This window comes from Hymenobacter sp. 15J16-1T3B, from assembly GCF_020711235.1.
GTDB lineage: Bacteria > Bacteroidota > Bacteroidia > Cytophagales > Hymenobacteraceae > Solirubrum.
Genome location: NZ_JAJFAV010000007.1, coordinates 1 through 57,671, shown reverse-complemented (window position 1 = coordinate 57,671; position 57,671 = coordinate 1). Strand labels below are relative to the sequence as shown.

Annotated in this window: 48 protein-coding genes, 1 tRNA gene and 1 pseudogene (1 of these 50 running past the window's edge); 31 read left to right on the top strand and 19 right to left on the bottom strand. The window is 64.7% G+C overall.

The features are described 5' to 3' along the window. Together LJ737_RS13245 and LJ737_RS13240 are read left to right on the top strand one after the other, a co-directional pair. Positions 1-3,335: the final stretch of an Ig-like domain-containing protein gene (locus tag LJ737_RS13245; protein WP_227766435.1), read on the top strand. Its footprint begins 3,709 nt before the window's first position; the window shows 3,335 of its 7,044 coding nt (coding positions 3,710-7,044); the start codon falls outside the window, past its left edge; its stop codon occupies positions 3,333-3,335. A 398-nt stretch (positions 3,336-3,733) separates the two neighbouring features. Next, on the top strand, positions 3,734-4,582 hold the full coding sequence (locus LJ737_RS13240; RefSeq protein WP_227766433.1) for an oxidoreductase: 849 nt from the start codon (positions 3,734-3,736) through the stop codon (positions 4,580-4,582). Between the two features lie 79 nt (positions 4,583-4,661). On the opposite strand, the gene LJ737_RS13235 is transcribed toward LJ737_RS13240, so the two are convergent. The 7 genes from LJ737_RS13235 to LJ737_RS13205 all read right to left on the bottom strand — a co-directional run bounded on the left by LJ737_RS13235 (position 4,662) and on the right by LJ737_RS13205 (position 10,204). Then, positions 4,662-5,990: a carboxylesterase family protein gene (locus LJ737_RS13235; protein WP_227766431.1), complete on the bottom strand. Its 1,329-nt coding sequence runs from the start codon at positions 5,988-5,990 to the stop codon at positions 4,662-4,664. A 168-nt stretch (positions 5,991-6,158) separates the two neighbouring features. Then, positions 6,159-7,043: an SDR family oxidoreductase gene (locus LJ737_RS13230; RefSeq protein ID WP_227766429.1), complete on the bottom strand. Its 885-nt coding sequence runs from the start codon at positions 7,041-7,043 to the stop codon at positions 6,159-6,161. Positions 7,044-7,140: 97 nt separating this feature from the next. After that, positions 7,141-8,058 carry a helix-turn-helix domain-containing protein gene (locus LJ737_RS13225; RefSeq protein ID WP_227766427.1) on the bottom strand — a complete coding sequence of 306 codons (918 nt, stop codon included), beginning with the start codon at positions 8,056-8,058 and terminating at the stop codon, positions 7,141-7,143. Between the two features lie 182 nt (positions 8,059-8,240). Then, a tRNA-Leu gene (locus LJ737_RS13220) sits at positions 8,241-8,322 on the bottom strand. A gap of 24 nt (positions 8,323-8,346) precedes the next feature. Continuing rightward, entirely contained in the window at positions 8,347-8,883 is a 537-nt protein-coding gene (locus LJ737_RS13215) for an iron-sulfur cluster co-chaperone HscB C-terminal domain-containing protein (protein WP_227766425.1), read from the bottom strand. A 97-nt stretch (positions 8,884-8,980) separates the two neighbouring features. After that, positions 8,981-9,325: a putative quinol monooxygenase gene (locus LJ737_RS13210; RefSeq protein ID WP_227766423.1), complete on the bottom strand. Its 345-nt coding sequence runs from the start codon at positions 9,323-9,325 to the stop codon at positions 8,981-8,983. A gap of 105 nt (positions 9,326-9,430) precedes the next feature. Next, the gene (locus LJ737_RS13205) at positions 9,431-10,204 is read right to left on the bottom strand and encodes an SAM hydrolase/SAM-dependent halogenase family protein (protein ID WP_227766421.1); all 774 of its coding nucleotides are present in this window, start codon (positions 10,202-10,204) and stop codon (positions 9,431-9,433) included. A 145-nt stretch (positions 10,205-10,349) separates the two neighbouring features. On the opposite strand from LJ737_RS13205, the gene LJ737_RS13200 reads away from it, so the two are divergent. The 14 genes from LJ737_RS13200 (at position 10,350) to LJ737_RS13135 (ending at position 26,612) form a co-directional block, all read left to right on the top strand. Continuing rightward, the gene (locus tag LJ737_RS13200) at positions 10,350-11,429 is read left to right on the top strand and encodes a PhoH family protein (RefSeq protein ID WP_227766419.1); all 1,080 of its coding nucleotides are present in this window, start codon (positions 10,350-10,352) and stop codon (positions 11,427-11,429) included. A gap of 71 nt (positions 11,430-11,500) precedes the next feature. Beyond that, the gene (locus LJ737_RS13195; protein WP_227766417.1) at positions 11,501-11,944 is read left to right on the top strand and encodes a GNAT family N-acetyltransferase; all 444 of its coding nucleotides are present in this window, start codon (positions 11,501-11,503) and stop codon (positions 11,942-11,944) included. Between the two features lie 113 nt (positions 11,945-12,057). Beyond that, positions 12,058-14,313, top strand: coding sequence for a ComEC/Rec2 family competence protein (locus tag LJ737_RS13190; RefSeq protein WP_227766415.1), 2,256 nt, complete (start codon positions 12,058-12,060; stop codon positions 14,311-14,313). A 241-nt stretch (positions 14,314-14,554) separates the two neighbouring features. Continuing rightward, on the top strand, positions 14,555-15,364 hold the full coding sequence (locus LJ737_RS13185) for an enoyl-CoA hydratase/isomerase family protein (protein WP_227766413.1): 810 nt from the start codon (positions 14,555-14,557) through the stop codon (positions 15,362-15,364). A gap of 458 nt (positions 15,365-15,822) precedes the next feature. Further along, positions 15,823-16,320, top strand: coding sequence for a sterol desaturase family protein (locus tag LJ737_RS13180; RefSeq protein WP_227766411.1), 498 nt, complete (start codon positions 15,823-15,825; stop codon positions 16,318-16,320). 37 nt (positions 16,321-16,357) lie between these two features. Then, a complete protein-coding gene (locus tag LJ737_RS13175; protein ID WP_227766408.1) occupies positions 16,358-17,266 on the top strand; it encodes a MerR family transcriptional regulator in 909 nt (302 codons plus the stop codon). 237 nt (positions 17,267-17,503) lie between these two features. Beyond that, on the top strand, positions 17,504-18,019 hold the full coding sequence (locus LJ737_RS13170) for an RNA polymerase sigma factor (protein ID WP_111478994.1): 516 nt from the start codon (positions 17,504-17,506) through the stop codon (positions 18,017-18,019). 298 nt (positions 18,020-18,317) lie between these two features. Then, positions 18,318-19,874, top strand: a complete 1,557-nt coding sequence (gene crtID, locus LJ737_RS13165; RefSeq protein WP_227766407.1) for a bifunctional phytoene desaturase/3,4-desaturase — start codon at positions 18,318-18,320, stop codon at positions 19,872-19,874. Positions 19,875-19,976: 102 nt separating this feature from the next. Further along, on the top strand, positions 19,977-20,858 hold the full coding sequence (locus LJ737_RS13160; RefSeq protein ID WP_227766405.1) for a phytoene/squalene synthase family protein: 882 nt from the start codon (positions 19,977-19,979) through the stop codon (positions 20,856-20,858). Between the two features lie 59 nt (positions 20,859-20,917). Next, positions 20,918-21,415 carry a hypothetical protein gene (locus LJ737_RS13155; RefSeq protein ID WP_227766404.1) on the top strand — a complete coding sequence of 166 codons (498 nt, stop codon included), beginning with the start codon at positions 20,918-20,920 and terminating at the stop codon, positions 21,413-21,415. 32 nt (positions 21,416-21,447) lie between these two features. Next, the gene (locus LJ737_RS13150; protein ID WP_227766402.1) at positions 21,448-22,683 is read left to right on the top strand and encodes a carboxypeptidase-like regulatory domain-containing protein; all 1,236 of its coding nucleotides are present in this window, start codon (positions 21,448-21,450) and stop codon (positions 22,681-22,683) included. A gap of 61 nt (positions 22,684-22,744) precedes the next feature. Beyond that, positions 22,745-23,593 carry a 4-hydroxy-3-methylbut-2-enyl diphosphate reductase gene (locus LJ737_RS13145; RefSeq protein ID WP_227766399.1) on the top strand — a complete coding sequence of 283 codons (849 nt, stop codon included), beginning with the start codon at positions 22,745-22,747 and terminating at the stop codon, positions 23,591-23,593. Between the two features lie 23 nt (positions 23,594-23,616). Beyond that, positions 23,617-24,399, top strand: a complete 783-nt coding sequence (locus LJ737_RS13140) for a fatty acid desaturase (protein WP_227766397.1) — start codon at positions 23,617-23,619, stop codon at positions 24,397-24,399. Between the two features lie 116 nt (positions 24,400-24,515). Further along, a complete protein-coding gene (locus LJ737_RS13135) occupies positions 24,516-26,612 on the top strand; it encodes a tetratricopeptide repeat-containing sensor histidine kinase (protein ID WP_227766394.1) in 2,097 nt (698 codons plus the stop codon). Here the strand turns inward: LJ737_RS13135 and LJ737_RS13130 are convergent. Next, complete coding sequence (locus tag LJ737_RS13130; protein WP_227766392.1) at positions 26,593-27,330, bottom strand: LytR/AlgR family response regulator transcription factor; 738 nt, start codon at positions 27,328-27,330, stop codon at positions 26,593-26,595. The genes LJ737_RS13135 and LJ737_RS13130 overlap by 20 nt on opposite strands. Before the next feature lie 282 nt (positions 27,331-27,612). On the opposite strand from LJ737_RS13130, the gene LJ737_RS13125 reads away from it, so the two are divergent. Next, positions 27,613-28,161, top strand: a complete 549-nt coding sequence (locus LJ737_RS13125; protein WP_227766390.1) for a hypothetical protein — start codon at positions 27,613-27,615, stop codon at positions 28,159-28,161. 88 nt (positions 28,162-28,249) lie between these two features. Here the strand turns inward: LJ737_RS13125 and LJ737_RS13120 are convergent, their stop codons facing one another. The 3 genes from LJ737_RS13120 to LJ737_RS13110 form a co-directional block, all read right to left on the bottom strand. Continuing rightward, the gene (locus LJ737_RS13120) at positions 28,250-28,627 is read right to left on the bottom strand and encodes a heavy-metal-associated domain-containing protein (protein WP_227766389.1); all 378 of its coding nucleotides are present in this window, start codon (positions 28,625-28,627) and stop codon (positions 28,250-28,252) included. A gap of 66 nt (positions 28,628-28,693) precedes the next feature. Next, entirely contained in the window at positions 28,694-31,036 is a 2,343-nt protein-coding gene (locus LJ737_RS13115; RefSeq protein WP_227766387.1) for a TonB-dependent receptor, read from the bottom strand. Between the two features lie 107 nt (positions 31,037-31,143). Next, complete coding sequence (locus tag LJ737_RS13110; protein ID WP_227766385.1) at positions 31,144-31,602, bottom strand: HYC_CC_PP family protein; 459 nt, start codon at positions 31,600-31,602, stop codon at positions 31,144-31,146. Between the two features lie 365 nt (positions 31,603-31,967). Between LJ737_RS13110 and mraZ the strand changes: the two genes are divergently transcribed. The 13 genes from mraZ (at position 31,968) to ftsZ (ending at position 48,692) form a co-directional block, all read left to right on the top strand. Next, complete coding sequence (mraZ, locus tag LJ737_RS13105; RefSeq protein WP_111479007.1) at positions 31,968-32,441, top strand: division/cell wall cluster transcriptional repressor MraZ; 474 nt, start codon at positions 31,968-31,970, stop codon at positions 32,439-32,441. Continuing rightward, a complete protein-coding gene (rsmH, locus tag LJ737_RS13100; protein ID WP_227766383.1) occupies positions 32,438-33,400 on the top strand; it encodes a 16S rRNA (cytosine(1402)-N(4))-methyltransferase RsmH in 963 nt (320 codons plus the stop codon). The genes mraZ and rsmH overlap by 4 nt, the downstream gene beginning before the upstream one ends. 7 nt (positions 33,401-33,407) lie before the next feature. Beyond that, complete coding sequence (locus tag LJ737_RS27130; protein ID WP_317206652.1) at positions 33,408-34,052, top strand: FtsL-like putative cell division protein; 645 nt, start codon at positions 33,408-33,410, stop codon at positions 34,050-34,052. A 12-nt stretch (positions 34,053-34,064) separates the two neighbouring features. Continuing rightward, complete coding sequence (locus tag LJ737_RS13090) at positions 34,065-36,413, top strand: penicillin-binding transpeptidase domain-containing protein (protein ID WP_227766381.1); 2,349 nt, start codon at positions 34,065-34,067, stop codon at positions 36,411-36,413. Between the two features lie 33 nt (positions 36,414-36,446). Continuing rightward, positions 36,447-37,937, top strand: a complete 1,491-nt coding sequence (locus tag LJ737_RS13085) for a UDP-N-acetylmuramoyl-L-alanyl-D-glutamate--2,6-diaminopimelate ligase (RefSeq protein ID WP_410779952.1) — start codon at positions 36,447-36,449, stop codon at positions 37,935-37,937. A 133-nt stretch (positions 37,938-38,070) separates the two neighbouring features. Next, positions 38,071-39,291: a phospho-N-acetylmuramoyl-pentapeptide-transferase gene (gene mraY / locus LJ737_RS13080; RefSeq protein WP_227766380.1), complete on the top strand. Its 1,221-nt coding sequence runs from the start codon at positions 38,071-38,073 to the stop codon at positions 39,289-39,291. Positions 39,292-39,295: 4 nt separating this feature from the next. Further along, the gene (gene murD / locus LJ737_RS13075; protein WP_227766378.1) at positions 39,296-40,678 is read left to right on the top strand and encodes a UDP-N-acetylmuramoyl-L-alanine--D-glutamate ligase; all 1,383 of its coding nucleotides are present in this window, start codon (positions 39,296-39,298) and stop codon (positions 40,676-40,678) included. An 82-nt stretch (positions 40,679-40,760) separates the two neighbouring features. Further along, complete coding sequence (locus LJ737_RS13070) at positions 40,761-41,951, top strand: FtsW/RodA/SpoVE family cell cycle protein (protein ID WP_227766377.1); 1,191 nt, start codon at positions 40,761-40,763, stop codon at positions 41,949-41,951. A gap of 216 nt (positions 41,952-42,167) precedes the next feature. After that, the gene (gene murG, locus LJ737_RS13065; RefSeq protein WP_227766375.1) at positions 42,168-43,319 is read left to right on the top strand and encodes an undecaprenyldiphospho-muramoylpentapeptide beta-N-acetylglucosaminyltransferase; all 1,152 of its coding nucleotides are present in this window, start codon (positions 42,168-42,170) and stop codon (positions 43,317-43,319) included. Beyond that, positions 43,319-44,761, top strand: a complete 1,443-nt coding sequence (murC, locus tag LJ737_RS13060; protein ID WP_227766374.1) for a UDP-N-acetylmuramate--L-alanine ligase — start codon at positions 43,319-43,321, stop codon at positions 44,759-44,761. The genes murG and murC overlap by 1 nt, the downstream gene beginning before the upstream one ends. Beyond that, entirely contained in the window at positions 44,745-45,509 is a 765-nt protein-coding gene (locus LJ737_RS13055; protein WP_227766372.1) for a cell division protein FtsQ/DivIB, read from the top strand. The genes murC and LJ737_RS13055 overlap by 17 nt, the downstream gene beginning before the upstream one ends. Before the next feature lie 84 nt (positions 45,510-45,593). Further along, the gene (gene ftsA / locus LJ737_RS13050; protein ID WP_227766370.1) at positions 45,594-46,979 is read left to right on the top strand and encodes a cell division protein FtsA; all 1,386 of its coding nucleotides are present in this window, start codon (positions 45,594-45,596) and stop codon (positions 46,977-46,979) included. Positions 46,980-47,114: 135 nt separating this feature from the next. Then, positions 47,115-48,692: a cell division protein FtsZ gene (gene ftsZ, locus LJ737_RS13045; protein WP_227766368.1), complete on the top strand. Its 1,578-nt coding sequence runs from the start codon at positions 47,115-47,117 to the stop codon at positions 48,690-48,692. A gap of 75 nt (positions 48,693-48,767) precedes the next feature. Here ftsZ and LJ737_RS13040 read toward each other — a convergent pair whose 3' ends face one another. The 8 genes from LJ737_RS13040 to LJ737_RS13005 all read right to left on the bottom strand — a co-directional run bounded on the left by LJ737_RS13040 (position 48,768) and on the right by LJ737_RS13005 (position 56,528). Beyond that, on the bottom strand, positions 48,768-49,874 hold the full coding sequence (locus LJ737_RS13040; RefSeq protein WP_227766365.1) for a cytochrome-c peroxidase: 1,107 nt from the start codon (positions 49,872-49,874) through the stop codon (positions 48,768-48,770). A gap of 54 nt (positions 49,875-49,928) precedes the next feature. After that, complete coding sequence (locus LJ737_RS13035) at positions 49,929-50,987, bottom strand: cytochrome-c peroxidase (RefSeq protein ID WP_227766363.1); 1,059 nt, start codon at positions 50,985-50,987, stop codon at positions 49,929-49,931. 10 nt (positions 50,988-50,997) lie between these two features. Beyond that, positions 50,998-51,783, bottom strand: a complete 786-nt coding sequence (locus LJ737_RS13030) for an MbnP family protein (protein ID WP_227766360.1) — start codon at positions 51,781-51,783, stop codon at positions 50,998-51,000. A 60-nt stretch (positions 51,784-51,843) separates the two neighbouring features. Further along, entirely contained in the window at positions 51,844-52,224 is a 381-nt protein-coding gene (locus LJ737_RS13025; protein ID WP_227766358.1) for a hypothetical protein, read from the bottom strand. Between the two features lie 95 nt (positions 52,225-52,319). Beyond that, on the bottom strand, positions 52,320-52,847 hold the full coding sequence (locus LJ737_RS13020) for an NADPH-dependent FMN reductase (protein ID WP_227766356.1): 528 nt from the start codon (positions 52,845-52,847) through the stop codon (positions 52,320-52,322). Between the two features lie 147 nt (positions 52,848-52,994). After that, positions 52,995-53,750, bottom strand: a complete 756-nt coding sequence (locus tag LJ737_RS13015; protein WP_227766355.1) for a succinate dehydrogenase/fumarate reductase iron-sulfur subunit — start codon at positions 53,748-53,750, stop codon at positions 52,995-52,997. Positions 53,751-53,897: 147 nt separating this feature from the next. Beyond that, positions 53,898-55,832, bottom strand: coding sequence for a fumarate reductase/succinate dehydrogenase flavoprotein subunit (locus LJ737_RS13010; RefSeq protein WP_227766353.1), 1,935 nt, complete (start codon positions 55,830-55,832; stop codon positions 53,898-53,900). A gap of 21 nt (positions 55,833-55,853) precedes the next feature. Next, a complete protein-coding gene (locus tag LJ737_RS13005) occupies positions 55,854-56,528 on the bottom strand; it encodes a succinate dehydrogenase cytochrome b subunit (RefSeq protein WP_227766351.1) in 675 nt (224 codons plus the stop codon). Between the two features lie 418 nt (positions 56,529-56,946). On the opposite strand from LJ737_RS13005, the pseudogene LJ737_RS13000 reads away from it, so the two are divergent. Further along, positions 56,947-57,671 (top strand): annotated as a pseudogene (locus LJ737_RS13000) (hypothetical protein); the annotation flags it as partial.

Here is a 57,671-nt window from a genome sequence, read left to right as displayed (position 1 = left end):
CGGTGCCGGCCCCGGGCTCGGCCACCACCTTCGTGGCCACGGCCAGCGTGAGCACGTCGGCCGGCGGCGAAACGAACACCGGCAACAACTCGGCGACGGCCTCGACCACCGTGCAGCTAGCTTCGGGCACGGCGGCCAACCTGCTGGCGTCGGTCACGGCTACCAGCGGCGGCGCGGCCGTGGGCAACGTGGCCCCGGGCGCGGCCCTTACCCTGACCGTGGCTGCTTACAACGCGGGCCCGGGCACGTCGGCCGGCGTGGTGAGCACGCTGACGTTGCCGGCCGGGCTGAACCCCGCCAACCTGACCATTTCGGCCGGCGGCAGCTACAGCGCCACCACCGGCGTGGTGAGCTGGCCCGCCGCTAGCCTGACAGCCGGCGCCACCCAAACCACCACTGTGCAGCTGGCTGCCCCGGCCTACGGCCCGCTGCTGGCCGCCGCCGGCGTGAGCAGCACCACCGCCGACCCGGTGATGGGCGACAACACGGCTACCACGCTGGTGGCCATCAACCCCAACGCCGACGTGGCCACCAGCCTGGTGGGCCCGACAAGCGTGACGGCCGGGCAGCGCGTGACCTACACCCTGACGACCACCAACAACGGCGGCGGCATGGCTTACAACGTGCAGCAGGTGCTGCGCCTGCCCCCGGCCGTGACCGGCCTGAGCTACACGAGCAACCTGCCCGCCGGCACCACCGGCGCCGTGGACGTGCAGCCCAACCAGACCCTGCTGACCTACCCGGTTATTGCCGCCCTGGCCCCCGGCCAGTCGGTGACGAACACCGTGTCGTTTGACGCCCCGGCCAACTCGTTTTCGCCCTTGGCCTACCTGACCAGCGGCACCGCCGACAACGTGACCGGCAACAACACCAGCACCCTGAACGTGACCACCGCCCGCGCCTCCGACGTGGTGACGACCGTGGCCGGCCCGGCCGTGGTGGTGAGCGGCACCCCGGTGGTGTACAACGTGCGCACCGTGAACAACGGCCCGTCGCCCGCCGCCAGCGTGACGACGACCGTGCAGCTGCCCACCGACCTGGCGGGCGTGGTGGTGCGCGACGAAACCGGTGCCGTCGTCGGCGGGGCTTACAGCGCCTCGACCGGCGTGGTGACTTTCCCGACCCGCACCGAAGTAGCCGCGGGCTACGCCGGCGCCGTGACGCGCACCATTACCTTCGCCGCGCCCGACGTGGCGGCCATCAGCGCCACGGCCGTGGCCAGCGCCACCGCCGCCACCAACGACCTGAACCGGGCCAACAACACCAGCACGGCCACGACCAGCGTGCAGCGCCCCACCACCTCGGCGGTGGACCTGAGCGTGACGCTAACCAGCAACGCGGCCGCGCAAACGGCCGGCCAGCCGGTGACGTTGACCCTGACCACGACCAACAACGCGGCTTCGGAGGCTACCTCCGTGCAGCAGCAGGTGGCCTTGCCCGCCGGCCTGAGCGCCAGCAGCCTGAGCATTTCGGGCGGTGGCAGCTACGATGCGGCCACCGGCTTGGTGACCTTCCCGGCCACGGCCAGCCTGGCCGGCGGCGCCGCGCTGACGAGCACCATTACCCTGAACATGCCTGGCACCGGCCCGCTGACGGCCCTGGCCAGCGTGGGCTCGGCCAGCAGCGACGGCACCCCTGCCAACAACACGGCCCTGACCAGCGTGAGCGTTAACGCCGTGAGCAACGTGCGGCCGGTGGTGCGCAGCCAGGGCACGGCCCTGACCAACACCGTGTTGGCCGGGCAGCCCGTGACCTACCTGGTGCGCGCCCTGAACGACGGCCCCTCGCCGGCCCAGAACGTGGGCCTGACGGTGCAGATTCCGGCTGGCCTCGACCCGGCCACGGTGAGCATCTCGGGCGGCGGCAGCTACGCCGCCTCGGGCCTGGTGACCTTCCCGGCGGCCACGACGCTGCCGGCCAGCCAGGATGCTTCTCTGGCCTACGTCATCACCTTCCCGGCCCCGTCGACCACCTTCACGGTGGCGGCCGCCACGACCACCGCCACGGCGCAGTCGAACACGGCCGATGACACGCAGACGTTTACCTCCAACCTGCTCAACCAGGCGCCCGTGGCCAACGCCCTGCAAAACCAGCTGACCGCCCCCGACGGCAACACGGCCACCACGGCCCAGGCCCTAAGCCCGCTCAGCGGCCGCGACGCCGACGGCACCATCAGCTCCTTCGTCCTCACCGGCCTGCCCGACGCTGCCGCCCAAGGCACGCTTTACTACTCGGCCGACGGCCTGACCTACACCCCCGTCGCGCTCAGCAGCGGCCGCTTCACGCTGCCCGCCGCCACCGCCGGCAACCTGCGCTTCGACCCAGTGAGCAGCTTCGTGGGCAACGCCTTCTTCAGCTTCCTCGCCGTCGACAACGCCGGGGCGGAATCGGCCGCGGCGCTCTACGCCATTCCGGTGGGCTTCGACAACAACTCGGTGTTCACCGCAGCCCCGCTGAAAGGCGGCTCGCTGGCCACGGCCTACCAGAACGGGGACGTGATTACCAGCGCCTTCGACGCCAACGGCGGGGAGTACAGCTTCAGCGGCACGACCAGCCAAACCACCGTGGCGGACAGCGGCGTCCGCGCGGCCACGACCGACGCGGCCGGCACCACGCTGCTCAACACCTTGGGCCTGGCACTGAACCCGGGCACCGGCGCCATCACCGTGGCCGACCGCACCAAGCTCAACTGGCGCGCCGGTTCGTACTCGGTGACGATTACGACGGTTGATGAGTTTGGCGGCACCAACACCCAGGCGGTGCCCTTCACCATCGGCTTCGGCCCGCTGCCCGTCACGCTGGCCGACTTCAACGCCCAGGCCCAGCAGCAGGACGCCCTGCTGACCTGGACCACGGCCCAGGAGAAGGACAACGCCCGCTTCGAGGTGGAGCGTTCGGCCGACGGCATCGGCTTCGAGAAAGTGGGCGAAGTGGCCGGGCTGGTCAACAGCACCGTGGCCCACACCTACCGCTTCGTCGACGCGAAGGCGGCCCGCTTCGGCGCCACGCTCTACTACCGCCTGCGCCAGGTGGACCTCGACGGCACCGCCACGCTTAGCGAGGTGCGCGCCGTGAGCTTCGGCAAAACCGCCAGCGTGACGCTGAGCGCCTACCCGAACCCGACCACCGACCATCTGCGCGTGAGCCTGACGGGTGCCGCCGGCCAGGCCACCGCTATCCTTTACGGCGCTACCGGCCAGCAGCTGCGCACCGTCGGCTTCGACGCCGCCCAGCCCGCCACGCTGGAGATGAGCACGCTGCCCGCCGGCACCTACCTGCTGCGCGTGCGCACGGCCGCGGGTCAGACCTTCAGCCTGCGCGTGGTGAAGCAGTAGGCTTTGCTGCTCGGAATGAAAAGCCGCTACCGGAGCTCCGGTAGCGGCTTTTTGCTTTTGAAGTTGTCTCACTTCGTCCTCCTGAGCATATCGCGCATCACGCGAGAATCAAGGACTTTTCTCAAGGCTGCACGAAGTTCCAAGCGTGGCTACTAACGCTTTGGGTATGGACTCAAGACCATGCCCGGTCATTCGTGAGGTTCTGTTTCGGCGGCTGCACGTTAAAGGCAGCGGTGCGGAATTGAGCAAGGTCGTTCCCTTCGTTCAGCATGACTGGTGGCGGGGCCGTTGTGTAGCATCAAAACCGATCCGGCCAAAACCTTCGCCCCGCCCCACGAGTTGAACAAGCCCGCCGCGGCCGTTCGGCCCGGTACTCCGTCAACTCCCATTCAGAGCTAATGTCCGCAACCCCCAAACACTGGTTTATCACCGGCGTCAGCACCGGCTTCGGCGCCGCGCTAGCCGAGCTGATTCTGCAAAACGGCGACAAAGTGGCCGCCACCTTTCGCCAGCAAGCCCAGGCCGATGAATTCACCCAGAAAGCCGGCGCCAACGGCCGCGGCGTCGTTTGCGACGTGACCGACGAAGCCCAAGTGAAGCAGGCCGTGGCCGCAGCCATCGAGGCCCTGGGTCATATCGACGTGGTCGTCAACAACGCCGGCTACGGCTCCTTGGGCAGTATTGAGGAAATCGACGACGCGGAAGTGCAGCGCCAGTTCGAGGTCAACGTATTCGGGCCCCTGCGGGTGCTGCGGGCCGTGTTGCCCCACCTGCGCGAGCGGCGCAGCGGCCACGTGCTCAACATCACCAGCATCGGCGGCCTGAAGACCTTCCCCGGCGTGGGCGTGTACAACGCCAGCAAGTTTGCCCTCGAAGCCATCGGCGAGAGCCTGGCCCAGCAGGTCGGCCCGCTCGGCATTAAGGTCACCAACATCGAGCCCAGTGGCTTCCGCACCGACTGGGCCGGCCGCTCGGCCAACGTGGTGACGACCAGCATCCCCGACTACGAGGAAACCGTGGGCAAGAACCTGGCCGGTATACAGGGCTACAGCGGCCGCCAGCCCGGCGACCCGCAGCGCGCCGCCCAGATCATGTTCGACCTCGTGCGCCAAGACAATCCGCCGCTGCACCTGCCGCTGGGCAAAGCCGCGGTGAAGGGCGCCCGTGAGAAGTTTGCGGCCCTGGTGCAGGAGCTGGAAAGCGTGGCCAGCCTCGGCGACTCGGCGGATTTCCCGGAGGGGCAGTAGCCGCTGCCATTCGTTGTCAAAAGCCCTGCGGTCCGCGGACCGCAGGGCTTTTGGCGTTACTGGGCCCGCGGGGGCCGGCTCACATCCGGCGCACGCGCAGCACCCCCGGCACTTCCGCGGCGGCGGGCAGCGCGCCGTGGCGGGCAAAATCGGCCCACAGGCGACGCACCTCGCGGCCGGCCTCTTCCACTTCCTCCCAAGGTGCGTCGCCGAGCAGGGGCACGGCCGCCCAAGTGTCGCGCGTGCCGAAGAGCAGCGGCAAGTCGATGGTATGCGCGGCTCCAAAAACGCTGCCCCGGGGCCGGAACGTCACTTCAAACAGGTAGGCCCGCCCGCCGGCCCGGGCGTGGCGGCGGGCAAAGGCCGCGGCGGGGGCCACGTAGATGCGCCGCGAGGCGGCCGCCACCAAGCCGCGCGTGAGGGCCGGGCCCAGCAGCGGCACGCCGGCCAGCCAGCGGAACTTGGGGTCGATGACGGCGAAAAAGCGCAACTCTTCCGCGGTGGCCCCGATGAGCACATCTACGGTTGGCGCGGCGGCCCGCCAGGCCTGTTCGGCGGCGGCTTCGGCGGGCAGTGGAAAGGCCCCATACTGGGTGCCAAACGGCATACCGCTTTTCAGGCCCTGCCAGCGGGCCGCCCGCCAGGCCTGGGCTTCGCGCGCCAGCACTTCCTCGTGGCTGGCCGCGGGCGGAATGGCGCCGACGGCCCGCGCCATGGCCGCGGTCATGCGGCCGCGGTTGGGGGCCAGCCCCAGCGGAGCGCTGTGCAGAATCACGCGCCGAAACAGCCCTGCCGCGCCTTCGGCCACGATGAGGTGCGCGGCGGCGTCGCCCCCGGAGGAGTGGCCCAGCAGGGTCACGTTGGGCGCGTCGCCGCCGAAGCCGCCGACGTTGCGCTGCACCCAGCGCAGGGCCGAGAGCAGGTCGAGCAAGCCCAGGTTGGCTGGCACCTCGGGGCGGGCCAGAAAGCCGAAAAGCCCCAGCCGGTACGTCACGGCTACCACCACCACGCGCTGCTCCTCCACCAGCCGGGCCGGGTCGTAAAAAGGCAGGTCGCCCGCGCCGCTGACGTAGGAGCCGCCGTGAATCCAGACAATAACGGGCAGGCGCGCCGCGGGCTCGGCGTCGGCCGGGGCCGTGACCGTGAGGCGCAAGCAGTCCTCGTCGTAGGTCAGGTTGGTCAGCGCCGGCCCCAGGGCCTGGCTCAGCAGGGCGTCGACCACCTGCGGACAGGCCGGCCCGGGCACCGTGGCCAGCACCGGCTCCGGTGCCGGGGCTTCGTCTACCGGCGGCTGAAACCGCATGGCGCGGGCGTAGCGGATGCCGCTGGCCCGCACCACCGCGCCGTCGCGCCAGCCGATGAAGGTGCCCGCGGGCGTGTAAAACAGGGGAGAAGCAGAAGGCGTCATGCACAATAAACCCGGCGGCAGCCCGGCAGGCCCCTAAACGGGCGAAACCCGCCGCGCGTTAAGCCGCCGAGCCAAAAGGCGACTGGCGCCAACCAGTGGCGGGCTCCAGTCGCCTTCAACAGGTATGCCCGCCGAACATAGTGCGGCCGGCGCCTACGCCCGGCGCGGTTAGCTGCCGAAATAATGTCCCTGGTCGAGGTCGGCCAGCAGCCCGGGCTGGCTCGGGTGCCACCCGAGTTGCTGCTGGGTCAGCGCGCTGGAGGTGGGGGCGTCGAGGCCGACGAAGCCGGCCATCCAGCCAAAGTGTGCCGAGGCCTCTGCGGCCGGTACCGACGCCACCGGCAAGCCCAGGTGCCGGCCGATGACGGCCGCTATGTCGCGCATGGCAATGCCTTCCTCCGCCACGCCGTGGTAGCGCGCACCGGCCTCGCCCCGCTCCAGCACCAGCCGGTACAGCCGGGCCGCGTCGAGGCGGTGCACGCCGGGCCAGCGGTTGAGGCCCTCGTCCACGTAAGCTACCACGCCCTTTTCGCGGGCCGTGGCAATGAGCATGGGCACGAAGCCGTGGTCATCGGGGCCGTGCACCGACGGGGCCAGGCGCACCACCGAGGCGTGCACGTCCGGCAGCGCCAGCGCGGTTTCTTCCGAGCGGCGCGGAAAACCGCTGGCGGGGTCCGGCGCGTCGGCCTCGGTGGCGGCGCGGCCCTGGGCCAGGTGCGCCACCCCGGACGTGACGATGAGCGGCCGGGCCGAGCCGGCCAGTACTGCGCCCAAGGTCTCGATGGCGCGGCGGTCGGTTTGGCAGGCGGCCGCGAAGTTGGCAAAGTCGTGCACAAAGCCCGCGTGGATGACCCCGTCGGCCGCCGCCGCGCCGCGGCGCAGGCTGTCGAGGTCGTCGAGCGCGCCCGGCTGCACCTGGGCGCCCGCGGCGGTTAGGGCCTGCGCGGCGGGCTGCGAGCGGGCCAGCCCGAGCACCTGGTGCCCCGCGGCGAGTAATTCCTGAACGACGGCCGAGCCCACAAAGCCCGTGGCGCCCGTAACGAAAATGCGCATGATGGGGAGATGATTGGTCCGGGGCAAAGGTGCGGCCGCCCCGTCGCGGCGCGGTTGCGCCGGACAAACCATCTGCTGAATAATTCAAACCAACGCGCTAGCTGCGGAAGGCCCCGGGCGCCAGACCCGTCTGGCGCTTGAAGAAGTTGCAGAAGTGCGCCACGTCGGCGAAGCCCAGGCTGTCGGCTATTTCCGATACCGTCCAGGTAGTTTGCTTGAGCAGGATTTTGGCCTCTTGGGTGATTCGCTCGCCAATGAGCGTGCTGGTGGTGCGGCCGGTGGTGTCCTTGAGCACCCGGTTGAGGTGGTTCACGTGCACGGCCAGCGCGTCGGCGTAATCCTTGGCCGTGCGCAGGAGCAGGGGCTGCTGCGGATTGGCCAGCAGAAACTGCCGCTCCAGCAACTCGGCAAACAGGCCCGTGACCCGGGCCGCGGCGCTGGGCAGCGGGGCCGGCGTGGGGCTCGGCTGCAGCTTTTGCACCAGGTAAATCAGCTCCAGCAAATAGGCCCGCAGCAGCTCGTACTTGTAGGCGTACCCGGAGGCAATTTCCTGAGCCATCTTTTCGAAAATGGCTTCTAACGCGGCATAATCCGCGTCGCCAATGGGCAGCACCGGCGGCACCCCCGGCTGAAAGATGGGCAGCTCGTGCAGCGCCGCGCCGCCTTTGACGGGCAGCAGAAACTCGTCGGTGAAGATGCAGAAGTGCCCGGCCTGGGCCAAATCGTGCGGTACCCAGCGGTAGGGCACGCGGGGCGTGTTCCAAAACAGCGCCTGCTGCTCGATGTCCAGCGTCTGGTCGGCGTACTCTACCCGGCTGCGCCCGCGCAGCAGGCAGATTTTGTAGTACGCCCTTCGCTCAAACACCATTGGCGGCCGCTCCCGGTAGCCCGTCATCAAATCCGCCATGTCAACCACGTTGAAGTGCCCGACGGACCGCTGCACGTCCGGCGGCAGCGCCAGGCCCGCGGGCAGCGGAAACTTCGTGTACAACTCGGCGGGTGGGGCGTTTCTCATGATGGGCCTTTGTAAAAATCAAAGGTAGCAGGCAAAAGGCCGGTTGCTTGCTGCCTGGTTCGATTGGACATTGGCGCTTGTCAATCCAGTGGTAAGGTGGGGACGCGAGGCGGACAGCGCCAGTGTCCAATCGAACCAAAAAACAAAAGCCCCTCGGCAGCGTTGCCGAGGGGCTTTTGAAGTACCCAGAGCCGGGGTCGAACCGGCACACCTTGCGGTATTGGTGTTTGAGACCAACGCGTCTACCGATTCCGCCATCTGGGCATGATGAGCAACGCGGACCGTTGTTCAGGATCGGGAGGCAAACTTAGCCAGACTTTCGCGGATGCGCAACAGGTAACGCCGTTTCAGGTAATACGTGCGGGCTTGCAGCAGGGCGGCCGGGCGCTGCTCGGTGGGCAGGGCGGCGTAGCCTTCGAGCACCGGGCGCGCCTCCGTTTCCAGCTCAGCGTCAAGGCGCTCCACTTCGCTGCGCACGCGCGCGGCCACCGCCGGATCGAAGTCGAATTCCAGCTCCATGAGCTGCTCGTTCAGCTCCATTACCTCCATTAAAAAATCGGCGGGCAGCTCCTGTTTGCCTTCTTCTAGCAGGCCGTGCCGCTGCAAAATGTACTGCAGCCGCAGGTCGAAATCGGCGAGGGTGCGGTAGGCGTTGGTGTTCTGCGTCGAGAGGTCGAGCACGCGCTGCTGCTCCGCAGGCGCGGCCGTGGCGTGAAAATCGGGGTGGTATTGCCGGCTGAGGGCGTAGTATTTGGCCTTAAGGGCTTTTTCGTCGGGCAAAAAGCTCTCGGGCAAGTCGTAGAAAGCGAAGTAATCGGGCTGCATCAGAAAAGGCGCGGCGCAAACGGGCCGCGAAAGGGTACAACAGCGTCAACGGGAAAAGCTCCCGGCCGGACGAGGCGGGGCGCCGGGCTACCGCGGCTCAGAGCACCGAATCGGGGGCGGCGGCCGAGGTGGCGGGCGGCAGCTGCGCCGTGTCGGCCGTTACCGGGTTGACCGAAAACGCCAGCGGCGGGGCAGCAAACAGCTTTTTGGTAGCCGGCCACACCTCGCCGAACAAGGCCGAGCGGCGGTAGGCGTCGAGGTCGGCGGCCGAATCCCAGTGGCTGTAGGTCCCGAACACGTGCGGCTGGTCGGCGTCCTGCCACAGCTCCATGTGCCGGCAGCCCGGCTGCTGCCGGATGCGTTCCTCCGAGGCCCGGAACACGTCGAGAAACGCCGCCACGGCCTCCGGCCGAAACGTCATGCGCACGATGCGAATAATCATCGAGGGTGAAATTGTGAAGTGGTGAATTTGTGAAGAGCGAAATGTGTAATCGGCCCTGCCGCCGGGAAGGCGGCGGGGTATTCGCAACTTCACAAATTCAAAATTTTACTCTTGCGGAAACCGCACGTCCACCTGCGAATCGAAGTGCAGGCCGAGCAGCTCGGAGGCGTGGCCTTGGTTGACGCCGATGCAGAGCCGGTCTTGGCTGTTGTACACGCACACGGCGTCGCCGGGGTCGGCGGTTTGGTAGTGGCGGGCCACGCCGCGCACGGCTTCGCGGCCGAAGTGAATGGTGCAGGGCCGGCCGTGGCCCACGGCCTCAATGGCTTCGCGGGTGATGTTGGTGACGAGGTTGCCGTAGTGGTCCACGTGCACCACGTGACCGGTGATGCGGTGGTCCTGCAGGCGCAGCTGGCGGTTCAGGAGCTGGTAGAGCTCGGTGCTGAGCGGGCCCAGGTCGGTGAGCTTGCCGCCCTTGGCCAGGTGTGCGGCGGCGGGGGCCAGCACGTCGCGGGTGGGGGAGGCGGGCCACTCGGCGGGCGTGGGCAGCACCACTAGGTCGTCGGGGCGCGCGTCGGTGAGCAGAGTCAGGATGCCGTTGTCGGCCGCCACGAAGTAGTGCCCGCGCCAGGAGGCCGCGTGCCAGCCGCGGCGGCCCACGCCGTGGTCGTCGACGCCGATAAGGTGCACCGTGCCCTCCGGAAAATCGGCAAACACGGCCCCGAGCACGTGCACGGCCTGGGCCACGTTGAAGGGCTCAATGGCGTGAGTGATGTCCATCACCGGCACGGCCGGCGCCAGGCGCAAGAGCCGCGCCTTCACCGCGGCCACGTAATGGTCGCGGTAGCCGAAGTCCGAGAGGAACGTAATCAGCGCCATTCGCCGTTTCTAAGAAGAATGCGTACTATTGTTTTACCCACCCGTGGGGCGGCAAAAGTAGGCATTCGGCCCGGACTGACCGCTTTTCCTGACGGGCTCTTTTCTTCCCACCACTGCGCCTTAGGCGTTTACTCTCTCCATTAGTTTGGTCGAAAAAGTCATCACGCTCGAGAATGTGTCGCTCGTCGACTTCTTGGGGCCCGACAACCAGAACATCCGCCAGCTGGCTGCTGCCTTCCCCGGCAGCAAAATCATCTCGCGCGGCAACGAAATCAAAATCCAGGGCCAGACGGCCGTCATCCAGCGCATCAACGACATTCTCAGCTCCTTGATCGAGCACTACCACGAGTACGGGCAGGTAACCGACAAAACGGTGACCCAGTACATCGGGGCGTCCGACGAAGAGCTGCAGGACGCCAAGCTGGCCTCGTCGCCCGACGTGATTCTGTTCGGGGCCAAGGGTGGCGTCATCAAGGCCAAAACGGCCAACCAGCAGCGCTTGGTCGATGCCGTCAACAAAAACGACCTGGTGTTTGCCCTCGGGCCGGCCGGTACGGGCAAAACCTACATTTCGGTGGCCCTGGCCGTGCGCGCGCTCAAAAACAAAGAGGTCAAGAAAATCATCATTTCGCGCCCCGTGGTGGAAGCCGGTGAAAGCCTGGGCTTCCTGCCCGGCGACATGAAGGAGAAAGTCGACCCCTACCTGCGCCCGATTTACGACGCGCTGGAGGACATGCTGCCGCCGGAGAAGTTCAAGTTCTACCTCGAGAACAAGACCATCGAAATAGCCCCGCTGGCTTACATGCGCGGCCGCACCCTGAACCACGCCTTCGTGCTGCTCGACGAGGCGCAGAACACCACGCCCTCGCAGCTGAAGATGTTTCTGACCCGCATGGGGCCGAACGCAAAGGTGATGGTCAACGGCGACCGGAGCCAGGTGGACTTGCCGACGAAAATCAAGTCTGGCCTGTTTCAGGCGCTTGATATTCTGAAGGATGTGCCCGGCATTGGCTTTGTCGAAATGTCGGCCGAGGACGTGGTGCGCCACCGCTTGGTGAAGCAAATCGTGCTGGCCTACGACAAGCACGACGCCGACCAGGAGCGCGCCCAGCGGGAGCGGCCCGTGCGCCCGGCCCGCTACTACCAGCCCGGCCAGCGCCCCGAGCACCACCAAGCCGAGGACTTGCCCGCCGACGAGCTGCCCGTGAACCACGAGCAGGAGTAAGCGGTGGCGCCAACGCCGATTATGACGCGGCGCGGTAGCTTTGCTGCCGCGCCGTTTTTTTATTGCTGCTTATGACCACCGCTCACCGCATTACCGATTCGCCGGACCTCGACGCGGCCTTTGCCATCCGCCACGAAGTGTTCGTGCAAGGCCAGGGCGTGCCCCCGGAAAAAGAGCACGACCAGCACGACCAGACCGACGCCCGCCACTACCTCGCCCGCACCGCCGACGGCACACCCTGCGGCGCCGCCCGTTGGCGCGTGACGGAAAACGGCGTGAAGCTGGAGCGCTTCGCCGTGCTCGAAGGCTTCCGCAACCAGCAAGTGGGCGCGGCCCTGCTGCAAGCCGTGCTGCGCGACGTAGCCGCCGAGCATGCTGGGGCCGAGGTGTACCTGCACGCGCAGCTGGCAGCGGTGCGCTTCTACCTGCGCCACGGGTTCGAAACGGTGGGGGAGAAGTTTACCGAAGCCGGCATCGAGCACTACAAAATGCGCTGGGTGCGGCCAGCTGCCTAACGCCGGCTCCGCGGCAGCGGTCCGGACTTGCCTGCGCCCTGGAATTTTCCTAACTCGGCGGTTGCTGCTTCGGCGGTGATTACCGGGTTAGGATTTTTTGTTTCGATTTGTCAATGGCTATCCGTACCACCACGATTCCGTGGGCTACCCATCCGGCCGTGCGCCTCGTGCTGGCGCTGATTGCCGGCATCATCATCTGGTTTTACCGGGCCGAGGCCCTGCCGGAGCTGCTGCCCTGGCTGGCCGGGGGCGTGGCCGTGTACCTCGCCGCGCACCTGTGGGCCGCGCGCCAACACGTGCCGAGCCTGAACGACGCCGTGGGCGGGCTGGGCCTGCTGGTGGTGGTGCTGACCGGCACCACCGTCGCCCAACACGCCACCGAAAGCCGGCAGCCCGACCACCTGTACCAGCAGCCCGGCATCGAGTTTTACCGCGCCGTGGTGGACGACGGGCCCGTGGTGCGTCCCAATACCTACGCCACCACGCTGCGGGTATCGGCAGTGCGGGTGGCGGGGCAGTGGCGGCCCGCGCGGGGCGGCATTCGGGTGAGCATTCCGCGCTACGAGGCCGAAGTGGCCGCGCCGCAGTACGGCGACATATGGCTGGTGCGCGGCGCGCCGGCCCCGGCCAAGGCGCCGCTGAACCCCGGCGAGTTCGACTACCGCCGCTACCTGGCCTACCACCAGATCTACCACCAGCAATTCATTCACCCCGACCAGTACCGCATCGTGGGCCAGGCGCCGCCCAGCTGGCTGCGGCTCTGGAGCATGCAGTGCGCCCGCGTGCTCGACGGCGTGTTTCGGCGCTATGTGAAAGCGCCGCGCGAATTTGCCATTGCCGACGCCCTGGTGCTGGGTTTGAAGGACGACGTGGACAACGAAACGAAACAGGCCTACGCCAGCACCGGCACCACCCACATCATGGCCGTGTCGGGCCTGCAGGTGGGCCTGCTGTTTGTGCTTCTGCAGCTGATGTTGAGCGGGTTGTTTGGGCATACCCGGGGCTTCCGCTACTGGTCGGCGGCGCTGGGCCTGCTCGTTATCTGGGGCTACGCGTTCCTGACGGGCCTGTCGGCCTCGGTGCTGCGGGCGGCAGTGATGTTCAGCTTCGTGGCCGTGGCCAAAGCCGCGGGCCGGCAAAGCAATATGTACAATACCCTCTCCGTGGCCGCTTTCTGCCTGCTGCTCTACGACCCGTACCTGCTGGTCGACGTGGGCTTCCAGCTGTCCTTTCTGGCCGTGCTCAGCATCGTATACCTGCAGCCGCTGATCGGCGACAAAATCGACGCGCAGGAGTGGATGGCGAAGAAAAAGCGGCCCTGGCAATCGAAACGGCAGCAAAAGCTCATGTTTGCCGCCGGCTGGCTGCTCGACTGGCTCTGGCAGGCGGTGGCGCTATCGGTGGCGGCGCAGGTGGCCACGTTTCCGCTGGGGTTGTTTTACTTCCACCAATTCCCGCTGACGTTTTTGCTGTCGAACCTGGTAGCCGTGCCGTTGTCGTCGGCGGCGCTGTACGTCGGGCTGGCGCTGCAGCTCGTGGCTGGGCTGGCGTGGCTGGGCACCTGGCTCACCGGCTGGCACGGCTTCGACTACCTGCCGCAGGGGTTCGGGTGGGCGTTTGAAAAGTTGATCTGGTGCTTCAACGAGTACATTGTGTGGGTCGGCCGCTCCCTGCCCGGCGCGCTGGTGCAGGGCATTCACCTCACGCCGGGCCAAACGTGGCTGCTCTACCTGCTCATTGGCACCGGACTGGCGTTTCTGGCGTGGCGGCGGCTGGCCTGGCTGGGCGCGGGCGTGGCGGTGGCCGTGCTGTTTGCCTACAGCCGCGTGGCCGAAGCCCGCGCCACCGCCCAAGACCGGCGCCTGATCATCTACAGCATTCCGCGCCGCTCGGCCGTGGGCCTGCACGACGGGGCAGCCGCCCTGGTGATGACGCCCGACTCCCTGCCGCTGAACAACACCGAGCAGACCTACCGCGTGTTGCCGGGCCTCATCGGCCGCGGCAACCGCCAAGTGCGCTACGTGGCCGGCTGGGACACGGCCGCGGCGGCCGTGTGCGCCTTGCCCCGCCGCGGCCCGGTGCTGCTGAGCTGGCACGGGCGCCGCGTGGCCTGGGTGCGGGAACGGCTCTGGCGGGGCCAGCAGCCGGTACCCGTCGACGTCGTGGTGCTGCGCCGCAACGCCCGCGTGTGGCCCGAGCAGCTGCGGGCTACTTTTGGCCAGCGGCCCGTCTACGTATTCGACTCCTCGTGCCGGCGCTGGTACGTGGAACAGCTCACGCCCCAACTGCAGGCCGCCGGCCTGCGCGTGCACGACGTGACGATGCAAGGCGCTTGGGTTGAAGTGGTTGCGGGCGGGGCAAGCAACTAAGCGCCAGGCTTCTGCGAGTATCTGCCCACAGCCGCCGTCCAAAGTTGCCGCGGCTTCGTACATTCTACTCCAAACCGAATGGTGCGGCCTTGCACAGTTTTATTGTCGCATCATTTTTGCTAGGTTTGGCTGACGCCCTTTTCGGGCCTCCGCTGCGCACCGGGCCGTTCCGGCTCCACGTCTCCGGTCGGGAGAACAACGCGCCGCCGGGCCCTCCACCACACCGACCACGCAACAACTCATGGAAGACATGGCTACCCAGGAGCTCGAAGCGTTACAGTACATTCGCTACGAGGCCAATGATTCTATTGGCTTCATTACGCTCAACCGCCCCGAAAAACGCAACGCCCTCAGCTCGGAGCTCGTCTCAGAACTGAAACTTGCCTTCGAATACGCCGAAAACGACGTGGCCTGCAAGGTCATCGTGCTGCGTGCCGAGGGCCCGGCTTTCTGCGCCGGCGCCGATCTGGCCTACATCCAGGAGCTGCAAGGCTTCGGCTACAATGACAATCTGGCCGATTCCACGCACCTGATGCAGCTGTTTCACCAGATCTACACGCTCAAGAAAATCGTCATTGCCCAGGTGCAGGGCCACGCCCTGGCCGGCGGCTGCGGCTTGGCCACGCTCTGCGACTTTGCCTTCGCTGTGCCCGAAGCCAAGTTCGGCTACACCGAAGTAAAAATCGGCTTCCTGCCCGCCATCGTGAGCGTGTTTTTGCTGCGCAAGATCGGCGAGGCCCGCACCAAGCAGCTGCTGCTCACCGGCGACGTATTCGGCGCCGATCAAGCCGTGGGCTACGGCCTCATCAATGAGGTGGTGCCCGCCGACGAGCTGGCCGGTCACGTGTACCGCTTTGCCCGCCGTCTTTGCGTCGAAAACTCGGCCCAGAGCATGGAAGTAACCAAGGAAATGCTGGCCCGCTTGCCCGAGCTGCCGCTGGAAGAGGGCCTGCGCTACGCCGCCCGCCTCAACGCCGAGGCCCGTGGCTCCGACGACTGCCGCCGCGGCATCTCGGCTTTTCTGAACAAAGAGAAAATCACCTGGAATTAGGAACCACCGCCGGCCGCATTGGCTGCTATTGGCCATTGCGGCCGGCGGTTCGGACAGCAGTCCTTGCGAGCAACGCGAAGCAATTGTTCCGCTCGCGGCACCTCGGCCGAACTGGCAGAAGCCAAAACCAGCACCGCCCGAAACTGTTGTTCAAACGGTTTCGGGCGGTGCTGGTTTTGGGTAGCAAGTAGTGTAGCAGCGGTGCTACTGCAGGAAGAATTGCCGCACTTCGCTCGCAATGACTAGTAGTGCCACCGTTCTGCGTACTATCCCACTATGATGGCGGAGAACCGATACGTGATGCCATTCTTTGCTATATACCGTTGATTGCTATGCTCATAGTGTTAGGCGTAATCCTTTTCCTTGCCGGGCTGCGTATCTTCCCATTTCGAACCATTCATTTTTACCGGTTACGCGGCGTATTGCAAACATCTGCCAGCGTCGTCGGTTAGCTCCACATGAATCTGCCTGCCGGTCTGGCCCTTAGCGGGCTTACGTTTCTGGGAATGGAATTCGTGGCGTGGTTCATGCACCGCTTTGTGCTGCACGGGCCGCTGTGGTTTGTGCACCGCTCGCACCACGTGCGCCACCCCCACCGCTTCGAGCGCAACGACTTCTCGTTCGTGTTCTACGGCGCCCTTTCGGTGCTGCTAATGGTGTACGGCGGGCCGGCCAAGGACTGGCGCTACTGGGTGGGCGGCGGAATTGCGGCCTACGGTACGCTGTATTTCTTCGTGCACGATGTGCTGATTCACCGCCGGTTGCCTTTCTGGAAGCGCACCCACAATACCTATTTGCGCGCCCTGAACATGGCCCACAAAATGCACCACAAAACCACCGGCCGCGACGGCAGCGAGGAGTTTGGCCTGCTGTGGGTGTCGCCGAAATATTTCGCGCTGGCGCGGCGCAAGCCGGGCGCCGGTGCCCGCCCCGAGCGCCCGGCCGCGGCGCAGTAATTTCACTTGTTTCCCTTTTTCTATTCCGCTTACCGCCGTGGGACAGTTTTCTATTAAGGATCTGGAAAGCCTTTCCGGCATCAAGGCCCACACCATTCGCATGTGGGAGCAGCGCTACGGGGTGCTTTGCCCCGAGCGCACCGCCACCAACATCCGCACGTACTGCGACGCCGACCTGCGCCGCCTGCTCAACGTGGCCACGCTCTGCGAACGTGGCCACCGCATTTCGCAGGTAGCCAGCCTCTCTGAGCAGGAGCTGTGCCGGGCCGTGGCCGCCTGCTGCGACGACCCTCATCAGTTTAACCCCCAAATAACGGCCCTGCTCACCGCCACGCTCGACATGGACGAGCGCCGCCTGAGTAGCGTCCTCTCGCACGCCGCCGAGGAAATCGGTTTCGAGGCGACGGTAATGAACATTGTCTACCCATTCCTGTATCGGGTGGGCGTGCTGTGGCAGACTGGTAGTCTCAACCCGGCCCAGGAACACCTGGCCACGCATTTGCTGCGCCAGAAGCTGCTGGCCGCCGTCGATGCGCTGCCGGTGCCGCAGCAAGACGAGGCGCCGCGCTGGGTGCTGTTTTTGCCCGAGGGCGAGCTGCACGAGTTGGCGCTGCTGTTCATGAATTACCTGCTGCGCGTGCGCGGCTTCCGAGTGCTGTACCTCGGACAGAACCTGCCCATCTGCGAGCTAGCCAAAGTGTGCCAGCACTACCGGCCCCAGCACGTGGCGACGGTGCTTACCACGGTGCCCGAGCGCGACCAGTTGCCGCAGTTCCTAGGCAAGCTGGCCCACCTCTGCACCGATATCGACTTTGTGCTCTACGGTCCATTGGTGCACCAGCCCGACCTAGCACTGCCCCCGCGCTTCCGGCGCGTGGAGCGCATGACCGATTTTATTCACTTGGTCGAACAAGCTACCGCCGTATCGGAGGCGGCTCCAGCTTAGTGTAAAGGGTGTAAGTGCTTGATTATATAGTGTTTATAAAATTGTTGGCTAATCAAGCTATTGGGCAGCCTACCAAACGGGAGGTGAATAACTGTTCATCGGACAAAACGAGGCGTTTGCCGACTGTATCCGGCCCTTGACCGAAACCAGGCAAATAAAATAGGGGGGGGCCGTATGCTTACAGAGTTCTTTCGTATGTTTGTTTAGCTTTTGGTCACCAAACGTTAAACAGGCTGTATGACTTCCCTGGAATTTACCGACCAAGTACAGAAGATTTCCTACTCGCTTCGGCCCGCGGCCATGAACCTGACCCGCGACGCCGATGATGCCAAGGACTTGGTGCAGGAAACACTGCTGAAGGCCCTCTTGAACAAAGAGAAGTTCAAGACCGGGACCAACCTGAAGGCGTGGCTCTACACCATAATGCGCAACACGTTCATCAACAATTACAACAAGATAACGAAGCGCAACAGCCACATTGACACCACCGAGTACTTCCAGTACTTCAACACCGACGAGAATTACATCACCCACAACGGCGCCCAATCGGACTTCGTGGTGACGGACATCAACGAGGCCATTGCCCACCTCGGCCACGAGTACCGCACGCCGTTTATGATGTACTACATCGGCTACAAGTACCAGGAAATTGCGGAGAAGCTGCAAATTCCCATTGGTACCGTCAAAAACCGCATTCACATTGCTCGCAAGGAGCTGAAAGATGCCCTTAAGGTCTACGCTCCCGGCGCGTAGGGGGAAGGAGTAACTACGCCGGGCGCGTGTACGGGCCGCAAGCTGCAACCTCACCGAGGCCGTGGCTTGCGGCCTTTTGCGTATCGGGCGCGGGCTAGCCGCTGCGCAGTAGTATGTTTCCAGACTTTGTAGCTTGCGCGGCGGGCAGCAAGTAGGACTGAGCCGCCCGCATTGACCTTAAATGCAACAAGTATTAAGACGATTTAATGGGAAATCCTACCAATAAGTAGCTCGTCTGCGAAACAAAGTTTTCCCACAATCGGTAGCTTACCATAACCCTTTTACGCCGTCACTCCGCTTGAGTCCTTCCGCATCTGCTCCCGAAGTTGTTGTAATCGGTGCCGGCTTTGCCGGTTTGGCGGCTGCCGCCTGCCTGGCCCAACGCGGCTATAGCGTGACGGTGCTGGAGAAGAACGACGGCCCCGGCGGCCGGGCACGCGTGTTTGAGGCTCAAGGCTTCACTTTCGACATGGGCCCGAGCTGGTACTGGATGCCCGACGTGTTCGAGCAGTTCTTCGCCCGCTTCGGCCACCGGCCCGGCGACTTTTACGAGTTGGTGCGCCTCGACCCCTCGTACCAAGTCATCTTCGGCCCCGGCGACGTGCTGCCGGTGCCGGCCGCCATGGACGCGCTGCGCCGCACCTTCGAGCAGCTGGAGCCCGGGGCGGGCGCCCGCCTGGATGCGTTTTTGGCCCAGGCCGGCTACAAGTACGAAGTGGGTATGGGCAAATTCGTGACCAAGCCCGGCCGGTCGGTGCGCGAGTTTGCCGACCCGCGCCTGCTCGTCGACGCGGTGCGGCTGGACCTGCTCTCCAACATGCGCAAGCACGTGGGGCGCTACTTCCGCCACCCCAAGCTGGTGGAGCTGATGGAATTTCCGGTGCTCTTCCTCGGCGCCACGCCGCAAAACACGCCTGCGCTCTACTCCCTGATGAACTACGCCGACTTGGCCCTCGGCACGTGGTACCCGCTGGGCGGCATGCACGAAATCGTGAAGGCCATGGTGCGGGTGGCCGAGGAGCAGGGCGTGCGCATCGAGTACAATCAGGAAATCGAGGCCATCGAGGTGGCAAACGGCCGGGCTACCGGCGTGCGCACCGCCGCGGGGCTGCGCCCCGCCGGCATCGTGGTGGCCGGCGCCGACTACCACCACGTGGAGCAGCACCTGCTGGCGCCCGAGCACCGGCACTACTCGCCCAAGTACTGGGACACGCGCACGATGGCGCCTTCGTCGCTGCTCTTTTACGTGGGGCTGAAGCACAAGCTGCAGAACGTGGAGCACCACAACCTCTTCTTCGACGAGGACTTCAACCAGCACGCCCACGAGATTTACGAGGCGCCGCGCTGGCCCGCCAAGCCGCTGTTCTACGCCTGCGTGCCCAGCGTAACCGATGCTTCGGTGGCACCCGCCGGCCAGGAAAACCTGTTTCTGCTCATTCCCGTGGCGCCCGGTCTCTCGGGCGACGACGAAGCCACGCGTCAGCGCTACTTCGACATGGTGATGACCCGGCTGGAGCGTCACACCGGCCAGCCCGTGCGCGACTGGGTTATCTACCAGCGCAGCTACGCCCACCGCGACTTCAAAGCGGACTACCACGCCTTCAAGGGCAACGCTTACGGCCTGGCCAATACCCTGCGCCAAACGGCTATTCTGAAGCCCACGCTGAAAAGCCCCAAGGTCGACAACCTCTACTTCACCGGCCAGCTGACCGTACCCGGTCCTGGGGTGCCGCCCTCGCTGATTTCGGGGCAGGTGGTGGCCGGGGAAGTCGAAAAGGAGTTTCCCATCCCGAAGCCTGGCGCGGCAACGCCAACGGGAGCCGGCGCGCATAACGTATCTTATAGCCAGCGTTGAGGCGCCGCCGCCCGGGCGTCGTCTGGCTGCCCGCCCCATACCCCGCACCCCGGCGGCTTTCCGCAAGCAAAAGCCGGGCGAAGTCCACACCAATTCACTGCCATGGCCACTCTTTCCCCACCCGCTGTTTCGCCGCCCGTCGTGGACCATGTGGCCCTGTTCGACCGGGCCAGCCTGGCCTGCAGCAAGCGCATTACGCAGTGCTACAGCACCTCGTTTACGCTGGGCATCCGCACGCTCGACGTGCGCTTTCACGAGGCCATTTACGCTATTTACGGCTTCGTGCGCTGGGCCGACGAAATCGTGGACACCTTCCACGACCGGGACAAGGCCGCCCTGCTGCGCGAGTTTCGCGAGGAAACCTACCGGGCCATCCGCGAACAGTTCAGCATGAACCCGGTGCTGCACGCCTTTCAGCTGGCCGTGCGCCGCTACGGCATCGACCGGGAGTTTATCGAGGCGTTTCTGCGCAGCATGGCCATGGATTTGGAGGACCTGTGCTACGATGAGCCTTTGTATAACGAGTACATCTACGGCTCGGCGGAAGTGGTGGGGCTGATGTGCCTGCGCGTGTTTTGCGAGGGCGACGAGGCCGAGTTTGAGCGCCTGCGCCACCCGGCCCGGCGCCTCGGGGCGGCGTTCCAGAAAATCAACTTCCTGCGCGACCTGCGTTCCGATTACGAGGACCGCGGGCGGGTGTACTTCCCCGGCCTGCGCTACGAGTGCTTCGACGACGAGGCCAAGCGCGCCATCGAAGCCGACATCCGGGCCGATTTCGAGGCCGGCTACGAGGGCATCAAGGCCCTGCCGCGCACGGCCCGGTTGGGCGTGTACATGGCCTACGTGTATTACCTGAAGCTCTTCGACAAAATCCGCCAGCAGCCCGCCACTCGTATTCTGGCCGGCCGCGTGCGCGTGCCCGACAACACCAAGCTGCTGCTGCTGCTCGGCTCGTACTTCCGCTACCGCCTGCGCGCCATCTGACGCCGGCCGCCCCAAACCTTATTGCTCTAGCGTTGCTCCTGCTTACCTGCCTGACCGCCGTGATATCCGCTGCCGACACCGACGCCCACTCGCCCTACGCGCTGCACGCGCTGCGCCGCCACTACCGCCAGGCCGCCCACGACGAGGCCGCCAGCCGACGCTTCCACGAATTAATGAGCCAGTACACCGCCGACAATGCCGTGGTGCTGGCCTACAAAGCCGCGTCGGAGGCCATTCTGGCCAAGCACACCGGCGGCCTGTTCGACAAGCTCGACCGCGTGAAAACGGCCAGCCGCCTGTTCGACCACGCCGTCAGCCTCGACCCCAAGCACCCCGAAATCCGCTTTTTGCGCTTCAGTATCGAAAGCAACCTGCCCAGCTTCCTCGGCGCCAGCAAGCACGTGCACGAAGACAAGGGCCTGCTGGTGCAAACCCTGCTGGCGCACCCGCATTCCGGCCTCGACGCCGAGGCGTTTCAAGTGGTGCGCGACTACCTGGTGCAGGGCAAGCACCTCACCGATGAGCAAGCCCACCGCGTGCGCCAACTGCCCATCTAATCCCGCCGACCCGCCCCGCCGCCTTCCACACCATGCCTGCCTTCCCAACTTCCCGATCCGTTGCTGCGCTGCGGCGCCTGGGCTTGCTGCTGTTCTGCCTCGGCAGCGCGGCCAGCCTGCGGGCGCAGGGCGTAGTGCTGCAGGGCCGGGTGCTCGATGAGCGACAGCAGCCGGTGCCCTTCGTGAGCGTGGCCTTGCCCGACGGCAGCAGCGGCACGGCCACCAACGAGGTGGGCGAGTTTCGGCTGCGCCTGCCCGCGCCCGCCACGCAACTGGTGGTGTTCGGGGTGGGGTACCAGCGCACTACAGCCGCCGTGCCGGCCAGCGGGCAGCCGCTGACCGTGACGCTGCCGGCCAGCGTGGTGGCCCTGCCCGAGGTGCGCGTGAGCAGCCGGGAGCAGGCTACGGCCCTGGTGCGGCGCGCCTACGCCAAGCTGCTGCGCCACCAAGCCGATGCGTATTACGGCAAGGCCTTCTACCGCCAGAAAACCAGCCAGGCCGGGCAGTACCGGGAGTTTTTCGATGCGTTTGCCGACATCCGCTTCTCGGCGCAGAAAATCGACGGCTGGGACCTGGGCGAGGCGCGCTTTGCCTACACGCCCGGCGGCGTCGACTTCACCAACTTTTCGGCCGTCACCCGGCTGCTGCCCCTGTTTCAGGCGCCGGCCGACAAGCCTGGGCGCTTGCTGCTGCCGCTTAGCCCGGACGGCCTCGGCGCCTACGCTTTTTCGCTCGACGCTTACCTGACCGAGCAGGGGCGGGAACTGGCCGTGGTGAGCTTTGCCCCGCCGGCCGGCCGGCCCAACGCCGCCACCGGCAAGCTGTACATCGACCCGGCCACCGCCGCCCTGCACCGGCTGCAGCTTAGCCTGCCGGCCGACCTGATGCTGAACACGGGCGGCGGGAAAGGGGAGGGGGCCGGGCACGAAGGCTCGGTGCTGCGCCTGACCACCGACTTGGTGCCCGTGGCCGACTCGCTCACCCGCTTGGCCAGCAAGCGGGCCGAGCTGGACATGACCTTTCTGGTGCGCGAGGCATTTACCGAGGACGTGCACGTGTCGTCGACCTTTCTGGTGTACCAGCTCACGCCGCGCCTCAAGGGTCAGGCCTACGCCGCCATGGGTCAGCAAACCAACGATTTGCAGCAAATCCGCAAGCGCCGCTACAACCCGCAGTTCTGGCGTGACAACGAAATTATCCGCGCCAGCCCCGTCGAAGAGCGGGTGGTGCGCGACTTCGAAGGCCGCCGGGTCTTCGGCCGCCTCTGACCTCCGCTTCCCCTTCCGTTTCCTGCAACCTTCTCCCTTTTTCCGCGGTTACATTTTCACCATGTCGCTCAACCTCAGCGTCCGCATCGACCCGCATTCCGGCTTCTGCTTCGGGGTGATTTACGCCATTCAGATGGCGGAAGACATCCTCGACGAGCAGGGGTATCTGTATTGCCTCGGCGACATCGTGCACAACGACGAGGAAGTGGAGCGCCTGGAAAAGCGCGGCTTGCGCATCATCGACTACGCCACCCTGGCCGGTCTGCGCAGCGAGAAAGTGCTCATTCGGGCCCACGGCGAGCCGCCGAGCACCTACCAGATGGCCCTGCAAAACGACCTGACGCTCATCGACGCCTCCTGCCCGGTGGTGCTCAAGCTGCAGAACCGCATCAAGACCAGCTACGACCGGAAGGACAAGATTTTCATCTACGGCAAGCACGGCCACGCCGAGGTGCAGGGCCTGCTCGGCCAAACCCGCGGCGACGCGGTGGTGTTCGAAAACCTCGACGAGCTGCTGCGCCACGAGCTGCCCCCGAACATTACCCTCTACAGCCAGACCACCAAGAGCACCGACTCGTTTTACCGCATCAAAAACGAGCTGGAAACCCGCGGCTACCAAGTGTCGGCCAACGACACCATCTGCCGGCAGGTCTCGAACCGCGACCAGGAGCTGCGCCGCTTCGCCACCGACTACGACCAGGTGGTGTTCGTGTCGGGCACGAAAAGCTCTAACGGCAAGGTGCTCTACCAGGCCTGCAAAGACACCAACCCCAACACGCACTTCATTTCCAAAGTCGACGAGCTGGACGCCGCTTGGTTCCGGCCCGGCCAAACGGTGGGCATCTGCGGCGCCACCAGCACCCCGATGTGGCTGATGGAAGATGTGCGCGACGCGCTGCTGCGGCTCTGAAGCGGCGCCTGAGCCAGTAGCGAATGAGTAACGCAAACCATATCCGGAGCAGCGCCGCGGTACGCGAAGAACCGTTCGGCCACGCCTTCGCGCCCGCCCCGGCGAAGCCGCGCCTGAAACCCGCGCCGCTGGGCTGGCGGGGCGTGGCGGTGGCTGGTCTGATAATCGTCTGCTGGACGGCGCTGCTGACCTACCTGCTGGCCTACTACCAGCCCGACTGGCGTACGCCCGCGCCCTACCTGCTGCTGCTGCTGCAAACCCACCTCTACACCGGCCTGTTCATCACTGCCCACGACGCCATGCACGGCGTGGTCAGCCCCAACCGGCGCCTCAACAACGCCATCGGCACGGTGACGGCGCTGCTGTTTGCCTACAATTGGTTTCCGCGCCTGCTGCCGCGCCACCACGCCCACCACCGCCACGTCGCTACCCCCGACGACCCTGATTTTCACGACGGCCGCCACCCGGCGTTTCTGCTCTGGCTGCTGCGCTTCGCGCGCAACTACATCACCGTGTGGCAGGTGCTGCTGATGGCGGCGACCTACAACGTGCTGAAGTATTTTTTCCCGATGAGCAATGTTATTGCCTTCTGGATGATACCGGCCGTTCTTGCCACGGTGCAATTGTTCTATTTTGGGACGTACCTGCCCCACCGCGGGGAACACGCGCCCGACAACGTGCACAAATCGGGCACGCAACTGCCGCATCACCTGTGGGCCTTCGTCAGCTGTTATTTTTTTGGCTACCACTACGAGCACCACGATCAGCCGTATTTGCCGTGGTGGCGGCTTTGGCAAACCAAATAAGGGTCGAGCTTAGAAAACTGCGGGCGCGGTAAAAGTCGATTGTCCTTCTTTTTTCCTATTTTTAGCTAGCGAAAAAAGAAGTCAGCGCAGCGGGCCCCGGCCCAAGCTCCATCCATATGCCCCTCAACCCCCGTCGTACTCCCCGCCGCTACCGCCTGCTAGGCTGGCTGCTGCTGGGTTGGCTGGCGGTGCTGCCCGCTCGCGCCGACATCCGCGACGACGACAGCCAAGTGGGCTTGCCGGGGAGCCTGCGCTACGCCCCGCTGACGACCTCGGCCCCCGAATCCTTGCAAGCGGCCCAGCGCGAATTGCAGTTGGCGGAGGGTGGCTCGCCCGGCACTACCGGCGGGGCCCACACCCGTATGGCCACGGTGCTGCTGCAGTTGCACCGTTACGACCAAGCCCTGGGCCACGCCCAGAAGGCGCTGCGCTTTTACCAGGAAGCGGGCAAGCCGACGGCCAGCAGCTGGCTGCTGCTCGGGCGGGTCCGCTTTGCCCAGGGCGACACCGGCCGCGCCCGCGTGAGCTACGTACAGGCCCTGCAGCAGTTCGGCCGCCTGCACGACGCCACCGCCGAGGCGCACACCTACGAGCACCTCGCCGACCTCTATGCCAGCGAGCGGAACTGGGGAGCGGCCCTCAACAACTACCAGCGTGCCTACGGCATCTGGCAGCGCTTGGGCAACCTGCGCAGCGCCGCCGTGACCCTGCACGCCATCGGCCGCATGCACCTGGAGCAGCACCACTTCAGCCGGGCCGTGTACTACCTGCGGCAAAGCGCCGAGCAGGCCACCGCCCTGCACGACAGCGTGGGCGTGGCCTACGCCCTGCACAGCGCCGGCGAAGCTTACGCCACCGTGGTGGGCAACCAGGAAGTGGCGCTGGGCTACTATACCCGCGCCCTTGGGCAACTGCCCCGCCACGCCACGCCGGCAGAACTGGCCGCTACGCTCTACGAGTCGTTGGCGCGGGGCAACGTGGCTCTCGGCAACGCCGATGTGGCCGAGCGCTACCTGGCCAAAGCCCAGCCACTGGTGCAGCGGGCGGGCAGCAAGGCCCGCTTGGCTCAGGTATTCCAGCGCCTGTCCGACTTGTACCGGCAGCGCGGCGAAGTAGCGCCGGCCCTCACGGCCCTGTCGCGCTACGTGAGCTTGCAGGACAGCGCCGCGGCCGAGCGCCGCGCCGAGCAGGTGGCCGAGCTGCGCACGCGCTACGAAACCGAAAAGAAGGAGCGGGAAATTCAGCTGCTCATCAAGAAGCGCGAAGTGCAGGAAGCCAACCTGCGCCGGCAGAAGCTGGCCCGCAACGTGCTGGCCGTGGGCACCGTGCTGCTGCTGCTGACGGTGGTGGCCCTACACCGCGGCCGCAAGGAGCAGCTGCGCGTGAACTTGCTGCTGGAACGGCAAAACGCGGCCATCAGCCGGCAAAAGGAAGAGCTAGACCGCCTCAACCGCACCAAGGACACGTTGTTTTCGGTGATTTCGCACGATTTGCGCAGCCCACTCAGCTCGTTGTACTCCCTGCTGACGCTGCTCTCGATGGGCACGCTGCCGCCGGAGAAGATTGCCCAGCACACCGACCGCCTCAGCCGCACTCTCGACACCACCCTGCGCCTGCTCGATAACATGCTCAACTGGGCCGCGACCCAGATGCAGGGTGCCGGGCCACGCACCGAGTACTTCCGCCTCGACGCCATTGCTGAGGAGTGCCTAACCCTGTTGTTGGGCGACGCCGAGCGCAAAAACATCATGGTGCTCAATCACCTGCGCGAAGAGCACCCCGTGCGCGCCGACTTGAACATGACGCGTTTGGTGCTGCGCAACCTACTCTCCAACGCCATCAAGTTTACGCCCTCGGGCGGCACCGTCACGCTCTCGGCCACGCGGCAGGGCAAGTGGTGGCAGGTGGCCGTGCGCGACACCGGCGTGGGCATTGCCCCGGCCGACTACACCAAGATTTTCGGCGAGGCCGGGCACCACACCACCCTGGGCACGGCCCGCGAAAAGGGTACCGGCCTGGGCCTGCGCCTCTGCAAGGACTTTGTGGAGCGCAACGGCGGCCAGCTCACCTTCGAAAGCGAGGAGGGCCGGGGCTCGACGTTCCGCTTTACCGTGCTGGCAGCCGAACCGTCCGTCGCCCCGGCCCCCGACGCGGTTCGGGGCCGCTCTCTGGGAGCGGGGCCTGGGGTGGCCCCTAGTGTTGCCGCCGAATAAGCGCTTTGTTGACTACCCGCTCGGTCACCTGGTCGCGGTAGGTCTGGCCCAGCGGCAGTGCGCGGCCACCCACTTTCACTTCCTGGCTGCTGAGGGCTTCGATGCGGGCGGCATTGACGAGGTAAGAGCGGTGCGTACGCACGAACATGCCCGCCGGTAGCTGCTCCTCAATGTTTTTCAGGTTCACCAGGGTCAGGTGCGTGCGCCCGTCCACGGTGTTGATTTTGGTGAAGTCCTTCAGGGCTTCGATGTAGAGCACCTCGCGGTAGTGCAGGCGCACGAACTGCGAATCGGTGCGGATAAAGAAGGAACCCCAGCCGGAGAGCAGGTCATCGGCGCCGGCGGGCGGGGTTTGACTGGCGCGCAGCAGCCCGGCCACTTTGTTGACGGCTTTCAGGAAGCGGTCCAGCGAAATCGGCTTGAGCAGGAAGTCGCACACGTCGAGGTTGAAGCCCTCCATGGCGTACTGCGGGTAAGCCGTCATCAGCACCACCAGCGGCGGCTCGTGCAGGGAGCGGACCAGGTCCAAGCCCGACAGGTGGGGCATCGTCACGTCGGAAAACAGCACCTGCACGGGATGTTCGAGCAGGTAGCTGTGGGCTTCCAATGGATCCGTAAAGGTGGCCTTCACGTCCAGCACGTCCGTCATGGCAACGTACGCCTGCAACAGGTCCAACACCAACGGATCATCATCGAGAAGCAAGCAAGAAATCTTCATGACTGAGTGGAGCAGCAACAATGGCGGTGAATATACTAAGCAAAGAATGTAGAAGCTACTTCATCGCCGAAGAATATCAGTTGAACGACTGCTGGAAGGGGTTGGTAGACCACCGGGAGAAGGTTTCCCCATTTTAAGCAAATCAAGTGACAACTTTTGCGTACACAGGTCAGACCCAGCCGTTACCACCCGGCTCCCGCAGTAATCGGGGTTGATTATCTGCGCGTTGTGCTCCGCCTCCTGCTGTTTGATTTGTGTTGCTTGGCTCTTTTTTCCTGATTCATGGCTCACCTCAGTTCGGTGGCCCCTCCGCCGGTGGTATTGGGGGTGGCCCTGACGATTGCGCGCCACCAGCGGCCGCGCCCCCTGGCCTCTACAATCCGCACGCGTTCGGTCAAGTTGCGCATTGACCCCTCGCTCGAACAGATCTACCTCATCGAGGCCACCTTGCCGGGCAACCTGGAGTGCCTCGGGCCGCTGACCCAACCGAACGTGACGGCGCTGTACCTGCGCGCCGCCCGGCTCGAACTACTGCCCGTGCTGCGGCCCGACGGCCGGCCGCAGCACGGCCCCTCGCTGGCCGCGTTGGCTACGGGCAATTGCTTTATTTCCACGCAAAGCCACAAAACCCTGCTGGCCGGCTTTGGCGAAGACGATATTCGGCCGGACCGCATCGACATGGTGGTGCAGGGCCGCGTGAATCTGCTCGACTACCTGCGCACCGATTGGTTTACGCTGGAGCTGTCGGGCACGCACCGGCGGCGCTTCAGCCGGCCCCTGCCGCTGCGCTTGCAGCTGGAATTTGAAACGCAGACGGGGGCGGTGGCCTGACCCCAATACTTATTAAATGACCGCGGCGGCCCGGCGCAGGAAAACTCCTGGCGCCGGGCCGCCGCGCGTAGCTACACCAGCGCCGGTCTTAGTGGACGGCGTTGGTTTTCTTGCAGCAGTCGGGCAGCCGGTCGTAGGCCTTGGCGTTGGCCGCGGTGGCGTCGGCGTCGTAGCCGGTGGCTGTCACGGCGGCGCGCAGGGCTTCGGGCGTGGTTTTGTCGGCGCGGTAGCTTACCGTCAATACCTGCGTGGGCACGTCGAGCAGGGCCGACTGCACGCCTTTTTCGTAGGCCATGGCTTTTTCGAGGCGGGCCTTGCACATGTCGCACACGGCCGAGGTTTTGATTTGCACTTGCTCAGTGCCGGGCTTGGCTTTGGCCTTGGCGGCCGGCGTCGTTTGGGCCTGAGCGGCGGCGGCAGTGAACACCACCGAGAAAGTCAGCAGGAGGGAGCGGAAGAGGTTCATATCAGCAAAGAAGTGAAGCGAGTAGAAAGTACCCGGCTGCGGCGGGCCACCGGGCGTTGGCAATAACTATTCCAAGCGAAAGCGCAAGCCCACGTAGGTCAAACGCCCGTAGATGGGCCCCCAGTTCATGGCCGCGTCGAAGGTGGGGCCGAAGGGCTGGTCGGCCGCATCAATGGGGTTGCGCTGGCGGTAGTCGGTCAGGTTCTCCACGCCGGCGTACACGTCAAAGCGCTTGAAGGCGCGGGTGAGCTGGGCGTTGAGCGTGGCGTAGCGCGGCGAGTAGAGGACTTTGTCGCTGGCGCCCGCGTCGTGCTGGTGCATGAGGCCGGGGGCGTAGGGCCGGCGGCCGTACCACTGCGCCGTTAGGTCGGCCCGCCACTTATCAAAGGCGCTGGCGTAGCTCAGGTTGGCGAACAGGCGGTGTTGGGGCGTGAGGGGCTTGGGTAACAGGTCGCCGCCGTAGCTGGTTTTCACGTCCAGCCACTTATAGGCCGCCTTGGCCTGCAGGCCCTTGAGCGGCTCCACCTGCACCTCAGCCTGGAAGGAGCGGGAGTAGGAGCGGCCGCCCGGCTCCAGGTTGCGAATCAGCAGCAGGGAGGGCACCGTGTACGGGTCGGCCACCACCTGGTTCTGGAAAATGGTGTGGTAGTAGTCGGCTACGAACGTCGCCTGCCGGCCCGCCACGGTGAAGTACTGCGAGAAGGAGCCGCCCACGTTCCAGGCCTTCTCGGGCTGCAGGTCGGTGGCCACGCTGAAGGGGCGGCTGCTGACGAGCATGCCGGTGTTTTCGGCAATGGGGTTGGCCACGCGGTAGCCGCGGCCGGCCGCTAGGCGCAGCACAGTGCTCTGCGTCGCGTCGACTTTCACGTTCAGGCGCGGCGTGAGAAACCAGCCGTAGAGGTTGTGGTAGTCGGCGCGGGCGCCGGCCACCACGGTCAGGTTCTTGGAGTTCTGGTAGGTGTACTCGGCAAAAGCCCCGGGCACGCGCTCGGTGCGGGCGCGCAGGCTGCGCAGCCGCTCCTGCTCGGCCGTTTCGCCCGCGCGGAAGCCGGTGCGCAGGTGCTCCTGGTAGTCGTCGTAGAGGTAGCTGGCGCCGAGCCGGTACACGTGGGCCGTGTTGCCGATGGCGCTCTGAAACAGCAAGGTGGCCAGGCCGGTGCGCTGCAGGCCGTTGTACTGGCGTTGCGGGCGGAAATGGCCGGCGTGGTCCGGGTCGTGGGTGTAGTCGAAGCTCACGCCGTAGGTGCTGGCCCCGTAGCTCGACTGGAAGTCGTGACTGGTGCCCGACACGAGCAGCCCCAGGCTCTGGTAGGGCTTGGTCGGCCAGGTGTAGGAGGTCTTGCCGTAGGCCGTGTAGCGCGTGGTTTGCTGGGTGATGCCGTAATAGGGGTTGCTGGTGTCGTCTTCGCGGAAGCCCACCTGCCCGCCCTGCCGGGTTTCGCGCAGGGCGCCCACGCCCCACTCGCTCACCACCGCCTTGCCCGACTTGTATTTCCACTTATTCAGCACGTTGTACTGCGTGGCCAGCGGCAAGTCGAGGAAGCCGTCCTTGTTGCGGTCCACGCGGGTGCCCAAGTGGTCGGTGTGCAACAGCAGGGCCGTGCTCCACTTGGAGTTGATGCGGGCCGAGGTGTTCAGGTTCAAGTCGAACTTGCCGAAGTCGTTGGCATAGGCGTTGAAGAGCAGCCGGTCGGTTTTCTCGGGCTCCTTGAGGCGCACGTTCACCTGCCCCGAAATCGACTCGTAGCCGTTGACCACCGAGCCCATGCCCTTGATGATGTCGATGCTCTCAATCCAGGGCCCGGCCAGGTAATTCAGCCGGTAGGGCGAGGACAGCCCGCGCAGGGCCGGCAGGTTGTCGACGGTGAGCAGGGAGTAGGAGCCGTCGAGGCCCAGCAGCTGAATCTGCTTGGCGCCCGAGGCCGCGTCGGTGGTCGTGACTTCCACCGAGGCGTTGGTTTCGAAGCTTTCGGCTAGGTTGCAGCAGGCCGACTTGGTCAGGTCGCGGCTGCTGATGACCTGCGTATGAGTCGGCGTAAGCGAGGAGTAGCTCGGGGCCCGGTCGGTGATGACCACTTCCTGCAGCTCGGCGCTGTTTTTCAGCGCAATGCGCACGTAAGGCCCGGCCTGCACGGTGTCGGCGCGGTAGCCGAGGGCGTTGATGACGAGGCGGCCATCCGTAGCCTTGGTGGAGTAGGGCAGCACGAACAGGCCTCGCTCGTCGGTGGTGGTGGCCTGGTCGGTGCCGAGCCAGCGCACCACGGCGCCGGGCAGCGCGGCGCGGGTGGCGCCGTCGGTGACTTCGCCCCGGGCGGGGGCGGCGGATGATTGGGCAAAGGCGGCGGGCGCGGCCCCCAGCGTCAGCAGGGGCAATACGCGCAGCACGCGGCCTCGCAGAGTAGCGGACATGAGGTCAGAAAGTTAGAATTCTTCCGGCAGTGGAGCACCAGCTACGGTCGAGCTGATGCGGCCGGGACCCGCGCTGAGCGCAGCCCCGGCGGCGCGAAGAATCCTGACTAGACCACGAGCACGCACACGAACGTCAGCAAAGCCCGGCCCGCGCGGGGTGGGGGCGAAGCATTGGCGGCGTGCAGAATGCGCGTGTGGGCGGCTACTGCCGCGGCGGCGGGCTGGGGCCACATGGGCGCGGCGGGCAGTACGGCCACCAGGGCCGGCACGGGCACTTTGCCCAGAGCCAGGTCATGGGCCGACGCATCCACCTTGTGGTGGTGGGCGCTGAACTCGCAGCAGCCGTTCTTGACGCTGGCCTTTTTCAGCGGCGACGGCCGCTTGCAGTCCGCCTGGGCCAGGCCCGCGGGGGCACAGCCGTGGTGCGGGGTGAGCACCACCGCGCGCTGGGTGCGGCCGCTCACGTAGCAGGTGTGCTGCTGCACCGTCAGGCCCACCGAGGCGGTGAGGACGAGCAGGGCCAGCCACAAGCTGGTAAGGCGCACGAGCAACGAGCGGGGTTTCACACCCCAAAGATACAAGCGGCGCGGCGGACCGGGCAGTACACAATGCGGCGCCCGGCGTGCAGGATTCTGAGCGTCACCTGGGGAGCCCACGGTGGGAAGGGGTACGGTTGAGCTTACTGGCGGCCGACTCCGGGTTGAGCCTGCGCAAGTAGGGGTGCGGTCTGCTCGCCCCGCGCTTCTGCCATTTTGACAACGCCTTCCACTGCTCTACCACTTTTTACCCTACTTCATCCTGCTAGCCGTCAAAAACGGCCTAAACAAGCTTGTTAAGCCCATTTTACTAGGTGGTAGAAAATGGTAAAAGGTGGTGACCTTTTCGCGGGGCTTGCGTACTTTTGCTTACCGACCCTGTTCCCATCCTCACCATGCACCTGCTCTCCGGCGAATACGACTGCAAGCTTGACCCGAAAGGGCGGCTCGTGCTGCCGGCCAAGGTGAAGGCTAACCTGCCCGAGCAGTCGGGCAATCAGCTGGTGCTGGTGCGCGGCTTCGAGCCCTGCCTGGTGCTCTACCCGCGCTCGGCCTGGCAGGTGATTCACGAGAAGGTGATGGCGCTGGACGAGTTCAACGAGGAATACCGGCAGTTTCAGCGCAACTTCTTCCGCGGCATGACCGAGGTGGAGCTGGACAACATCGGCCGTTTCGGCCTGCCGGGCTCCATGCGCCGATACGCCGGCATCGAGAAGGAAGCCATCGTGGTGGGCATGGGCAACCGCTGCGAAATCTGGGACCCCGCGCGCTATGACGAGTTCCTGATAAAGGACCAGCAAAGCTTCTCCAAGCTGGCCCAGAAATTTTTGACCACCGATACCCCGCCCGCCGGCGGCCTCGCCGCATGAGCATGGACACCCCCAACGCCACGTACCACCGCCCCGTGATGCTGCAGGAGTGCCTCGAGGGCCTCGACCTGCGCCCCGACGGCCGCTACGTCGACGTGACCTTCGGCGGCGGCGGGCACTCGTGGGCCATTCTGGAGCGGCTCGGGCCGCAGGGCCACCTGTTTTCCTTCGACCAGGACGCCGACGCGGAGCGGCAGGCCCAAGTGCTGCAGCAGGGGCCGCGCGGCGACCGGTTCACGTTTATCCGCGCCAATTTCGGGGAGCTGCAGCGCGAGCTGGACCACCGCAGCGCTATTCCCGTGGACGGCCTGCTGGCCGACTTGGGTGTGTCGTCCTACCAGTTCGATACCCCGGAGCGCGGCTTCAGCACCCGCTTCGACGGGCCGCTGGACATGCGCATGAACCCCGAGGAAGGCCCGACGGCGGCCGATGTGGTGAACGAATACGCCGAGGGCGAGCTGCACCGCATCTTCGGCATGTACGGCGAGGTGCAGAACGCCCGCACCCTGGCCAAGGCCGTGGTGCAGGCCCGCGGCACCCGCGGCATTCAGACCATTGCCGACCTCAAGAAAGCCATTGCCAGCTGCACCCCGCGCGGCAAGGAAAACAAGTACCTGGCGCAGGTGTTTCAGGCCCTGCGCATCGAAGTCAACAACGAGCTGGAGGTGCTGCAAGCCATGCTGACGCAGTGCGCGCAGGTGCTGCGCCCCGGCGGCCGGCTGGTGGTGATGAGCTACCACTCGTTGGAAGACCGGTTGGTGAAAAATTACCTGGCGGCCGGCAAATTCTTCGGCGAGGCCGACAAAGACCTGTACGGCAACCCCCAAAAGCCCTTCGAAGTGCTGACGCGCAAGCCCATTACCGCGTCGGAGGAAGAACTGCAGCTGAACAACCGGGCCCGCAGCGCTAAATTGCGGGTTGGAATTCGGAACGACTTTCCGCTGAACCCTAAGTCTTGACCCCTTCGTGGCTGTAAATACCGCTCGTCCGCCCGCCGCCCAGCCGCGCCAGAACACCCCGCGCGAAATCGTGCCGCCCCCGGCGCCCGAGCCGGTGCGCGCGCCCGAACCGGAAGAAGCCGCTCCCGCAGCCAAGGCCGAGCGTGCCCCGCGCCCCGAAAAGCCGCGCAAGCAGTCGACGTGGAGCATTTTCTCGCTGGTGGAAAAGGTGCTGAACGTCGACGGGCTGTTTCGCGACGGGGTGCCGGTGCACTACCTGCCGCACACCTTGTTCGTGATGTTCCTGATCCTGGTGTACATCGGCAACACGCACTACGCGGCCCGCATGAACCGCAGCATTCAGCGCCTCAAAACCGAAACCGAAGACCTGCGCGCCGACTACACCACCTTGTCGGCCGACTACATGGAAGCCAGCAAGCAGAGCGAAGTGGCGCGCAAAGTGGCCGCCTACGGCCTGGTGGAAAGCTCCTCGCCGCCCTTTAGCATCAAGGTGCCGGCCGGCGGGCTGGAAGAAGCCAAGCTGGACGAGTTGCCGGTGCTCACCGCCGACTCCATTGCCGCCCGGGCCGTGCGCGACTCCCTGGCCGCGGCCGGTACGGCGCCGGTCACCGCCGAGCCTGCGGCCCCGGAAGCCGCCGACCAACAACACTAACGCCAACCAGCCATGAGCAAGCAGCAACAGGGCAGCGTTAAGAAATCCATCGTGACGCGGGTGCGCCTCGCCTTCCTCGGCGTGCTCCTTTTCTCCGCCGCCGTGGTGTGGAAAATCCAGCGCATTCAGTACCAGGAAGGGGAGAAGTGGCGCTCCTTGGAGCAGCAGCGGCGCATCGTGTACCAGCCGGTGTTTGCCACCCGCGGCAGCATTTTCGCTGCCGACGGGCGCAGCATCATGGCCACCTCCCTGCCGTTTTACCGCGTGGCCTGGGACCCCTCGGTGGTGAGCGAAGAGCTGTTTGCGAGCAAGGCCGACTCTCTGGCCATGCTGCTCTCGCGCTTTTTCGGCGACCGAAGCAAGGAAGAATACCTGCGCCGCCTCAAAAACGCCCACGACCCCAAGCGCAACGTGCGCTACATCCGCCTGAACTCCCGGCAGATCAACTTCCAGGAAAAGAAGTTGCTGGCTTCCTGGCCCATCTTCCGGGCCAAGCGCAAGGGCGGCGTCATCTTCGAGAAAGTCGACAAGCGCTTCCGGCCCTTCGGCGGGCTGGCCCAGCGCACCATCGGCTTCGTGAACGAGGAGAAGCACGGCGCCGGCCTGGAGTACACCTACAACAAGGAACTGGCCGGCAAAGACGGCGAGGCGCTGTTTGAGCGCCTGCCCGGCGGCCTCAAGCCGGTGTACGACGGCTCGGAAATCAAGCCCCAGGCCGGCTTCGACATCATGACCACCATCGACATCAACCTGCAGGACGTGGCCGAAAACGCCTTGCTGCGCAGCCTGATGGACAACAACGCCCAGTACGGCACGGTGATTCTGATGGAGGTGCAGACCGGGGAAATCAAGGCCGTGGCCAACCTGGGCAAGGTGGCCGACGGCGTGTACCGCGAGGACTACAACTACGCCATTGCCGACCAGGGCCGCACCGAGCCGGGCTCTACCTTCAAGCTGGCCTCGATGATGGCCCTGTTTGAGGATAACCCCGAACTGGACCTGACCGATACCGTCAACACCGGCCGCACCGGCTCCATGAAAATTGCCGGGGCCGTCAAAACCGACTCGCACCCCTACGGCAAGATTACCGTGCAGCAGGTGTTTGAGAAGTCCTCCAACATCGGCGTGGCCAAGCTGGTGAACGACCACTTCATGGCCAAGCCCAGCGACTACACCGATTACCTGAAGAAGTTCGGGCTGCACCAGCCGCTGGGCTTCCAGATGTCGGGCGAGGCCAAGCCCTACGTGAAGGACCCCTCGGACCGCTCCTGGAGCCACACCTCGCTCTCGACCATGAGCATCGGCTACGAGCTGAAGCTGGCACCCTTGCAGACGCTGGCCTTCTACAACGCCGTGGCCAACGGCGGAGTGAAGATTCAGCCCATCATCGTGAAGGAAATCCGCCAGGACGAGCAGGTGCTGGAGCGGTTCGAGACGAAAGTGCTCAACCCCAAAATCTGCTCCGACGCCACGCTGGCCAAGGTGAAGGCCATGATGGAGGGCGTGGTGACCAACGGCACGGCCCGCGGCATCCGCACGCCCGACTTCGGCATTGCCGGCAAGACGGGCACGGCCTGGAAATTCAAAAACGGCCGCTACACCAAGACCTACTCGACCTCCTTCTGCGGCTACTTCCCGGCCGACAAGCCCAAGTACAGCTGCATCGTGGTGGTCGACTCCCCCAAGAACGGCCGCATCTACGGCGCCGACGTGGCCGCGCCGGTGTTCCGCGAAGTGGCCGACAAGGCCATGGCCCGCGACCAAGCCAGCCAGCGCCCCCTGCTGGCCCGCGCCCCGGTGCGCAAAACGCTGGTGCCGAGCAGCTACGGCGGCGTGCAGGAAGACCTGCAGCTGATTTGCAACCACATGGGCGTGACCAACCAGGCGGCCGGCACCGCCCCCGACGACTGGGTGCAAGGCCAGGCCGCCGAGGGCGCCCGCCACGTGCAGTGGAACGCGCTGCCTGTGCGCCGCGGCCGCATGCCCAGCGTGGCCGGCCTGAGCCGCCGCGACGCCCTGTTCCTGCTCGAAAACCGCGGCCTGCGCGTGCGCACCGTGGGCGCGGGCCGGGTCACGCGGCAGTCGGTGCCGGCCGGCCTGCCGGTGACGCGCGGCGCCGTGGTGACGCTGGAGCTGAAGGACCCCACGCTGGTGGCCAAAGCCCCGGTGCCGGTGTTGCCCTACGCTCCGCCCAAACCTACCGTGGCCCCCGAGCCCACGGTGATTCCCGAGCCGGTGTCGCCCACCGGCCAGCCCATTACCCGGCCCGAGGACGCGCTGCTGCCCGGCCTCAAGCCGGCCCGGCCCAAATCGGCCGCCGCCCAGCCCGCCCCGCGGAGCCGCGCCGGCCGCCGGGCCTAGTGTTTCTTGTCTGACTTTCCCGCTTCTTTCGCCTTGACCTCCGCTCCTTCCGAACTCAGCCACTCCCTTTCCGACCTGCTCGCGGCCGTTACCGTGCGGGAGCAGCGCGGCCCGGCCGACGCTACCGTTAGCAGCCTCACGCTCGACTCGCGGCAGGCGGCCGCCGGGGCCGTGTTCTTCGCCCTGCGCGGCGTGCAGGCCGACGGCCACCAGTTCATCCCCAAAGCCGTGGCCCAGGGCGCGGCCGTGGTGGTGTGCGAAGAGCTGCCCGCCGAGCTGAGCGAGGCCGTGAGCTACGTGCTGGTGCCCGACAGCGCCGAGGCCATGGGCCACATGGCGGCGGCCTTCTACGGCCACCCGAGCCGGGCCCTGCAACTGGTGGGCGTGACGGGCACCAACGGCAAAACGACCTGCGCCACCTTGCTGCACAAGCTGTTTTCGGCCCGCGGGTACAAAGCTGGCTTGCTCTCGACGGTGCAGAACCAGATTGGCGACGAAGTTATTCCGGCCACCCACACCACGCCCGACGCCATCCGGCTCAACGAGCTGCTGGCGCGCATGGTGGCGGCCAAGTGCACCCACGCCTTCATGGAAGTCAGCTCGCACTCGGTGGTGCAGCACCGCGTGACGGGGCTGCAGTTTGCCGGCGGCGTGTTTACCAACCTTACCCACGACCACCTCGACTACCACGGCACCTTCGACAATTACCTAAAGGCCAAAAAAGGCTTTTTCGACATGCTGCCGGCTGGGGCCTTTGCCCTGACCAACGCCGACGACAAGCGCGGCCTGGTGATGCTGCAGAACACCAAAGCCAAAAAAGCTACCTACTCGCTGCGCGGCGAGGCCACGGTACGCGGCCGCCTCATCGAAAACGGGGTGGACGGGCTGCAGCTGGAAGTGGACGGGCGCGAGGTGCAGTTTCGCCTGATCGGGGTGTTTAATGCTTACAACCTGCTGGCCGTGTACGGCGCGGCCGTGCTGCTGGGCGAGGAGCCCGAGGAGACGCTCACGGTGCTGTCGGGGCTGACCTCGGCGCCGGGCCGCTTCGAGCCGGTGGTGTCGCCGCGCAAGCGCGTGGTGGGCATCGTGGACTACGCCCACACGCCCGACGCGCTGGAAAACGTGCTGCAGACCATTGCCGACATCCGCCGCCCCGAGCAGGCCGTCATCACCGTGGTGGGCTGCGGCGGCAACCGCGACGCGGCCAAGCGCCCCATCATGGCCGACTTGGCCTGCCGACTGTCCGACCGCGCCGTGCTCACCTCCGACAACCCCCGCTACGAAGATCCGCAGGTCATTCTCGATCAGATGCAGGCCGGCGTGCGCCCCACCGACGCAGGCAAGTTCCTCACCGTGCCCGACCGCCGCGAAGCCATCAAAACCGCCTGCGCCCTGGCCCGCCCCGGCGACATCGTGCTGGTAGCCGGCAAGGGCCACGAAACCTACCAGGAAGTACAGGGGCAGCGCTCCGCCTTCGACGATAGGCTGGTGCTGCAGGAAGCCTACGAACTGCTGAGCCTGTAACGCGGGCTACGGCACCGTTCAACGCCACCGGAATAGCACAAAATCCCGACAAACGCAACGTTTGACCACAGCCGAAAAAGCCGAAAATTTGCGGCTTCCTGACGCCTGAGCGGCGTCGCACCAGCCCTGACCAATGCTCTACTACCTCTTCGATTATTTGCACCGCCACTACAACGTGCCTGGCACGGGGGTATTCCAATACACCTCGTTCCGCGCCGCCATGGCGGTGGTCACCTCGCTGGTTATTGCCCAGTTGTTCGGCAAGCAGCTCATTGCCATTCTGCGGCGGCGGCAAATCGGGGAGACGGTGCGCGACCTGGGCCTGCAGGGGCAGCTGGAAAAGAAAGGCACCCCGACCATGGGCGGCCTCATCATTCTGCTGGCCATTCTGGTGCCCACGTTGCTTTTCGCCAAGCTCGACAACATCTACGTCATCCTGATGCTGCTCAGCACCGTGTGGCTGGGCCTCATCGGCTTCGTGGACGACTACATCAAGGTGGTGAAGAAGGACAAGGAGGGCTTGGCCGGGCGCTTCAAAATGCTGGGCCAGATCGGCCTGGGCCTGACGGTGGGCTGGGTGTTGTTTTTCAGCCACGACGTGACGGTGCGCCAGTACCTGCTCCCGAACGGGCAGTTTTCGGCCGTGGATGCCAGCCGGTATTACCAGGACGTGAAGCTGATGATTACCACCATCCCCTTCGCCAAGAACAACGAGCTAAACTACGGCGACCTGTTTGCCACCGCCGGCGACTTTTTCAACGAGTACTACGCCTTCTTCTACATTCCCATCGTGATTTTCATCATCACGGCGGTGTCGAACGGGGCCAACATCACCGACGGCCTCGACGGGCTGGCGGCCGGCACCTCGGCCATCATCGGCACCACGCTGGGCATCTTCGCCTTCGTGAGCGGTAACGCCGTGCTGGCCGACTACCTCGACATCATGTTCATTCCGAACGTGGGCGAGCTGACCATCTTCTGCACCGCCTTTGTGGGGGCCTGCGTGGGCTTTTTGTGGTACAACTCGTACCCGGCCCAGGTCTTCATGGGCGACACCGGCTCCCTGGCCCTGGGCGGCATCATTGCCGTGCTGGCGCTGATTGTGCGCAAGGAACTGCTGATTCCGGTGCTCTGCGGCATCTTTTTGGTCGAAAACCTCTCGGTTATCATTCAGGTGAGCTACTTCAAGTACACCCGGCGCAAGTACGGCGAAGGCCGCCGCCTGCTGCGCATGTCGCCTCTGCACCATCACTACCAGAAGCTGGGCTACCACGAGTCCAAAATCGTGTCGCGCTTCTGGATTGTGGGCATCATGCTGGCCGTGCTGACCCTGGTAACCCTCAAACTGCGCTAATCCCATGCAGCACTCCGGCGAAGGCAAGAAACTGGTCATCCTCGGCTCCGGCGAAAGCGGGGTCGGGGCGGCGCTGCTCGGGCAGGCCAAAGGCTACGACGTGTTCGTGTCGGACGGCGGCACGCTCAAGCCGTCTTACAAGGAAAAGCTCGACCGCGCCGGCATCCGCTACGAGGAGGGCACGCACACGCTCGCGGACATCCTCGGGGCCGACGAAATCGTGAAGAGTCCGGGCATTCCGGAGAAAGCTGCGGTGATGCAGGCCGTGCGCGAGCGGGGCATCCGGGTCATTTCCGAAATCGACCTGGCCAGCCGCTACACCCGGGCCCAGAGCATTGCCATTACGGGCACCAACGGCAAAACCACCACCACGCTGCTGACCTACCACTTGCTCAAGGAGGCCGGCTACAACGTGGGCCTGGCCGGCAACGTGGGCCACAGCTTCGCCGAGCAGGTCATCAACGACACCTTCGACTGGTTTGTGCTGGAGCTGAGCTCGTTTCAGCTCGACGACACCTACGACTTCACGCCCACGGTGGCGGTGCTGCTCAACATCACGCCCGACCACCTCGACCGCTACCACTATAGCATTGAGGAGTACGCCCAGGCCAAGCTGCGCATCACCCGCAACCTCGACAGCAGCTCCTATTTCATCTACAACGCCGACGACCGGCTGATTCAGCAGGAGTACCAGTCGGTGTTCGTGGACACCAACGATTTGCCCTTCAGCCTGCACCAGCGCCCCGACATTCGCTGCGCGGCCCGCTACGTGTCGGAAACGACGCTGCGCCTCGACATTCCGCAGGTGCAGGAAGACGACTACGAGGACGTGAGCACGGCCCGCTCGCCGCTCATTGGCCTGCACAACCGCCAGAACATGGCCGCGGCCGTGCTGGCCGCCCGCGTGGCCGGCCTTTCGGTGGAGCAAATCGAGGCCGCCCTGCCCACCTTCAGCAACGCCGACCACCGCCTGCAGCCCGTGGGCGAAATCAACGGCGCGCAGTTTATCAACGACTCCAAGGCCACCAACGTGGAGGCCGCCTGGTACGCCCTCGACGGCGTGAAGGCGCCGCTGATCTGGATTGCCGGCGGCACCGACAAGGGCAACGACTACGCAACGCTCGTCCCGCTGGCCCAGGAAAAGGTAAAGGCCCTGATCTGCCTCGGCGTCGACAACGCCAAGCTGCACGCCGCCTTCGACGGGGTGGTGGAGCGGATAGAGGAAACTCAGGACGTGCGCTGGGCCGTGCGCCGCGCCGCCGAGCTGGCCCAGCCCGGCGACGTGGTGCTGCTCTCGCCCGCCTGCGCCTCCTTCGACCTGTTCAAGAACTACGAGGACCGCGGCCGGCAATTCGCCCAGGCGGTTAGTGAACTTGCGAAGTTGTGAAGTGGTGAAATTGTCGTTTTGACCAAGCCCATTTGACTTTCGCGATTCACAACTTCACCTTTCACCATTTCACCACTTGCCGATGGAACCCGTCAAAAACTGGCTGCAGCGCAATCTGAAGGGCGACCCGGTGCTCTGGGGCATCGTGATTGTGTTTTCGCTTATCAGCATGGCCGTGGTGTACTCCGCCACCGGTACGCTGGCCTACAAAAACGAGCTGCGCGGCCGCGCCGGCTCGGTGGAGATGATTCTGGTCAAGCACACCAGCCTGATATTCGCCGGTTTGGCGCTGATGTGGCTGGCCCACCGCGTGGACTACCGGCACTATTCGCGCCTCTCGCTCTACGCGCTGCTGTTGTCGGTGCCGCTGCTGCTGTTTACCTACCTGTTCGGCGGCAGCGTCAACGGGGCCGCACGCTGGATGACCATTCCGGTGATTAACCAGACCTTCCAGCCCTCCGACTTGGCCAAGCTGGCGCTGATTTCGCACCTGGCCAGCATGCTCAGCCGCCGCCAGCAGTACATCGACAACTTCAAGACCACGCTGCTGCCCGTGATTTTGTGGGTGGGCGTCATCTGCGGGCTCATCGTGCTGTCGAACGCTTCCACGGCCCTGTTGCTGTTCTTCACCTGCCTGCTGCTGATGTTTATCGGCCGCGTGCCGCTGAAGCACATGATGCTGACCGTACTGATCGTGATGAGCCTGGGCGGGGTGGCCCTCACCGTCGGGCAGCGCTGGGGCACGGTGAAGTCGCGGATCGAGAGCTTCACCGACAAGAGCAAACCGGTGCCGTTTCAGCTGGAGCACAGCTACATTGCCATTGCTACCGGCGGCATTGCGGGCAAGGGGCCGGGCCAGAGCACCGAACGCAACATCATGCCGCACCCGTACTCCGACTTTATCTACGCCATCATCATCGAGGAATACGGCCTGCTCGGCGGCGTGGCGGTGCTCTTTCTCTACCTCGCTTTCCTTTACCGCGGCCTGCTGACGGTGATGCGCAGCTACGGCGCCTTCGGCGGCCTGCTCTCGGCGGGCCTGTGCTTCAGCCTGGTGCTGCAAGCCATGGTGAACATGGGCGTGGCTGTGGGCTTGGGGCCGATTACCGGCCTGCCGCTGCCGCTGCTGAGCATGGGCGGCACCTCCCTGATTTTCACCGGCATCAGCATCGGAGTTATCCTCAGCGTGAGCCGGGGCGAGCGGGAAATCCGCCCGATGGTGGGCGAGCCGGAAGACGAAGCCCGCATTCCGAAACAAACTGCGCTGGCGTAGCAGGAAAATGGTGTTGGTAGCTCGACATAACGCCCTCGATTTCCGCATCGAACCGGACCTGCCCGAAGTTGGCTGGTTCCTGTTGGTGTATGCCGAGCCGAGGAAGTGCGTTGCAGACTACCTACAAGACACTGCAATAGCGGCGCAGGAGTTTGCACAAGAAGAATTTGGAGTGCCGCTTACGGCCTGGACCCACGAGTTGAACAAACCAAGCTGATGGTAGCAGATATTCATATCGAACCCAACCCCAACGCTTCCTGCCGCGTCATCATCAGCGGCGGGGGCACGGGCGGGCACATTTTCCCGGCCGTGGCCATTGCCAACGAGCTGCAGCGCCGCCGCCCCGACGCCGACATCCTGTTCGTGGGCGCTAACGGCCGCATGGAAATGACCCGGGTGCCCGAGGCCGGCTACCGCATCGTGGGGTTGAACATCAGCGGGCTGCAGCGCCGCCTTACGCCCGAAAATCTGCTGTTCCCGCTCAAGGTGTTCCAATCGGTGCGCAAGGCCGGCAAGCTGGTCGAGGCCTTCCAGCCCGATGCCGTGGTGGGCGTGGGCGGCTACGCCTCCGCGCCGGTGCTGCTGGCGGCTACCTCGCGCGCCGTGCCCGCCCTGATTCAGGAGCAAAACTCCTACGCCGGCCTCGTCAACAAGCTGCTGGCCCGGCGTGTGAACAAAATCTGCGTGGCCTACGAGGGCATGGAGCAGTTTTTCCCCGCCGACCGCCTCGTGCTGACCGGCAACCCCGTGCGCAGCGAAATTGCCGGCGGCGACCGAGCCGAAGCGCTGCGGTTCTTCGGCCTTGACCCCGCCAAGCCGGTGCTGCTCGTCATCGGCGGCAGCCTCGGCGCCCGCACCCTGAACCAGGCCACCGCCGCCGCGCTGCCGCGGCTGAAAGAAGCGGGCGTGCAGCTGCTCTGGCAAACGGGTAAGCTCTACTTTCCGACCGCCGAGCAACAAGCCGCCGGCTACAAAGCCGCTGGCCTGCACGCGCTGGAATTCATCAAGCGCATGGACCTGGCCTACGCCGCCGCCGACGTAGTGGTCAGCCGCGCCGGGGCGTTGTCGGTGTCGGAGCTGTGCCTGACGGGCAAGCCCTGCGTGCTGGTGCCCTCGCCCAACGTGGCCGAAGACCACCAGACCAAAAACGCCCGCGCCCTCTCTACCCGCGCCGCCGCCCTGCTCGTCACCGACGCCGAAGCCGCCGACCGGCTCTACGACGTGGCCCTGGAGTTGCTCCGCGACCCAGCCCGGCAGGCCGAGCTGCGCCGCAACATCCAGCCCTTGGCCCGTCCCGCCGCCACCAGCACCATCGTCGACGAGTTGGAAGCCCTCATTGACCGCCAACGCGCCAAGCAAGCCCGCTGATGAACCCCGTCGCCCAGTTTCCTTACGTCTACTTCCTCGGCATCGGCGGCATCGGCATGTCGGCGCTGGCGCGCTGGTTCCGGGCCAATGGCCACCACGTCTGGGGCTACGACAAGACGCGTACCCCGCTCACCGAGGCCCTGGTCCGGGAAGGCATCCTGATTCACTACGACGACGCGCCCGCGCACCTGCCGGCCGAAGTGCGCGACAACAAGGATAAGACCCTGGTGGTGCTCACGCCCGCTATTCCGAAAACCCACCAGGAATGGGCCTGGCTGCGCGACAACGGCTACGACATCCGCAAGCGCAGCCAGGTGCTGGGCCTGCTCACCGCCGGCCGCCGCACCGTGGCCGTAGCCGGCACCCACGGCAAAACCACGACCAGCAGCATGGTGGCCCACCTGCTGCACCACGCCGGCGTGCCCGCCGGAGCGTTCTTGGGCGGCATTGCCGTCAACCTGGGCTCCAACCTGCTGCTGCCTCCCGCCGACGCCGGCCCCGAAGTGCCGGTTGTGGTTGAAGCCGACGAGTACGACCGCAGTTTCCTGACCCTGCACCCGGACGTGGCCATCGTCACGAGCACCGACGCCGACCACCTCGACATCTACGGCGACAAAGACGCCTTGGTGGAGTCGTTTCGGCAGTTTGTGGCCCAGATCAAGCCCGGCGGCACCCTGCTGCTCAACCACACCGCCGACCCCAGCGTGGCCCTAGCCGTGCCGCCCGGCGTGCGCGTGCTGCGCTACGGGCTCAGTGCCGAGCAGGGCCCCGACTTGCACGCCCTCGACGTGCGCGCCCACGGCCACACCTTCCGCTTCGAGCTGGAAGCCCCCGGGCTCGACGAGGGCGCCCGCGTACCCGGTCTGGAGCTGCCCGTGCCCGGCTTCCACAACGTGGAAAACATGCTGGCTGCCGCCGCCGCTGCCCACCTGGTCGGCCTGAATTGGGAGCAGCTGCCCGCCGCCGTGGCCGCTTACCAGGGTGTCAACCGCCGCTTCGAGTTTGTGCTGACGCAAGGGGAGGAGCGGGCCTACCTCGACGACTACGCCCACCACCCGCGCGAAATCGAGGCGTTTCTGCGCTCGGTGCGGGCCCTGTACCCCGGCCGGAAGCTGCGCGTCATCTTCCAGCCCCACCTCTTCACCCGCACCCGCGACTTCGCTGAGGGCTTTGCCCAGAGCCTGAGCCTGGCCGACGAAGTCCTGCTGCTGCCCATCTACCCGGCCCGGGAGCTGCCCATCGAGGGCGTCACCTCCGAAATCATTTTCGAAAAGCTCACCAGCCCGCGCAAGGCACTGCTCTCCAAGGAGCAGGCCATTCAGGCGGAGCGCTACGACGACGAGTTCGAGGTCATAGCCACGGTGGGCGCGGGCGACATCGACCAACTGGTGCCGGAATTGAAAAAAATCTTGCGGAACAAGTGGTATGGCGCTGAAGCGTAAGGCAAAAAATGTACTTTTCGGTATTGGCTGTCTGCTCTTGCTGACGGCCCTGTCGGTCTTTGCCTCCGTCCGTCAGGCCTCGCGGCCGGTGGGCGCGGTCATCGTCACCATCAGCAACGAGTTCAACAACTTTTTCATCAGCGAACAGCAAGTGACGGCCCTGCTCACCCGCAACGGCAACCAGCTCCTGCGCGGCGCCGCCCCGCAGGACGTGGACTTGCGTGCGCTGGAGGCCCGCATCAAAACGCACCCCTTCGTGAAGGACGCGCAGGTGTACCGCGACCTGGGCGGCAACTTGCACGCCGACGTGCGCCAGAACCGGCCCATTGCCCGCCTCGTGCACCCCGACGCGGCCCAGGACCGCTACCTCGACGCCGACGGCCACCCGCTGCCGCTGTCGGCCCTGTACTCGGCCCGGGTAGTGCCGGTGTCCCGAGTAGGAGGCACGCCATTAAATGCTCAATTTTTCCAAGATTCTGCCGGAACGCAGTATCTTGAATTTTTGCGCTACGTAGACGAACATCCGTTCTGGCGGGCTCAGGTCGCTGAAGTATTTTTGTCGCCGAACGGAAAAATAATTTTCACCCAGCAGGTAGGTGACCAACGCGTGGAGTTTGGATATCCGGAGAATATTCCAGAAAAATTTGCCAAACTAATGGTATTTTACCGCCAAATTCCACCAGCTTTAGGATGGGATACCTACCACCGCGTCAATGTGGAATTCCAAAATCAAATAATTTGCGAATAGCGCCAGCGTTTAAATGCGCTGGATTCCTGCATTTTCTGCCCTAGCTGCCCTCCCGAACACCTCTCCACTGCCCTGACTCACCCCATGCAACAAGATAAAATCGTCGTCGGCCTCGACATCGGCACCACCAAAATCTGCGCCTTGGTGGGCCGCAAAAATGAATTCGGCAAGCTCGAAATTCTGGGCATGGGCAAAGCTGTGTCGGAAGGGGTGGTGCGCGGCATCGTGTCGAATATCGACAAGACTGTGGACGCCATTAAACGCGCCATCCGCCAGGCCGAAGAACAGTCGGGTATTAACATCGGTATCGTCAACGTCGGTATTGCCGGGCAGCACATTAAGTCGCTGCAGCACAACGGCTCGATTACCCGCGCTTCGCAGGATTCGGAAATTACCCAGGACGACGTGATGCGCCTCACCAATGATATGTATCGTTTGGTGACGCCGCCCGGCTCGGAAATCATCCACGTAATGCCCCAGGACTACAAGGTGGATTACGAGGAAGGCATCATGGACCCGGTGGGCATGTCGGGCGTGCGCCTGGAAGGCAACTTCCACATCATCACTGCCCAGAGCACGGCCATCAACAACATCAACAAGTGCGTCACCAAGGCCGGGTTGGAAATCGACAACCTGATTTTGGAGCCGCTGGCCTCTTCCATGTCGGTGCTGTCCGACGAGGAGAAGGAAGCCGGCGTGGTGCTTATCGACATCGGCGGCGGCACGACAGACCTGGCCATCTTCAAGGACGGCATCATCCGCCACGCGGCGGTGCTCCCCTTCGGCGGCAACATTATCACCTCCGACATCAAGCAGGGCTGCATGGTGATGCAGAACCAGGCCGAGCAGCTGAAGGTAAAATTCGGCAAGGCCATTGCCGAGGAAGCCTCCGAGTACGAAATCGTGAGCATCCCCGGCCTGCGCGACCGGGCGCCCAAGGAAATCAGCCTGAAAAATTTGGCTTACATCATCGAGGCCCGCATGGAGGAAATCCTGGAGCTGGTGTACGCCGAGATTCAGCGCACCGGCCTGGAGAAAAGCCTCGCCGCCGGCATCGTGCTGACGGGTGGCGGCTCGCAGCTGCAGAACCTGGTGCAGCTCACCGAGTACATCACCGGCATGGACACCCGCATCGGCTACCCCAACGAACACCTAGGCAAGTCGCGCATCGAGGCGGTGAAGTCGCCGATGTACGCCACCACGGTGGGCCTGGTACTGTCTGGCTACCGCTCCTTGGATGACCGCGGCGGCCGTCAGCAGTACGACGAGTACACCATGACGCGGCCCCACGAGGCGCCGGCGCGGCAGAATACCCAACCTGCCCCGCCGCAAGGCCAGCAGGCCAAGTCGGAACAGCCGGCCAAGCCGGAGCAACCCAAGCAGCCGAGCAAGGCCGCCGGCTTCTTCCGCGACATTCTGAGCCGTACCAAAGGCCTGCTCATCGACGATTTCGACGATAAACAGTACTAAATGGCTACATTGTCAGATGGTTAGACAGCTGAACGTTCCGGGGTGCTCAACCTCAACCATGGAAACCTCAGCCGTCTGACCATTTGCCACGTCAAGCCGCGGCCTCTTTCCCCAGCCATCTGACTCCCCCGCCATATGGATTTTAAATTCGATATCACGCCCCAAGGCAAGTCCATCATCAAGGTAATTGGTGTGGGTGGTGGCGGCTCCAACGCCGTCAACCACATGTTCTCGCAGGGCATTAAGGACGTGGAATTCGTCATCTGCAACACCGACAAGCAGGCCTTGCAGAGCTCCTCCGTACCCAACCGCCTGCAAATCGGCGTTGACCTGACCGAGGGACTCGGCGCAGGCGCCAATCCGGAACGCGGCAAGCAGGCCGCTATTGAGAGCCGGGAGCAAATCCGCGAGCTGCTCAGCAACGGCACCAAAATGGTGTTTATCACCGCCGGTATGGGCGGGGGCACGGGCACCGGCGCGGCCCCGGTTATTGCCAAAGTGGCCAAGGAACTGGGCATCCTGACGGTCGGCATCGTGACGGCTCCCTTCATGTTCGAAGGGCGCAAGAAGCGGCAGCAGGCCGAAATGGGCATCCGTGACCTGAGCGAGAACTGCGACACGGTGCTCGTCATCCTCAACGACAAGCTGCGCGAGATGTACGGCAACCTGCCCATCCGCTCGGCTTTCGCCAAGGCCGATAATGTGCTGAGCACCGCCGCCAAATCCATTGCCGAAATCATCACCGTGACGGCCGACGTGAACGTGGACTTCGAAGACGTGAAAACCGTCATGAAGGACTCGGGCGCGGCCGTAATGGGCTCGAGCATCACCGAGGGCGAAAATCGCGCCCGGCGCTCGGCCGAAGAGGCTCTGGCTTCGCCGCTGCTCAACAACACCGACATTCACGGCGCGCAGAAGATTCTGCTCAGCATCATGTCGGGCGACCAGGCCGAGCTGGAAATGGACGAGCTGACGGAAATCACGGAGTACATCCAGGCCAAAGCCGGCCAGGACGCCGAGGTGATTTTCGGCCACGGCATCGACAGCACGCTGGGCCAGAGCATCCGTGTGACGGTCATTGCCACCGGCTTCGCCCGCGACGCGCACAACATCTCCATTATGGGCGGCATGCGCGACGCTGAGCCGGCCAAGCCGGAGGTAGCCGCCGTGGTGGCCGACCCGCAGATCAACCTGTTCGACAAGGACCGGCACGAGCCCGTGGCCGCGCGCCCGACGACGCCTTCCCCTGTGGCGGTGCCGTCCACGCCAGTGCCTGCTCCCGTAGCCAGCGCCGATTACCAGCCGGTGTCACCCAATCAGCCGGAGCAGCCCCAGGCCCGCTTCGATCTGGAACAGTCGCCTTCGCCCTTCGTGCCGCCGGTGGTGTACCCCACGCCTTCGGCTCCGGAGCCCCTGCAGGCAGTGCAGCAGCACCCGGCGCCCGCCGCTCCGGAAGCTCCGCAGGCTACCCCGGCCGCGCGTCCGTCGCTGGATGCCCGCGCCGAAGAGCGCCGCCGCCGGCTGATGGAGCTGAGCAACGGCGTGTCGAACGACGCCATCAAGGAGCAGCTGGAAGTACCGGCTTACCTACGGCGCCAGGTGAAGCTGGAGCAGGTGCAGCCGTCGTCGGAGCGCAACATCTCGCGCTTCAACCTTTCGGACGACAACGAATTGCTCGGCGACAACCGTTTCCTGCACGACAACGTGGACTAAGCCCTATTGCTTCGCAACAAAAAGCCCCGCTCGGTGATTGAGCGGGGCTTTTTGTTTTACTGACTCGTGCGGTGGCTACGGGTTGGGGTCGGAAAAGCGCGGGTCGGTGATGAATGTTGAGTCGGTGAGCGTGTGCAGGAACGCAATGATTTTCTGCTTTTCCAGCGCGGTGAGCGTAATGCGGCCGGAAGGGTCGTTGGGGCTGTTGATTAGCTGCGGATCGAGGTTGGCGCTAACCTTCACATGGTCGCTGTAATGATCGAGCACCTCTTCCAGCGTCTGAAAGCGCCCGTCGTGCATGTAAGGGGCCGTCAGGGCAATATTGCGCAAGCTGGGCGCCTTGAACATGCCTTGGTCGAACGCGACGCCAGTGACGCCGCCGCGGCCGGGGTCGGCGAAGGGCGGTTGGTCGAGGCCGTTGTTGAAGAACGTGTGGCGGGGACCGGCAAACAGCAGCTGCGGATCGTGGCAGTGCACGCACTCGGCGCCGCGCACGAAGGCTGTGGCGTGGCCCATCAGCTGCTGACCCTGGCGCTCGGTGCTCGTGAGGCTGCGCTCGAAGCGCAGGGCTTGGTCGTAACGCGAATTAGCAGACACCAGCGTGCGTTCGAACTGTGCCAAGGCTTTCAGCACGTTTTCCTCCGTGATTTTGGACGAGCCAAACGCCTGCCCGAACAGCTTGGGGTAGTTGCTCGTCTGCTGCAGCTTGGTCACGCTGGTGGCCAGCGACTGGTGCATTTCGACGGGGTTTTCCAGGGGCACTCGGGCTTGCTTTTCGAGCTCCGTGTGCGCGCCGTCCCAGGTGAAATCTTGAGACCACGCCATGTTCATAAGCGCCATGCTGCCGCGCGCGTGCTGCTGGCCGCCGACGCCCAAGGCCCGCGCCCGGCCATCGGTAAAGGCTTTGCTCTGCTGGTGGCAGGAGCCGCAGGAGACGGTACCGTCGCTGGATAACTTCTTTTCGTAGAACAGCATCCGGCCCAAGGCCACGCCTTGCTCGGTCAACGGATTGTCGGCGGGCATGGCCGCCATGGCTGGAAAGCCCTGGGGCGTGGCCAGCGTGAGGGGCGTGGGCGCCGCAAACGCTTCTTCCACGTCTTTATCGGGCTTGCAGGCGGCCACCAGCAGGGCACTAGCGGCGGCCAGCGGAATCAGGCGGCGGAGCGTAACGGTGTGGAGCACAGGCAGAACGTAATGGGTGTGGCAGAAAGGTAACTACAGCGTCGCCGGGCCGGTTCAACGCGGCGGGGCCAATTGCGGATTGTGCAGGAAAGCATCGTCGGTCAGCGTCAGCAAGAACGCCCGCAGATCCGCCCGCTGCTCGGCGTCGAGGCGGATGCCGAGGCTGCCGTCGGGGCGGCGCAGCAGCGGGTCGAGCGTGCCGGAAGGCACGACGCCGTGGTCGTAGTGGTCGAGTACTTGGTCCAGCGTCTGAAAGCGGCCGTCGTGCATGTAGGGCGCGGTACGGGCTACGTTCCGCAGTGAAGGCACTTTGAACAGGCCCCGCTCGTCGGGCCGGCCGGTAATGCGCGCCCGGCCCGAATCCTGCGCGAAGCTGCGGTCCAGCCCGTTGTTGCGGTAGGTTTCGTCGGTAAACAGGTCGGTGGCGTGGCAACTGGCGCAATTGGCCCGAAACACGGTAAGACCGCGCAGCTCCTGAACCGACAGCGTACCGCCAGGTTCATGGCGCACATACTGGTCGTAGCGGCTGTTGGCGGAGGTCAACGCCGCCGTAAACTGAGCCAGGGCCCGCAGAAACTGGTAGGAGGTGATGGGCCCCGGACCGTAAATGCTGGCAAAGCGGGCAGGGTACGCCGGGTGGCGGTTGAGCTTGGCCAGCACCCGGGGCAGGGTTTCGTCCATTTCCTGCGCGTTGGTGAGCGGGGCCAGCGGCAGGTTTTCGATGTGCGCCACGGCTCCGTCCCACATCAGGGTGCGGCGCCAGCGCAGGTTTTGCAGGGGCGGGGCGTTGCGCAGGCCGCGGTGGCCCAGCACGCCCGCACTCAGGCGCTGCCCCGCGTCGGCAAAGGCATCAGTCTGGCGGTGGCAGGTCCCGCACGACACGGTGCTGTCGCGCGAGAGCAGCGGGTCGTAGAATAGGCTGCGGCCCAGCTCGAACGTGGCGCGGTCGGGCGCATTCAGCTCCGGCCCGTAGGCGGGCGGGGGGAAATTCGCGGGAACGACGCTGCCCGGTACCGGCTCCGCGGAGCTCAGCACGTCGGCATCGGGGTGGCACCCTGCCATGAGCAGCCCCGCCAGCACGGCGGCCAACGGGACTGTCCAAGCGCGTCGCATAGACAAAACCTTACTCGCCGCTGTGCACGTGGTCGAGGCGGAACATGCCGGCCGCGTAATTCATGGCCAGCCGGACCGCGTTCGAATCAGCACTCATGATGTGGTTGATTTGCGAGGTGCGGAAGGACTTGGGGCCGGTAAAGAGTTTCTGCACGTCCGCCTTCAGGTGCAGCTGCGGCGTTTGGGTTGCGCTGATGTGCAGCGAGGTCACGCCGGCTGGCAACGGCAGCGACACGGTGCGGACGGAATTGTAGAGGCCCTGAAAGCCGCCGACGTGGTAGGTGTAGGCGCCCGTAGGCGACTGTTGGGAGGTGCCCTCCATCTTCAGGAAAATGTACCCGGTCGTCCAGCCCCAGTACATGTCGTTGTCCGGCGACAAAGCCCCGGTCTGGGCCCCCGCCGTGTTGCGCGCCGCATCGACGCCAATGGTGAACGTCAGGCCGGTGTAATCGTCGAACGGGACGCCGCTTACCTCGAAATTGCGCGAGGTCATGTCCGCCTGTTTCACGAGGTGGTAACTTTCGGGTTCGGCCCAGCTGCTGCCGTCGGCCTTGGTCAGCTTGATGTTGCTGATGATGTAATTGAACTTGCTGACGGTAAACTGGTCGCCTTGCAAGGTGGTATAAGAGTTGCCGAAGGTCAGGGACTGACTGCCGACGACGTTTTCAAACTCGAAGTTGAGCTTGCCGGAAGTAGGCGTATCAGTGGTCGGGTTGTCGTCGTCGCAGGCGGTCAGGCCGAGCGTGGCGCCGAGAAGCAGGGTGGCAAGAGTGGTCGAAAGAGTACGGAAAAGCATGGGCGTAACTAAACTGGGGTGGTGGGGAAGGGCGCCGCAGCGCGGCAACAGACGGGGCAGTTAACCCCGTTGCACCGGCGGGCGAAACACGTCCCGGTTGATTTCCACCCCCACGCGCAGCGCCTGCTGCCGCCGGAAGGTCGGCCGGACCGCCCAAGGCAGGCGCCGGCTGGGCAGCGTCACGAAACGGGCCAGCGGTAGGGCCTCAAACTTGAGCTTAGCGTGGCTTTGCGGTGCTTTTTTGTCCGTGTCACCGGCGTTGGCCAATTGCTTGCGCAGGTGGCAGCGCCCATTGCAGCGCAGCTGCGGTCGGGTTTTGTTCACGCAAAACCGTTCCGTGATGCGCTGCTGGTGCAGGGCGTAATCCAATACCAGCATTTCCCGGCTGAATGACTGCAGCAGGACAAGCAGCGAAAGGAAGACGGCCAAGCACTGTTGCATGACGAAAAAAACGTTGGCAGTCCTAAATATAGCGTGAAGACTGCGCTATACCTCGATGACCCACTCGCCCAACCCGCGGTTGTAAGCAGCTGGTGCTAGAACCGCAATAATTGTTCCGCTTGTTCCCGCAGCAATTGGGTAAACAGCGGGTTGTGCAGTTCGCCGTTCGTCGTTAGGCTGGCTTCGATGTTGGGCAGGCGTACCCGGCTGGGCAGCACGGCGGTGCCCAGGTACATCAGCACGTCGGTCAGGTGGCTCAGGGCCAGCAAGCCGCCTTGGCTGCCGGAGGACAACCCCACCAGCGCCGCTTTTTTGTCGCGGATGCCACCGGGGTAGGGCAGCCCGTCGATGAAGGCCTTGAGCACGCCGGGGTAGGAGCAGTTGTATTCGGGTACCACAAACACCAGTTTCTCCGCCGTGCTGGCCATGGCTACCAATTCGTTGAATTCCGGGTGGCTGCCCACGTTGTGGTACAGCGCCGTGGCCGTAAAGTCGGCCGGCAGCGCGGCCAGGTCCAGAATCTGCGCGGCGGCCCCAAATTCGCGCAACTGCGCCGCGTACAGCTCGCTGATGCGCCGGGCGCGTGACTGAGGGCGGTTGGTGCCGGCTACGATGGTTATCATCAGGGGATTAGAAGTTAAGAATCAAAAAATAAGAATCGGGCCGACGGGGAAGGGCTCAATTCTTAACTCTCGATTCGGCATGCAAGGCCAACAAAAAAGCGAACCAGCCGGGCCGGTTCGCTTTTCTTGTTTGACAACTACGAAGCCTTAGGCAAGGTTATTCGAGGTAGCCTTGGCAGCCAGGAATTCGCGGTTCAGGATAGCAATATTTTCCAGCGAAATGCCCACCGGGCATTCGGCCGCGCAGGAACCGATGTTGGTGCAGGCACCGAAGCCCTCCTTGTCCATCTGCGCAATCATGTTTTCCACGCGGGTCTTGCGCTCCACTTGCCCCTGAGGCAGCAGCGCAAGCTGCGACACCTTGGCCGAGACGAACAGCATGGCCGACGCGTTTTTGCAGGCCGCCACGCAGGCGCCGCAGCCGATGCAGGTAGCTGCATCAAACGCTTGGTCGGCAATGGACTTCGGAATCGGAATTTCGTTGGCGTCGGGCACGCCGCCGGTGTTTACCGACACGTAGCCACCGGCCTGGATGATGCGGTCAAACGCCGAGCGGTCCACCGACAGGTCCTTGTTCACCGGAAACGCCTCGGCGCGCCAGGGCTCAATGGTGATGGTGTCGCCGTCCGAGAACTTGCGCATGTGTAGCTGGCAGGTGGTCGTGCCCGGCTCCGGGCCGTGGGCGCGGCCGTTGATGAACAGGTTGCACGAGCCGCAGATGCCTTCGCGGCAGTCGTGGTCGAAGGCTACGGGCTCTTCGCCCTTGCGCAGCAGGTCCTCGTTCAGCACGTCGAGCATTTCCAGGAACGACATGTCGGGCGAAATGTCGCGGACCTGGTAGTCCACGATGTTGCCTTGGGTTTGGCGGTTTTTCTGCCGCCACACCTTCAGCGTGAGGTTCATGGGTTTGGCATTGGGGTTACTTCCAGCCATTGGTATTTCAAATTTTGAATTCTGAATTATGAATTCTGAATTGGGCTTCTGAGGCTGAAACCTGAACAGTCGGGGTACCCGAGCAATTCAGATTTCAGCATTCATAATTCAGAATTCTTACTTGTAGCTACGCTGGGTGAGCTTCACGTTTTCGAACACGAGGTTCTCCTTGTGCAGCACTTCGGGCTGGTTTTCACCACGCCATTCCCAGGCGGCCACGTAGGCGTAGTGCTCGTCGTCGCGCAGGGCCTCGCCTTCGGGCGTCTGGTATTCCTCGCGGAAGTGGCCGCCGCAGCTTTCGTTGCGGTTGTACGCGTCGTCGACCATCAGCTCGCCCAGCTCCAGGAAGTCGGCCACGCGGGCGGCTTTTTCCAGGGTCTGGTTCAGCTCCTCGTTGACGCCCACCACTTTCAGGTCGCTCCAGAAGGCTTTGCGCAGCTTCTGAATCTCCTGCTTGGCGTGCTGCAGGCCTTCGGCCGTGCGGGCCATGCCGCAGTACTCCCACATGATGTGGCCCAGGGCCTTATGGAAGTCGTCCGGGGTGCGCGTGCCGTTGATGCTCATCAGCTTCTGAATCTGGGCGCGCACGTTGGCTTCGGCTTCCTTGAAGGCCGGGTGCTCGGTCGTTACCGGTTTGGGCGGCGTCTGGGCCAGGTAATCCCCGATGGTGTAGGGAATCACGAAGTAGCCGTCGGCCAGGCCCTGCATCAGGGCCGAAGCGCCGAGGCGGTTGGCGCCGTGGTCGGAGAAGTTACACTCCCCGGTGGCGTAGAGGCCCGGTACGGTGGTTTGCAAGTTATAATCCACCCACAGGCCGCCCATGGTGTAGTGCACGGCCGGGTAGATGCGCATGGGCTGCTTGTACGGGTCCTCGTCGGTGATTTTCTCGTACATGGCGAAGAGGTTGCCGTACTTCTGGCTCACCCCGTCGGCGCCGATGCGCTTGATGATTTCGCTGAAATCGAGGAACACGGCCAGGCCCGAAGCTCCCACGCCGCGGCCTTCGTCGCACATCATCTTGGCGTTGCGCGAGGCTACGTCGCGCGGCACCAGGTTACCGAAAGCGGGGTATTTGCGCTCCAGGAAGTAGTCCCGGTCCTCCTCCTTGATGTCGTTGACGTGGATTTCGTTGCGGCGCAGGCGTTCGGCCATTTCCACCGTCTTGGGCACCCACACGCGGCCGTCGTTGCGCAGCGACTCCGACATCAGCGTCAGCTTCGACTGGTAGTCGCCCGATACGGGGATGCAGGTGGGGTGAATCTGCGTGAAGCAGGGGTTGGCAAACAGGGCGCCTTTCTTGTGGGCACGCCAGGCGGCCGTGGCATTGGAGTACTTGGCGTTGGTGCTCAGGTAGAACACGTTACCGTAGCCGCCGGTGGCCAGTACCACCGCGTGAGCGGCGTGCTGCTGGATTTCACCGGTGATGAGGTTGCGCGTGATGATGCCGCGGGCCTGCCCGTCGACAATCACTAGGTCCAGCATCTCGGTGCGGTTGTACATCTTCACCTTGCCGTAGGCAATCTGGCGCGAGAGGGCCGAGTAGGCGCCGAGCAGCAGCTGCTGCCCCGTTTGGCCGCGGGCGTAGAACGTGCGGCTTACCTGAGCACCCCCGAAGGAGCGGTTGGCCAGCAAGCCGCCGTACTCGCGGGCGAAGGGCACGCCCTGGGCTACGCACTGGTCGATGATGTTCACCGACACTTGCGCGAGGCGGTACACGTTGGCTTCGCGGGCGCGGTAGTCACCGCCCTTGATGGTATCGTAGAACAGGCGGTGCACGGAGTCGCCGTCGTTCTGGTAGTTTTTGGCGGCGTTGATGCCACCCTGCGCGGCGATGGAGTGCGCGCGGCGGGGCGAGTCGTGGAAGGAGAAGGCCTTCACGTTGTAGCCCAGCTCGGCCAGCGAAGCGGCGGCCGAAGCGCCGGCCAGGCCGGTGCCCACCACGATGACGTCGTATTTGCGCTTGTTGGCGGGGTTGACGAGCTTAACGTTGAACTTATGCTTGTCCCATTTCTCGGCCAAGGGGCCTTCGGGAATTTTCGCGTCCAGGTTCATAAGGAAAGCAAACCGGGTGGGTTACTGAAGAAAGAAGAAGTACAGCGGCATGGCGGCAAAGCCCGCGCACACAAGTACCGAGAAAGCGTAGCCCAGGTAGGTCACGAAGGGCGTGTACTTGCGGTGCGTGAGGCCCAGCGACTGGAAGGCGCTCTTGAAGCCGTGGATGAGGTGGTAGCACAGGGCTACCTGCGCCAGTACGTACAACAGCACGTACCACCACTGGTGGAACGAGCTGACGACCAGCGTGTAGAGGTCGGCGTTGTTGTTGATGTCCGGGTCCAGCTCGCCGAAGCGGGCGCGGTAGAAGAAATTGTAGAGGTGGACCAGCAGGAAGATCAGGATGACGGTGCCGAGCAGGCCCATGTTGCGGGACTGCCAGGGCGAATTCTGCTCGATGTGGTTGACTACGTAGCCTTGGCTGCCGCGGGCCGCGCGGTTTTTGCCGGTCAGGGCAACGGCCTCGTAGATGTGAAACGCAAACCCCAGCAGCAGCACGATTTCCAGCGTGCGGATGATGGGGTTGGTTCCCATAAAATGGGAGTAGATATTAAAAGCGGCGCCGCCGTCGTTCTTAAACAACTGGAGGTTGCCGACTAAGTGAACCACCAGGAACGAGCACAGGAACAGGCCCGTGACGGCCATGATGATTTTGCGGCCAATGCTGCTGGTAAGCGCGTTGCTAAGCCAACTCATAGGTGAACGGAAGGGTGAGAAAAAGGTCGGTTGAACCGGTCAAAGGTACACCCCGACCCGCAACGAAACAATTCGCGTTGCATTCCTCTGAAATGGTGGTCAATCGGGTGAACCAGGGCTTCCGGCTCGCCGTTACACGGATGATGTCGTCTATACAACCCCGTTGCGGTAGCGTTTGTTAGGATGATATCATACTTTTTGCTTGCTGCTCATTTCTGCCGACGCTTTCTAATCGTCTAGCTATATGACCTTTTCACTACTCCGGGGCTGCCTACGGGCGTGGGCCGGGTCCGCGTTTTTAGTGGGTTTAATGACACTGGCCGCCTTGCCGGTCCGCGCTACTCACATCCGGGCCGGCGACATTCAGGCCCAAACAGATACCACAGCGGCGCGCAATCCTTTGCGCATCTTCTTTAAGATGGTGACTTATACGGATGGGTTAGTGCCCGCCGACGGCGACGACACCGAAACCATTTTCTTCGGAGACGGAACCAGCAGCGGCAAGGACGCCATCCGGCGGGTAAGCCGCGTCAACATTGGTAACGGCGTGAACCGCAACGTGTACTACTTCGAGCACCTCTACAACGCGCCCGGACTGTACACCGTGAGCTTTATCGGGGAGAACCGCAAAACCGGCATCCGCAACGTGCCCTCGTCGGACCAGCGCAACTTCTACATCCACACCCAGATCAATATCAACCCCATCATCGGCGTCAACCACTCGCCGGTGCTCAACGCCCCGGCCGTGGATCGGGCCGCCGCGGGCCAAGTGTTCTTGCACAACCCAGCTGCCTCCGACGAAGACGGCGACTCGCTGTCCTACAAACTGCGCGTGTGCCAGTGGGAGCCGCGCGGCGTCGACGGGGTACTGCTTGGCGGCAACGTGCCCAACCCGGTGAACTTGCCCGGCTACGCCTACCCGCAGGATCAAAGCGTGTCGCGCAACGGGGTGCAGGTAGCTTACAACGGCCTGCCCGCTCCGTCGGTGGGCGACGCGGCTATTCTGGACCTGGACGCGCGCACCGGCCAGCTGGTGTGGAACTCGCCCAGCCCCTTCGGGCTCGGAGACTACAACGTGGCGTTCGTGGTGGAGGAGTGGCGGCGCGACGCGTTCGGGGGCCGGCGCAAGATCGGGGAGGTGGT

Excerpts from the sequence above, each read along its gene's own strand:
- LJ737_RS13090 (WP_227766381.1), top strand. The coding sequence starts at position 34,065 with ATGAGCAAGCAGCAACAGGGCAGCGTTAAGAAATCCATCGTGACGCGG.
- mraY (WP_227766380.1), top strand. The coding sequence starts at position 38,071 with ATGCTCTACTACCTCTTCGATTATTTGCACCGCCACTACAACGTGCCT.
- LJ737_RS13230 (WP_227766429.1), bottom strand. The coding sequence starts at position 7,043 with ATGCGCATTTTCGTTACGGGCGCCACGGGCTTTGTGGGCTCGGCCGTC.
- ftsZ (WP_227766368.1), top strand. The coding sequence starts at position 47,115 with ATGGATTTTAAATTCGATATCACGCCCCAAGGCAAGTCCATCATCAAG.
- LJ737_RS13215 (WP_227766425.1), bottom strand. The coding sequence starts at position 8,883 with ATGCAGCCCGATTACTTCGCTTTCTACGACTTGCCCGAGAGCTTTTTG.
- LJ737_RS13240 (WP_227766433.1), top strand. The coding sequence starts at position 3,734 with ATGTCCGCAACCCCCAAACACTGGTTTATCACCGGCGTCAGCACCGGC.
- LJ737_RS13070 (WP_227766377.1), top strand. The coding sequence starts at position 40,761 with ATGGAACCCGTCAAAAACTGGCTGCAGCGCAATCTGAAGGGCGACCCG.
- LJ737_RS13135 (WP_227766394.1), top strand. The coding sequence starts at position 24,516 with ATGCCCCTCAACCCCCGTCGTACTCCCCGCCGCTACCGCCTGCTAGGC.
- rsmH (WP_227766383.1), top strand. The coding sequence starts at position 32,438 with ATGAGCATGGACACCCCCAACGCCACGTACCACCGCCCCGTGATGCTG.
- murC (WP_227766374.1), top strand. The coding sequence starts at position 43,319 with ATGAACCCCGTCGCCCAGTTTCCTTACGTCTACTTCCTCGGCATCGGC.
- LJ737_RS13235 (WP_227766431.1), bottom strand. The coding sequence starts at position 5,990 with ATGACGCCTTCTGCTTCTCCCCTGTTTTACACGCCCGCGGGCACCTTC.
- LJ737_RS13025 (WP_227766358.1), bottom strand. The coding sequence starts at position 52,224 with ATGCAACAGTGCTTGGCCGTCTTCCTTTCGCTGCTTGTCCTGCTGCAG.
- LJ737_RS13020 (WP_227766356.1), bottom strand. The coding sequence starts at position 52,847 with ATGATAACCATCGTAGCCGGCACCAACCGCCCTCAGTCACGCGCCCGG.
- ftsA (WP_227766370.1), top strand. The coding sequence starts at position 45,594 with ATGCAACAAGATAAAATCGTCGTCGGCCTCGACATCGGCACCACCAAA.
- LJ737_RS13140 (WP_227766397.1), top strand. The coding sequence starts at position 23,617 with ATGAGTAACGCAAACCATATCCGGAGCAGCGCCGCGGTACGCGAAGAA.
- LJ737_RS13010 (WP_227766353.1), bottom strand. The coding sequence starts at position 55,832 with ATGAACCTGGACGCGAAAATTCCCGAAGGCCCCTTGGCCGAGAAATGG.
- LJ737_RS13125 (WP_227766390.1), top strand. The coding sequence starts at position 27,613 with ATGGCTCACCTCAGTTCGGTGGCCCCTCCGCCGGTGGTATTGGGGGTG.
- LJ737_RS13210 (WP_227766423.1), bottom strand. The coding sequence starts at position 9,325 with ATGATTATTCGCATCGTGCGCATGACGTTTCGGCCGGAGGCCGTGGCG.
- mraZ (WP_111479007.1), top strand. The coding sequence starts at position 31,968 with ATGCACCTGCTCTCCGGCGAATACGACTGCAAGCTTGACCCGAAAGGG.
- LJ737_RS13225 (WP_227766427.1), bottom strand. The coding sequence starts at position 8,058 with ATGAGAAACGCCCCACCCGCCGAGTTGTACACGAAGTTTCCGCTGCCC.
- LJ737_RS13170 (WP_111478994.1), top strand. The coding sequence starts at position 17,504 with ATGACTTCCCTGGAATTTACCGACCAAGTACAGAAGATTTCCTACTCG.
- LJ737_RS13180 (WP_227766411.1), top strand. The coding sequence starts at position 15,823 with ATGAATCTGCCTGCCGGTCTGGCCCTTAGCGGGCTTACGTTTCTGGGA.
- LJ737_RS13115 (WP_227766387.1), bottom strand. The coding sequence starts at position 31,036 with ATGTCCGCTACTCTGCGAGGCCGCGTGCTGCGCGTATTGCCCCTGCTG.
- LJ737_RS13120 (WP_227766389.1), bottom strand. The coding sequence starts at position 28,627 with ATGAACCTCTTCCGCTCCCTCCTGCTGACTTTCTCGGTGGTGTTCACT.
- LJ737_RS13185 (WP_227766413.1), top strand. The coding sequence starts at position 14,555 with ATGGAAGACATGGCTACCCAGGAGCTCGAAGCGTTACAGTACATTCGC.
- LJ737_RS13130 (WP_227766392.1), bottom strand. The coding sequence starts at position 27,330 with ATGAAGATTTCTTGCTTGCTTCTCGATGATGATCCGTTGGTGTTGGAC.
- LJ737_RS13145 (WP_227766399.1), top strand. The coding sequence starts at position 22,745 with ATGTCGCTCAACCTCAGCGTCCGCATCGACCCGCATTCCGGCTTCTGC.
- murG (WP_227766375.1), top strand. The coding sequence starts at position 42,168 with ATGGTAGCAGATATTCATATCGAACCCAACCCCAACGCTTCCTGCCGC.
- LJ737_RS13055 (WP_227766372.1), top strand. The coding sequence starts at position 44,745 with ATGGCGCTGAAGCGTAAGGCAAAAAATGTACTTTTCGGTATTGGCTGT.
- LJ737_RS13030 (WP_227766360.1), bottom strand. The coding sequence starts at position 51,783 with ATGCTTTTCCGTACTCTTTCGACCACTCTTGCCACCCTGCTTCTCGGC.
- LJ737_RS13035 (WP_227766363.1), bottom strand. The coding sequence starts at position 50,987 with ATGCGACGCGCTTGGACAGTCCCGTTGGCCGCCGTGCTGGCGGGGCTG.
- LJ737_RS13150 (WP_227766402.1), top strand. The coding sequence starts at position 21,448 with ATGCCTGCCTTCCCAACTTCCCGATCCGTTGCTGCGCTGCGGCGCCTG.
- LJ737_RS13005 (WP_227766351.1), bottom strand. The coding sequence starts at position 56,528 with ATGAGTTGGCTTAGCAACGCGCTTACCAGCAGCATTGGCCGCAAAATC.
- murD (WP_227766378.1), top strand. The coding sequence starts at position 39,296 with ATGCAGCACTCCGGCGAAGGCAAGAAACTGGTCATCCTCGGCTCCGGC.
- LJ737_RS13160 (WP_227766405.1), top strand. The coding sequence starts at position 19,977 with ATGGCCACTCTTTCCCCACCCGCTGTTTCGCCGCCCGTCGTGGACCAT.
- LJ737_RS13015 (WP_227766355.1), bottom strand. The coding sequence starts at position 53,750 with ATGAACCTCACGCTGAAGGTGTGGCGGCAGAAAAACCGCCAAACCCAA.
- LJ737_RS13205 (WP_227766421.1), bottom strand. The coding sequence starts at position 10,204 with ATGGCGCTGATTACGTTCCTCTCGGACTTCGGCTACCGCGACCATTAC.
- LJ737_RS13195 (WP_227766417.1), top strand. The coding sequence starts at position 11,501 with ATGACCACCGCTCACCGCATTACCGATTCGCCGGACCTCGACGCGGCC.
- LJ737_RS13190 (WP_227766415.1), top strand. The coding sequence starts at position 12,058 with ATGGCTATCCGTACCACCACGATTCCGTGGGCTACCCATCCGGCCGTG.